Raw genomic sequence first — 55118 nt, 5'->3', positions numbered from 1 at the left:
CATTAGCGGCGCCTCTGCCGGCCTCGATATCGGCGCGACCGGTGATCTCACCAGCCTCGTTGAAATCATGCACCAGGCGGGTAGCGTCAATGTCGACGGCACGCTGTCGACCTTCGGCGATTATCTGCTGATGTCCGGCCTGCTGACCGGTTCGGGCACGATCAACACGCCTTACCTGACCAATATCATGGGCCTGATCGGCCCGGGCGATCTGGGCACCATCGGGGACATGACCCTCAATGGCAGCCTCGTACTTGCCTCGGCAAGCGGGCTGGCCATCGAGTTCGGTGATGGCATCTCCGACCGCCTGATTGTCACCGGTGCCGCATCGCTTGGCGGTACGGTTCTGCTCAGCCCGACAGCCGGCTATCTGCCGCGCTTTGGTGATGATTATACATTCCTCACCGCGGGTACGGTTGCCGGGACATTCGGCTCGGTCAATGATCTGCCAGGCGTGCTGACGCCGGTTCTCTACTACACCGCCACCACGGCGAATGTCCGGCTTGAAGCCGCAGACTTCAATTCACAGGCCACCTTCACCAACAATTTCCAGGTTGGCCTGGGCGAAGCCCTCGATGGCGGCCGTGCCGGATCCTATTCCGATTTGGCGGACATCTATGGCGCACTGGATCTGCTGGAAGGTGCCGATCTGACGGTCGCACTCGACACGCTCTCACCGTATGAAAGCGTCATGTTCGATCGCTCCGTCCGGTCGCATTCCGATGCACTCGGTCGCACCCTGCGCGAGCAGATCGGAACGCTGGCCCTGTATGGCGGTGGCGGCAATGACATCCTCGCCGACGCCAAACAGGCCAATGGCATGGCTGGCATGAGCGATCTCGGCCTGCTGGCCCGTGCGACCGTCAAGTCGAACTCTGCCGCTGGTGGTAGCGATGACAGCTCAACCCGGCGTGTGTTCGGCGCTGTCGGGATGATCGATGCAACCGCTCAGACTGTTGCGGGTAGCCCCGATAGCGTGATCGAGGGCGATTATTCGCTGGTCGGTCTCGACGTTCCGCTGTCCGACTCCATCCGCATCGGCGTCGCAGCCGGCTTTGCCAGCTCTGACAACACTGCGGGCACGGCGCTGGGTCACACCAATGTCAGCGCGGAATCGGAACAATTCACGGCCTTCGCCTCCTATTCGGGCGGCCGGATCTCGGCCAGCCTGGCGGTGAGCTTCACCGGCCATGAGAGCGATTCCATCCGCACCATCAATCTGGGCGGTTCACTGGTTCCGGCGCAGACCCGCACGACCGCCGACGAATCGTCGGTCGACGCGGCCATCCGCTACGACCTCTACTCCAGCGCTGACGGCCTGCGGGTCACACCCATGGCCAGCGTGACGACCAACAAGGTGAACTACCAGGCAACCACCAGCTACTCGGCGATTGGTAGCCTGGACATCAATGCCCGCTCCGGCAGCAATACCATTGCCCGGATCGGCTCGGCCTTCGGACTGGATCTGGGGACGAATATCTCCGCCAGCATCTATATGGGCGCTGCGGAGCAATATGGTGATGGTGCCGAGACCTATTCGGCGAACTTCCATGACGCCCGGCGGGTCGCCTTCAGCGCGCCAAGCGATGTCAACCTGAACACCAATTGGTGGGAAGTGGCGGGCAGTGTCTCGGCCGATCTGAGCTTCGGCGGCACGCTGACGGTCAGTCATGAGCGTCAGATTGATCGGGGTTTCGTGGAAAACGAAATCACCTCGCTGACCTATAGCCTGCCCTTCTAGGTCCAATCCGGACGGATGAAGTGTGAACACCCGGGCGTTGACGCGCCCGGGTGTTTTTTATTGTGCAGGCCTGCGACGGATTTGCACGGCCGGTCCGTTCATGCCCTGTCACTCGCACTGCAACGGAGTCCTGACCGGATGGTTCGCATCACAGTCCCCGCCCTCGCCGCTCTGCTTCTGCTCTCCGCCTGTGCCTCGCACGACGGGCCCTCTCCCCGGGGTCGCGACGGAATACCCGGCGGCGGTCCGGGCAGTGCGGGTGGCTTCAATATGGCGGTCGGGCTCGTCGATCAGGGCGATTATGAGCAAGCCCTGCCCATATTGCGCTGCGTCGCCGGCCAGGGAAGCGGTTTCGAGATCGCCGAATATCTCGCCGGCTATAGCGCCATCCAGCTTGCATCCGCCGAATCGACGCCGGCCATCTTGCGCGATGAGATGCGGGTTGAAGGCCTCGACCGCTTAACCCGCGCCGCGCGCGCCGGCTGGCCGGCCGCCCAGGCCGAGCTCGCCGTGCAGTTTTCCAGGATTGAGAGTGAACAGGCGCCCGAACGCGCGGCCTATTGGGCCGCCGTCTATCGGCGCAATATTCGCGACCGGACCTATGGCCTCGATCGTCTCGACAATAGCGTTGAGGCGCAAATTTCCAGCCGCATGGATGGGGCCCGGTCGGCACAGATCGAAACCGAGGCCGCGAGTTTCATTGCCGAACCACTGGCAGCGATAGCGACGACGCCGGCCTGCGCGCCCTGGCTGGGCTCGCCCCGCTCCGGCCGCCAGGGCGGCAGGGGCCGGGATGGTTCAGATCGCGGTGAACGGCCAGGCGGCGGCGGGCGCGGTGGCAGCGGCGGGCGTCCGGGCGGCTGAGGCCGTCATCTCTGTCAGCGGCTGCGGCGGGCCAGTGCTCGGGTGCGGGAATTCAGGCGGGTGCCGAACAAGGTCCGCATCACGCCCGCCACCAGTCCCGGCTTGAGGCCACGCGGTACGCGGCGTGGATTGCCCGCTTCCAGCAGCCGGGCCCGGGTTTCGGCATCGTCCAGCACGCTGGTCTTGCGGAAGACGGCGACATCCCCGGCGATCATTTCCTGCAGGGTCCAGCCCTCATCGGACATCAGCGCGTCCGCCAGGCGGGCCGCCGAACCATGTCCGGCCCCCATCAGCACCAGCACACCGCCCAGTTTCATCCGGCCGGCGATCTGACGCCAGTTCCCGGCCATCGCCGGAAAGCCGAGATCGGAGCCGATCAGGGCCGCGTCGAGCTGCGAGCGATCGTGTTCGGGCGCCTTGCCGGGCTGCTGGCTCAGGCGGTCGGTCTTGACGGAGCGGCGTTCGCAATGGGTCTGCAACTGGTCGATATCCGCCAGCGGCGCGATGACCTGGTGAAAGGCACCGCGCTGCAGGAAGACCGTCCCCAGCTCGGAGCCGCCGATCTGCAGCGTCTTGTCACCGGGCTTGATCAGCATGGCGAGATAGTCCGCAATGATGTCATCTTCGATACGGGCCCGTTTCGCAGGCATTCTGCGCGTCGTCCCGGCGGCTATCGCTGTTTGCATCATCATGGCGCGTCCCATTCGTGAACAAGGTGTTAAGCTTGGAGACGCACCTCGCAAGCGACGGGCCAAAGCGTAAACAAGGCGTTAACCTTTGCGCCACCGCATCCGGCAAATGTCGATTGCGCCCGGGGCCGTGCCGGGCTTCTCTGGGCGCATGGACACAGATGATTCCCCGCTGCCGGCCGCACCGAAACATGTCGTCGACGATCTGATCGAGGATCGCGCGCCGCGGCTGATCCACACGCCGCTCTGGCCGGTCATCAAGTGGATCGGCTATCCGCTGCTCGGCTATCGCCGCGCCGTCACCATGGTCGACGCGATCGCGCAGCGCACCGGCACGGACTGTCTGGACTGGTGTTCGGATTATCTCGACCTGGATGTCGATCTGACGGGTCTGGAGCATGTGCCGGAGACCGGCGCCTGCGTGATCGTCTCCAACCATCCCGGCGGGATCGCCGATGGCGTCGCGGTCTGGGATGCCCTGAAGGCCAAACGCCCGGACCTGCTCTTCTTCGCCAATCGCGACGCGCTCAAGGTCTGCCCCGGCCTGGAAGAACGCATCATTCCGGTGGAATGGCGCGACGAAGCGCGCTCACGCACCCAGTCGCGCGATATGCTCAAGCGTGCCATCGAGGCCTTCAAGGCCGGACAATGCATCGTCATCTTCCCCTCCGGCCGAATGTCGGAATGGAGCTGGAAGAAATGGCAATTGACCGAAAAGCCCTGGCACCCGACCGCCGTCAGCCTGGCGCGGAAATTCAAGACCCCGATCATCCCGCTCGCCGTGCGCCAGCGCATGCCCGTCCTGTATTACGCCCTCGCGCAGATCAATGAGGAGCTGAAGGACATGACCATTTTCCACGGCTTCATGGGCAAGGCCGAGGCGCGCTACAGGCTCGCCTTCGGACGCGCGATGGATATCGGCCCCGATGATGGCACCGACGCCGAAGCGACGGCGATGATGCGCGGGATTTGCGAGCGCACCGCCTGGGGCGGATAGCCCGCGGACCAGGCCGTCAGACGTGCTGGTCGATCAGGATCGGATTGCCATCGGGATCGGTGAGCATGAAATGCGCCGGCCCGGTGCCCGGCTCGATATCCTCGCCCACATCCAGCCCGGCCGCCTTCAGCCGTGCCTGCAGCGCCCGGACATCCTCGAAATCCGACAATTCCTCGCGGTGCTGGCCCCAGCCTGGATTGAAGGTCAGCATATTCTTGTCGAACATGCCCTGGAACAGGCCGATCACCTTGTCGTCCAGCCGCAAGACCACCCAGCCCTGGTCGATATTGCCGCCGGTCTCGGCAAAGCCGAGGGCTTCATAGAATGCCTTCGAGGCCCGGATATCCTTGACGGCCAGGCTGATCGAGAAAGCTCCAAGTGCCATGTTTGATCCCCTTCAACGCCCAGGCCACAGGGCTTGAGCTATCGGGCAAACCTAATCTCAGCTTTCGCGTTCGACCAGCATGCCCTTGATCTTGCCGATGGCTTCGGCCGGATTGAGGCCCTTCGGGCAGACCTGGGCGCAATTCATGATCGTGTGGCAGCGATAGAGCTTGAACGGATCATCGAGCTCGTCGAGGCGCTCGCCCTTGGCTTCATCGCGGCTGTCGGCCAGCCAGCGATAGGATTGCAGCAGCGCTGCAGGCCCGAGATATTTGTCGCCATTCCACCAATAGGACGGGCAGGCGGTCGAACATGAGGCACACATGATGCACTCATAGGCCCCGTCGAGCTCGGCACGCTCCTCGGGCGATTGTTTCCACTCTTTCTCCGGAGCCGGTGTGTCGGTCTGGAGATAGGGTTTGATCGCCGCATGCTGGGCGTAGAATTGCGTCAGGTCAGGGACCAGGTCGCGCACCACAGGCTGGTGTGGCAGGGGCGAGATCGTGATCGTGCCGTCATACTCGTCAATGCCGGAAGTACAGGCGATCGTGTTGCGCCCGCCAATATTCATCGAGCACGAGCCGCACACGCCCTCGCGGCAGGAGCGCCGGAAAGCCAGCGTCGCATCGACATTGTTCTTGATCCACAAAATGGCATCGAGAACCATCGGGCCGCAATCATCGAGATCGACCTTATAGGTGTCCCAGCTCGGCGGGTTGCCGCTTTCCGGGTCATAACGATAGACGCGGAAAGTGCGGACATTCCTGGCGCCATCCGGCTTGGGCCAGGTCTTGCCTTTGGTCGGCTGAGAGCCGCGGGGAAGTGTGAGTTCAACCATGATCGTCTTCCCTTAGTAAACCCGGGCTTTTGGCACGATGTACTCGATATCCTTCGACATCGTGTAGTCATGCACTGGCCGGTAATCGATTTTCACATCGCCCTTGTCGTCGCACCAGGCGAGGGTGTGCTTCATCCAGGTCTCGTCATTTCGATCCGGGAAGTCCTCACGCGCATGCGCGCCGCGGCTTTCCTCGCGATTGACGGCGCCATTGACGGTGACGGCGGCCTGGCAGAGCAGATTGTCGAGTTCGAGGGTTTCCATCAGATCGGTATTCCAGACCATGGAGCGATCGGAGACGCCGATATCGGCCATACCCTTATAGACTTCGCGCATCGCCTCGACGCCCTCATTGAGGACTTCGCCGGTGCGGAAGACGGCGCAGTTATTCTGCATGCCGCGCTGCATTTGCAGCCGCAGCTTGGCGGTCGGTGTGCCGCCGGACGCATGACGATATTTGTCGAGCCGGTCGAGCGAGATCTGGCCTTCTTCCGGCTTGAACTCGGGTTGGCTGGCGCCGGGCGTCACGGTCTCGCCGAGACGCAGGCCGGCCGCACGACCGAACACAACCAGATCGATCAGCGAATTGGAGCCGAGACGATTGGCGCCATGCACCGAGACGCAGGCCGCTTCGCCAACAGCCATCAGGCCGGGCACGACCGTGTCGGCATTATCGCCGACCTTGGTGAGAACCTCGCCATGATAATTGGTCGGGATGCCGCCCATATTGTAGTGGACCGTCGGCAGGACCGGGATCGGAGCCTTGGTCACATCGACGCCGGAGAAGACACGCGCGCTCTCGGAAATACCGGGCAGGCGCTCATGCAGCACGGCCGGGTCGAGGTGGTCGAGATGCAGGTGGATATGATCCTTGTTCGGGCCGACGCCACGGCCTTCGCGGATTTCCATCGTCATCGAGCGTGAGACGACGTCGCGCGAGGCGAGGTCCTTGGCCGATGGCGCATAGCGCTCCATGAAGCGCTCGCCCTCGGAATTGGTCAGATAACCGCCTTCGCCGCGCGCACCCTCGGTGATCAGGCAGCCGGCGCCGTAAATCCCGGTCGGGTGGAACTGGACGAATTCCATGTCCTGCAGCGGCAGGCCGGCGCGCAGCACCATGGCATTGCCGTCACCGGTACAGGTGTGGGCCGAAGTGGCGGAGAAATAGGCGCGGCCATAGCCACCGGTTGCCAGCACAACGGTCTGGGCGCGGAAACGATGCAGTGTGCCGTCATCCAGCTTCCAGGCGGTGATGCCGCGGCAGACGCCGTCTTCCATGATCAGATCGAGGGCGAAATACTCGATGAAGAATTCGGTCTCATGGCGCACGGACTGGCCATAGAGCGTGTGCAGGATGGCGTGACCGGTACGGTCGGCCGCGGCGCAGGTGCGCTGGACCGGGCCTTCGCCGAAATTGCGGGTCATGCCGCCAAAGGCACGCTGATAGATCTTGCCGTCCTCGGTGCGCGAGAAAGGCACGCCCCAGTGCTCGAGCTCGTAAACAGCGGCCGGTGCCTGGCGGCAAAGATACTCGATCGCGTCCTGGTCGCCGAGCCAGTCGGAACCCTTGACGGTGTCATACATATGCCAGCGCCAGTCATCCTCGCCCATATTGCCGAGCGAGGCGGAAATCCCGCCCTGGGCTGCGACCGTATGCGAGCGAGTCGGGAAAACCTTGGTGATGCAGGCGGTCTTCAGACCGGCTTGCGAGGCACCCAGGGCAGCGCGCAGACCGGAGCCGCCAGCGCCAACGACCACGACATCATAGGTGTGATCGATCCATTTGTAGTCGGCCATGAAGAACGTCCGTTACAGCGCGAGTTTGACAAGAGCGAACACCGTGACCAGCCACAGGCCCAGTGTCAGAAAGGTATTGCCGAGCAGAAGGAAGGCCTTCGTGCCCGCTTTGTGGACATAGTCCTCGATCACGACCTGCAGGCCGGAGCGCATGTGATGGAAGCCGGCGGTCAGCGTCAGCAGGGTCACGATCGCGCCCATCGGCGAGGCGAGGAAGGCGCGCGTCGCGGCCGGGTCCGGGGCACCGGACGTTGCCAGCATCCAGACGAAGACCGGAACGAGGAAGAAAAGCGCAATCGAGGTGACACGCTGGGCGATGAAATGCGCCGTGCCGTGTCCGGAGGCGCCGAGGCCGCGCACCTTGGCGGCTGGAGTTCTGTAATCCGTCATCGATCAGCTCCCGAAACCAAGCCAGAGGGCGGCAGTCGGGATAATGGCGACAAACATGATCGCCATGGAGCGGAAGTTCGACCCTTTCGGATCGAAACCCTTGCCGAAATCCCAGAACAGGTGCCGCAGGCCATTGAGCCAGTGATAGCTCACCGAATAGGTCAGCAGGATCAGGCCGAAGCGCGTGACCCAGGCCATCCAGCCCTCGAACAGGAAGGCAATCGAGCCCTCGGCGCCGAAAGCCAGCAGAACCAGCCAGACCGCAATCGCAACCGCGCCGATATAATTGCCGATACCGGTTGCCCGGTGAAGAATGGAGGACGCCATCGTCGCGTGCCAGCGCCAGACCTGGAGGTGTGGCGACATTGGCCGCGGGTCGGACCAGTCGGAAGCCATGAGGCACCCTTTCGAAAGCTGTGTCGGTATCGCCGAACGCAGAACGCGTGTCAGCCTTGAGTTTCGCAGTGCACAATAGGCCGCACAATGTCAGCGTCAACGCGATCAGGCGCAGACCGCTGACAAGTTGCAGACATTTTCACCCTGCCGCCACCGGTGACGGCCGGGTCCCGGCCGCCCGCAGGCGGCCGGATTCGCCCTATTCCATGCGCATATTCGCCGGAAGCAGGCCCTCATTCACCTGCCCGTCCTCGACATAGACCGTCCCGCCCTTCATCACGAAATCAACGTGCTGCAGCAGATTTGGATAGGTCATGAGGTCGCCATCGACGGCGATAATGTCAGCGGTCATGCCCGGTGCGATCGAACCGGTCTGATCGGCGACGCCCATGAAGACAGCCGGCCAATAGGTCGCCGAACGGATCGCATCCATCACCGGCACATCGAGCTCGCGGGTCCAGACGTCGAATTCATTCCACGTGGCCTGGCAGTGGAATTTCATCGGGATGCCGCTGTCGGTGCCAATCAGCATCACCACGCCGGCTTCACGCAATTGCTCGAACTTGCGGCGCAGGGTTGGCGCGCGCAGGGGCGTCAACTGGGTGTAGGACAGGCGCTCGGGATGCTCGATCGAGGCCGCGATGTCGGCGATCGTGTCGGGCTCAAGCCCGCGATGCCAGCAATCATTATCGAGGAATTCGGAGTTCTCGCGCGTGCGCCCGTAATTCCACAGACCTTCAATCGTCGGCGTCCAGTAGAGCGGACCGCCGGAAATGCGGCCGCGCGCGGTGCGCGCCCGCAGCGCCTCGATCACATGCGGCGGATATTCCGGCGCCGTGGTCAGGCCGGTATGCTCGAAATTATCGATACCGATTTCCAGGCCGAGCATGATTTCCTCGGGACGGTGGGAGTGACCGACGACCCGCAGGCCGCGCGCATGCGCCTCGTCAACAACCGCGCGGGCTTCGGCGGTGGTCATCTGGTCCTGATTGACCAGCTTGATGACGTCGACACCGGCATCGGCCAGCGTGCGCACATGGGCACGGGCCTCACCGACACTGCTCACGCCCCAGCGGAAGGCTTCGGTACCCGGATAGGGTTCATGCTGGATGAAAGGACCGGAGACGTAGAGATTCGGGCCCGGCAACTCGCCGGCATTGATACGGTCACGCACCGAGATGGACGGTTCGAGCGGCGCACCGAGATCGCGGACCGAGGTAACCCCGGCCAGCAGGAGCTGTACGGCGGAGGCTGGCATGATCTCGTCTTCGAGCCGGTCGAGATAGGTGCGGTCCCAGTGATCATAATCGGAATGCCCGTTGAGCATCAGGTGCGCGTGCATTTCCCACAGGCCGGGCATGACAGTCATGCCCTCGGTGGAGATCACGGCATACCCATCCGGTACGGGCGTATTGTCCTGGTTGCCGGTCGCGACGATACGATCATCTTCGACCAGGATGACGCTGTCATGGATCGGCGGGCCGCCATAACCATCGATCAGCGTACCGCCCACAAGCGCCTGACGGCCTTCCGACCACGCACCGGCGGTGACACACAGTGCCAGCGCGCCCGACAATAATCCCGTTCTGTAATTCATAACGCTCTCCCCAAAAGATTCGCCCAACAGACTAACCGCGCTGGTGAAAAAGCAAAATCGATATGGAAAAACCTGCGCAGCAGACTAGCCTGTCGCCAAAGCAGGGAGCTGATCATGACCAACCCAACACCATCCGCCGTCGTCACCGGGGCCTCCACCGGCATCGGCCATGCCTGTACGGCCGAGCTCACCGCCAGGGGCTGGCATGTCTTTGCCGGCGTGCGCAAACCGGCCGATGCCGACCGGTTGAAGGAAGAGTTCGGCGCTGCGGTGACACCGCTGATCATGGAAGTGACCGACACGGCCTCCATGCAGAGCGCCGCCGATACGGTCCGCGCCGCGCTGAACGGGGTGACGCTGAAAGGCCTGATCAATAATGCCGGGATCGCGGTCGCCGGACCGATGCTCACCGTGCCGATCGAGGAATTCGAACACCAGCTCGACGTCAATGTCACCGGCGTGGTTCGCACCACCCAGGCTTTCGGACCCTTGCTGGGCGCCGATGAGAGCCTGACCGGGGAGCCGGGCCGGATCGTGATGATGTCATCAATGGCCGGCGAGATGGGTGCCCCTTTCCTGGGCCCCTATTCGGCGTCGAAACATGCCGTGGAAGGCCTGTCCAAATCCCTGCGCCGGGAAATGATGCTGTTCGGGATCGAAGTGATCGTGCTCGGCCCCGGCGCCGTAGCGACGCCGATCTGGGCCAAGTCCGATGAGGTCGACATCTCGCCCTATGAAGGCTCGGTCTATTACAAGGCGCTGACCCGGCTGCGCAATTACATGAGCAAGAGCGGCCCGGAAGGCTTCCCGCCTTCGGTGATCGCCGACCGCGCCTTCCGCGCCCTGACCGAAAACAAGCCACGCTTTCGCTATGCCATCGTGCCCAAACGCCTGACCAACTGGTCATTGCCACGCATGCTGCCCGAGCGCATGGTCAATAATATCGTGGCCAAAGGCCTGGGCCTGACGCGACGCAAACGCTGAACCGACACCGCTTGCCGGCCATCACTGCCTGGACGAGAATACGGCAATCTGAACCGAGACGCGGCGCCCGGGCGCCTGGGGGACTGACATGAATTATCGCACGCTTTCACACGTATCCATCGCCAGCCTGATGGCGCTGAGCCTGGCCGCCTGTGGCCAGCAGGCCGAGGCGCCGTCCACATCGGCAGCGCCGGCTTCGCCGGTCAGTGACGCGGCGGCGACGCCCGAAAGCCCGGCCACGCCGGAAGCGCCGGCCGATGCAGATGCCAGCGCGGCCTTTGCCGCCCTGGTCTCTGAATTTGAAGCTTTCGAACTGGCCAATAACCCCGAAGAACGCGGCCGTCGCGGCGATCTGGAAGCCGCCGGGCAATGGGGCGATATCTCGGCGGAGACCCTGGCGGCGCGATTTGCCGCCGAAGCCGCCTTCCTCGAACGGCTCGACGCTATCGATGCCGCCACCCTGTCGCAGAGCGACCAGGTTTCCCATGCGGTGCTCGATTACATCCTGCGCTTCCGCACCGAGCTGGCGCCCTTTGGCGAGGCCCGTATCGCCTTCGATTCCGACAGCGGATTCTTCTTCTGGCCCTCCTATGCCGCCGCATCGGCGCGACCGCGCACGATTGCCGAGGGCGAGGCCTGGATCACCCGCATCAACGGAATTGCCGGTTATTTCCAGCAGAATACCGACTGGATGCGGCGCGGCCTCGAGACCGGCTTCACCCAGCCCCGCATCATCACCGAATCTGCCGCAACCCAGGTCGAGGGCCTGAGCGATGCGGCCACCCTGCGCGCGATCCTGATCGAGCCGATCGACAATCTGCCAACCGCGCTGCCGGCCGCCGAACGCGCGCGTCTCTATGATGCCGCCACCGCCGCCATCGACAACTCCGCCCAACCCGCCTTCGCGGCGCTGGCGAGCTTCCTGCGCGATGAATATCTGCCGCAAACCCGCGACAGCCTGGGTGTGTCCGAAACGCCCGAGGGCCGCGCCTATTATCAGACCCTGGTGCGCTACCACACCACGCTCGATACCTCGCCGGAAGAAGTCCACCAGCGCGGCCTCGCCGAAGTCGCCCGCATCCGCGGCGAGATGGAGACCGTGATCGCCGAGAGCGGGTTTGAAGGCAGTTTCGCCGAATTCCTCCACTTCCTGCGCACCGATCCACAATTCTATGCGACGACAGCGGAAGAACTGCTGATGCATGCGGCCTGGATCGCCAAACGCCTCGACGACCAGATGCCGGCCTATTTCGGCCACTTGCCGCGGCTCTCCTATGGCGTGCGCCCGGTTCCGGACACCATGGCGCCGAGCTATACCACCGGCCGCTACTGGCCCGGCGATATGGAGCGCGGCATTGCCGGCGGCTATATGGTCAACACCTATGATCTGACCCAGCGCCCGCTTTACACCCTGCCGGCCCTGACCGCGCACGAAGCCGTGCCGGGGCATCACCATCAGGGCTCGATCGCTGCCGAGCTGGAAGACGTCCCGGATTTCCGCCGCAACACCTATATCACCGCCTTCGGCGAGGGTTGGGGCCTGTATTCGGAGACACTGGGCCGCGATATGGGCATCTATACGACGCCTTATGAAGAGTTTGGCCGGTTGAGCTATGAGATGTGGCGCGCCTGCCGCCTCGTGGTCGATACGGGCGTGCACTATATGGGCTGGACGCGCGATCAGGCCGAGGCCTGTTTCCTCGAGAATTCAGCGCTGGCACCACACAATATCCGCACCGAAGTCCTGCGCTATATCTCCTGGCCCGGTCAGGCGCTGGCCTACAAGACGGGTGAATTACTGATGCGCGATCTGCGCGGCGAGGCGGAAGAACGCCTGGGCGAGGATTTCGACATCCGTGCCTTCCACGACGTCCTGCTCGCCGACGGCTCCATGCCGCTCTCGACGCTGGAGGCCAAGATGCGCCGCTGGATCAACGAAGAAGAAGCCGGGAATCGGAACTAGATCACCATGTTGTTCGCCCTCACAGACTTTCTCGTCGTCATCGGCTGCGGCCTCGGCATCTGGCGGCTCTGGCCGCATCGCAGCCGCGGCGATGTCCGCATGGTCCGGCTGGGCCTGGCCTTTATCGGTCTGGCTGCCCTGATCGGCGCTGCCCGCTTCGCCAGCGGCCAGATCGCTGAACTGACGCAACTGCACAGCCTGGCCAGCAGCTTCGCCGGGGCGGCCGGCATGGTGCTGATCGCTCTCGGCCTGGCCTGGAAAGCCTTCCCCATCGCCATGGCACCGGGTGTCGGTCGCTATCTGCGGGTTGGAATACCGGTATTGACCGCCGTCATGCTGGCCTGGCCGGGCAGCGATGGGGTTCTCGCCCTGATGCCCAAACTGGCTTTGCTGCTGGGACTGGCGGCGAGTGCCGCGCTTTTGGTGCATCGCCAATGGCAGGCCGGCCTGATCTGGCTGTTCGCCTGGCTCCTGCTGGGCTTCGCCTCGATCGCGATTGGCGCCAGCCGCGAGCTGACTAGCTTTGGCATCGCCAACTGGCACATTTATCACACAATCCTGGCGCTCTGGGCGGCACTCGCCGGCGAAGCCATGCGGCGGGTGATTGCCAGCCGCGCTTGACCTGAAGGCCTGGCTCCACCACTTATCCACGCTCCATGAGCGCGCACACAGACAATCCTGCCGCCTCCGGTGCCGACACGCCCTCCACGCGTGAGACGGATCCGGAAAACGGCCTTGAAATCCTGACCTTCGGCTGCCGGCTGAATGCCTGGGAGAGCGAAGTCATGCGCGCCCATGCCCGCGAGGCCGGCCTGGACAATGCTATCCTGGTCAATACCTGCGCCGTGACCTCGGAAGCCGTGCGCCAGGCGCGCCAGTCAATCCGCAAGGCCCGCCGCGCCAATCCCGATGCGAAAATCATCGTCACCGGCTGCGCCGCCCAGGTCGATCCGGCCATGTTCGCCGCCATGCCCGAAGTCGACCGCGTCGTCGGCAATGCGGAAAAACTGCGCGCCGAGACCTTCGACCCGGTCACCCTGCTGGGCGGTACCGAGAAGGTGCGCGTCAATGACATCATGAGCGTGCGCGAGACCGCCGGTCATCTGGTCGAAGGCATGGAGGGGCGGGCGCGGGCCTATGTCCAGGTCCAGAATGGCTGCGACCATCGCTGCACCTTCTGCATCATCCCCTATGGCCGCGGCAATTCTCGCTCGGTTCCAGCTGGCGAAATCGTGAACCAGATCAAGTCGCTGGTGGCGTCGGGGCATAGCGAAGTTGTGCTCACGGGCGTCGACCTGACCTCCTGGGGCGGCGATCTGCCGGGTACACCGCCTTTGGGCCGTCTGGTGCAGGCCATCATGAAACAGGTTCCCGACCTGCCGCGCCTGCGCCTCTCCTCAATCGACGCGATCGAGATCGACGAGGCCCTGTTCGAGGCCGTCACCGGCGATACCCGAATCGCGCCCTATCTGCATCTTTCCCTGCAGGCCGGCGACAATATGATCCTCAAGCGCATGAAGCGGCGCCACTCGCGCGAAGACGCCATCGCCCTGTGCAACCGGCTGAAAGCCGCGCGGCCGGAGATCGCCTTTGGCGCCGATATCATTGCCGGCTTCCCGACCGAGACCGAGGCGATGTTCGAGAACTCGCTGAAACTGGTTGATGAGTGCCAGCTCGCCTATCTGCACGTCTTCCCCTATTCGCCACGCCCGGGCACGCCGGCGGCGCGCATGCCACAGCTGGAAAAGGCTGTAATCAAGGCCCGCGCCGCGCGTCTGCGCGAGAAGGCGGACCAGGTCCTGGCTGCCCATCTCGACTCCATGATCGGCACGGTCACGGACGCCTTGATGGAGAAGCCCGGCTTTGCGCGGGCCGGTAATTTTGCCGCCATCCGCCTGCCGGAAACCGAGTTTCCGCGCGCCGGCGCACTGGTGAATATCCAGGTGACGCACCATGACGGGCGCGAGCTGCACGGGGAGCTCACAGCATGAGCGACGACAAACCAGCCGAGAAGAAACGCGGCTTCTTTTCCCGCCTTGTGTCGGGCCTGAGCAAGAGCTCATCCAAGCTCGGCGAATCCGTCACCGCCATCTTCACCAAGCGCAAACTGGACCGCGAAGCGCTGGATGAACTCGAAGATCTGCTGATCGCCTCCGATCTCGGCACCGCCGCGGCCCTGCGCGTCACCGACCGGCTGGCACGCGATCGTTTCGATAAGGAAATAACCGACGAGGAGGTTCGCGAGACCCTCGCCGAGGTGATCTGCGAAACGCTTGCCCCGCTGGAAAAACCGCTACAGCTGACCGGCACGGACGGACCGCATGTGATCCTCTTTGTCGGCGTCAATGGCTCCGGCAAGACGACAACGCTCGGCAAGATCGCCGTCAAGCTCAAGCGCGAAGGCCGCGATCCAATCCTGGTTGCCGGCGACACTTTCCGCGCTGCCGCGATCGAACAGGTCTCGGTCTGGGGCGAGCGCGCCAAATCACCGGTGATCAAGCGCGAGATCGGCGCCGATGCGGCCGGGCTGGCGTTTGACGCGCTGGAACAGGCCGAGCGCGAGGGCCGCGACACCGTGCTGATCGACACCGCTGGCCGCCTGCAGAACAAGGCCGAACTGATGGACGAGCTGCGCAAGATCGTCCGTGTCATCCGCAAGAAAAACCCGTCGGCACCGCATGAGACCGTGCTGGTACTCGACGGTACGGTCGGCTCCAATGCCGTCTCCCAGGCCCAGGCCTTTCTCGATGCGGCCCAGATCACCGGCCTGGTGATGACCAAGCTCGACGGCACCGCCAAGGGCGGCGCCCTGGTCCAGGTAGCCGAGAAATTCCAGCTGCCAATCCACTATATCGGGATTGGCGAAGGCGAGGATGATTTGCAGGCCTTTAATGCGCGCGACTTCTCGCGGGCGTTGGCTGGGCTGGAAGGCTAGGCCGTGGAGGCCAGCCTGACAGCTGGCGCCCTCGCCATGCTCGGCTCGGCCCTGGCCCATGCCGGCATGACGCTTTTGACCAAGCGCGCCAAGGACCGGCTGGTCTTCCGCGCCCTGTCGCTGGTCTTCGTCGCCGCGTTGATGCTGCCCTGGCTGGTATTTCAACCTATTCCCGGTTGGGAAGTCTGGCGTTTCCTTCTGCTGGGCGCGGCCACGATCTGGGCCTTCAACATGCTTTTGATCGCCGCCTTTGAGCGCGGCGAGATGAATCTGGTCTATCCAGTGATGCGCGGCAGTGCGCCGGCCCTGGCGACGCTCGCCGCCTATATCTTCCTTGATGAGGCGGTCTCGCTCTGGCAGCTGCTCGGTCTGGCAATTGCCTCATCAGCACTGGTCGGCTTCGCCTGGCCGGAAAAAGACGGAACGCCGAAAACCCAGATCCTGCTCTTCGCCCTCGCAGCCGCCTGCATGACCGCCTGTTACACCGTGATCGATGCCGCCGGCGTGCGCGCCTCGGGCAATGTGATGGTCTATACGGGATGGTTCTTCGTGCTCTCCGGGCTGACCATCGGCGCCACGGCGATCATCCGGCGCGGGTCGCGCTTCTGGGCGGCCGCGCGTCAGGAGACCCGGCCGGCGGCCACCTCGATGCTGTTCAATCTGACGACATACGGGCTGGCCCTCTACGCCTATTCCATCGCTCCGGTCGCCCCGATGGCAGCCCTGCGCGAGACCAGCATCGTGTTCGGCGCACTGCTGGCCGCGCTGGTCCTCAAGGAGCCTTTCGGGTTGAAGCGTATTGCGCTGGCCGTGCTATTGGTCACCGGACTCGTCGTGATGCAGACATTATGAATTTTGAGGAGAACCCCGTGAGCCAGACCGAAACCACGACCAAACAAGGCACCAGCATGCTGGTCGATTTCGGTCCCATCGGGGTCTGGATCGTCGTCTATAATCTCTCACGCATGTTTTTCGGCGACGCCGCGATCTATATCGGGACCGGCGCCTATATGATCGCCGCCGTGATCGGTCTTGGTTATGCGATCCGGGTCGAGAAACGCTTCCCGCCCATGCTGATCTTCACCACGGTGATCGTGCTGGGCATGGGCACGATCGGCATCATCCTGCAGGATCCGATTTTCCTCTATCTCAAGCCGACCATTATCAATCTCTTCTACTCCTTCCTCATCCTGGTCAGCGTCGCGCTGGGCCATAATGTCTGGAAGGTTTTCTTCGCGAGCGTCTTCAATCTGCCGGAAGAGGCCTGGACCATGCTGGCCGTGCGCTGGGCGCTCTGGTTCCAGTTTCTCGCCCTGCTCAATGAAGCCATGTGGCGGCACATCACTGATTCGGTGGTGCCGGAATCCGCACGCTGGTTTGCCGAATTCGAGATCAGCGAAGCCTTCTGGGCCAATGCCAAGCTCGGCGTGATGGTGATCAGCCTGATCTTCGCGGCGCTGCAAATGCCGCTCCTGCTCAAATATCAGCGGGCAGAGGATGATGGCGGCGGGGATGCCGGAGAAGCCGCATAAGAAATGCGACGCTCCGTGATCGGACAAACGTCATTCTTACGTTATAAATCCGAGTCAGGATGAGCCAGACGACATCCGGAGACTGCCATGCCGAGTGAAAAGCACAGCCCGAAGGTTTTCGACCTCGCGGATTCGCCGGGCCATCTCCTGCACCGGGCGCAGCAATTCGCCGCCGAGCGTTTCACCAAGGCGATGGCTGGCGCCAAGCTGACCCAGCGCCAGTTTGCCGTTCTGCACGCCACCGCCCAGAATGAGGGCCTGACCCAGACCGAGCTTGTCAAAATAACCGGAATTGACCGCTCCACCCTGGCCGAACTGGTCTCGCGCATGGCGCGCAATGGTCTGCTGGAGCGCGAAAAACTGGCCGATGATGCCCGCGCCAACGCGATCCATCTCAGCGCCTCCGGCCGCACCCTGCTTGAAGTCGCCACACTGGGCGCGATGGAGGCCGACCGCGCCATCATCTCCGCCCTGCCCAAGAACAAGCGGGCCAATTTCCTCGAAACCCTGCGCCGCATCGCCCTGACCCTGGAAAAGGGCGAAGAGGCGGTCATCAAGGCCAAGGCGAAAGACAAGGAAAAGAAGAAAAAGGCGAAAAAACGCGCCAAGGAGAAGGCCAGGCTCAAGGCCAAGAAAGCCGAGAAAAAGGCCCGCAAGCAAGCCGGCGAGGCTGCGGCGGCCTGAAACCTAGTCCCGCAACGCACCGCGCTCGAGGGCGGGATAGATCCTGTTGCGCAGGACGTGGGCGGTGAGTGGACCGGACCAGCGCGCCAGAATGCGGCCATCAATGCCAACAACCAGGGTTTCCGGCGTGCCCGCTATACCAAGCGCCTGGGCGGAGCGCCCGTCGACATCCAGCATGACGCCAACAAAAGGATCGCCCAAACTATCGAGAGACGCATTGGCGGCGGCTGCCGTATCACGAAAGGCGATGCCATAGATCGCGATCCCCTCGGCCTGCAGCGCCATCAGGACCGGGTGTTCGATCTGGCAATAGGGGCACCATGAAGCCCAGACATTGATCAGGTAAGGCCCTTCGATCTCCTCCGGGTCAAAGCTCGCCCGGCCATCCAGAACCGCCAATGTCAGCGTCGGCAGGGGCTCGGGCGCTGCGGGTCGATCCTGATACCAGCGCAGGCCCAACACCGTGCCCAGCGCGAGGATTCCCAACAGGGCGAGAAGGCGCACGGCCTGCATCATGCTTCGTCGGTCTCGAGCCGCCGCAAGCGTTCCGCCGCCGCCCGGCGCTCGGCCAGAGCTGTCACAACCAGCCCGATCAGCGCCGCCGCCGATATCCCCCAGGCCGACCAGACCCAGACGGCATAGCCGCCCATGGCGAGAAAATCGCTCATTTACGGCCCCCGCTTTCCTTCTGGCGCATCAGGGCATCGGCCCGGCGGGCGATGGCGCGCGTGCGCAGACGGTAGAAGACCAGCCAGCCGGCGAGCATGGTATAACCCAGCGCCATCAACCCCAGCGGCCAGAGCTGGCTGGAATGGATGGTCGGCCCGTCGGCGCGAAACACCGCGGCAGGTTGATGCAGGCTCGACCACCATTCGACCGAGAATTTGACGATCACCAGATTGATCACCCCGGCCATGGCCAGGATTGCGCTGGCGCGCGCCGCCTGCTGCGCATCTTCCAGCGCCGAGCGCAGCGCCATATAGCCGAGATAGACCAGAAACAGCACCAGAACCGAGGTCATGCGGGCATCCCATTCCCACCAGGTGCCCCACATCGGCTTGCCCCAGATCGACCCGGTCGCCAGCGCCAGCGCCGTAAACACGGCCCCGATCGGCGCGATCACGGCGGCGGCCGCATCGGCGATGGCATGGCGCCAGACAAAATAGACAAAGCTCGCCCCGGCCAGTGCCGCATAGAGCGCCGAGGCCATATAGGCGGCGGGCACATGCACATACATGATCCGCACGGTGTCGCCCTGCTGATAGTCCGGCGGCGAGGCGAAGAAGGACATGTAGATGCCCGCGCCGAGCAGGATCAGCGTAGCCGCGCCAAACACCGGAATGGCGATGCGGGCGAGCTGATCGAAACGTTGCGGATTGGCGAAATAGGACAGCATGGCGCTCACTTACTTTGCGGGAGGCCGGGCGGCAACTGCCGGGTGGTCGCAGGGCCTGTGCTCATCCCAACCGCCCCCGTACCGCCGCAGCTATCCCGAACGGGGCGAGCGCCACTGTGCCGAGGCTGATCGCCAGCGTCAGCAACAAATTGGCCACGGCGCGCTCATCGCCGGCAAAGGCCGAACGTCCCGCCCCGGCCGCGAAAATCAGCACTGGGACCATCATCGGCGTCGCGATCAGGGCGATCAGCAGGCCGCCGCGCTTGATGCCGGCGGCCAGCGCCCCGGCGAAACCGGCAATCAGGGCGAGGGCGGGGATGGCGGCAAGCAGGGCTGCGCCGAGCACCAGGGCTGAAATCGGCGGCAGGCCGTACATCAGCCCTCCCAGGACGCCGATCAGCGGCAAAGGCCACAGGGTCGCGCTGGCCTGGCCCATCACCTTGGCCAGGCACAAGGCGGCCAGGCTGGTCGGGGTGAGCAGATAGAGATCGAGCGTGCCGTCGGAAAAATCATCGCCGAACAGGCGTTCCGCCGATTGCAGCACAGAGAGCAGGGCGGCAAAGGCGAGAATGCCGGGACCTGCGGCCGCGAGCAGGTCGGCGGCAGGACCGATGGCCAGCGGGGCGAGGGTGATCGCGGCGAGGAAGAAGGCCGCCGGTCCGGCTGCACCGCCACCGCCGGCCCAGGCAAGACGGGCTTCGCGGGCAAAGATTGCTGTCAGGACACCCATCAGATCGCCCCCATGTCGAGGCTGCGGGCATCGGGCCAGTCGAGCGGCTGATGCGTGGCGGCGATCACCAGGCCGCCACGGGCGCGGTGGCTGGCCACCAGGGCCGCGAGACAGGCCCGGCCCTCTGCATCGAGCGGGCCGGCCGGTTCATCAAGCAGCCAGAGCGGCCGATGGGCCAGCACGATGCGCGCCAGGCCACAGCGCCTTTGCTGGCCGCGTGACAGGCGCGCCGCAGGCCGGTCAATCAAATGATCGATTTCGAGGGCGCGCAGGGCCGGCATGATCGCCGTGCGCGGCTGGCCGTAGAGATCGGCCCAGAAGCGCAGGGCGCTGCGCGGCGTCTCGCCGGGTTTGAGCCCGTCGGCATGGCCCAGCCAGGCGATGGTATCAGCGGCAGCCAGGGCGGCAGGCTCATCATTAAGGCGGATCGCGCCGGTATCCGGTTCGATGAACCCAGCCAGGGCGCGCAGCAGACTTGTCTTGCCGGTACCATTGCGGCCCGTCAGCAGCAGCGCCTCGCCCGGCCCAAGCGCAAGTCCCAGATCGCGCGCCAGCACCATATCGCCGCGCGACAAGCCCAGATCACTCACGCTCAGGCGGAGGTCGGGAAATTTCGGTGCCGGGGTAACGGTCCGGGAAAGCGAGGCCGATGTCATGGCGACATGTCGCCCAAATGCGGGCCCAAGGTCAACGGACTGCGTGCCGCATTGCAGCAAACGGGGACAAGGGGTAGAACCCCAGCAAACATGTGGTCATATCCAGCTGACCCACCCTCCCCACCGGGTGTTTGACACCCCACCGACCCTGAGGACGATCCCCAATGGCTTCTCTCGACAGTTTTTCCTGTAAACGCACCCTCAATGTGGCCGGCGACACTTACGCCTATTACGATCTCAAGGTCGCCGAGCAGAATGGTCTGGCCGGAATTTCCCGCTTGCCGGCCTCGCTCAAGGTCCTGCTGGAAAACCTGCTGCGCTTTGAAGACAACAAGACCGTCACCAAGGCTGATATCCAGGCGATGGCCGAATGGCTGACGACCCGCAAATCCACCCATGAGATTGCCTATCGTCCGGCCCGCGTCGTGATGCAGGATTTCACCGGCGTTCCCGCCGTGGTCGATCTCGCCGCGATGCGCGATGCGGCCACCAAGCTGGGCGCCGACCCGCAGCGAATCAATCCGCAGGTTCCCGTCGATCTGGTGATCGACCACTCGGTGATGGTGGATAATTTCGGCCATGCCGACAGTTTCGAGAAAAACGTCGAGCGTGAATATGAGCGCAATGGCGAACGCTATAAATTCCTCAAATGGGGCGCGTCTGCCTTCGCAAACTTCCGCGTTGTGCCGCCAGGAACGGGCATCATCCACCAGGTCAATCTGGAAAACCTGGCCCAGTGCGTCTGGACCAAGGACGAAGATGGCGAAACCATCGCCTATCCGGATACCTGCGTCGGCACGGACAGCCACACCACGATGATCAATGGCCTGGCCGTGCTCGGCTGGGGTGTTGGCGGGATTGAGGCCGAAGCTGCCATGCTCGGCCAGCCCGTCTCCATGCTGATCCCGGAAGTGATCGGTTTCGAGCTGACCGGCAAACTGCCGGAAGGCGCGACCGCGACCGATCTCGTGCTGGTGATCGTGCAAATGCTGCGCAAGCGCGGCGTGGTCGGCAAATTCGTCGAATTCTACGGCAAGGGCCTCGACCATCTCTCGCTGGAAGACGAAGCCACCATCGCCAATATGGCGCCGGAATACGGCGCGACCTGCGGCTTCTTCCCGGTCGACAAGGAAACCCTCACCTACATGACCGCCACCGGCCGTGACGACAAGCGCGTCGCCCTGGTGGAGGCCTATTCCAGGGCTCAAGGCATGTATCGCCCTGAATACGAAGCCGACCCGATCTTCACCGACACACTCCATCTCGACATGGCGACGGTTGTGCCGGCGATTTCCGGCCCGAAACGGCCTCAGGATCGCGTCATCCTCACCGAAGCCAAGCCCGCCTTCACCGAAGCGATGGGCAAGGAATTCAACAAGGCCAATGAAATGGCCAAATCCGCACCGGTCGAAGGCGCCGATTATCGTATCACCAATGGCGATGTCGTGATTGCCGCCATCACCTCGTGCACCAATACATCCAACCCGTCCGTCATGCTCGGTGCCGGCCTTTTGGCCCGTAATGCCGTCAAGCGCGGACTGACCGTGAAGCCCTGGGTCAAGACCTCACTGGCGCCCGGCTCGCAAGTCGTCACCGATTATATGCTGCGGGCCGGCCTGCAGGACGATCTCGATGCGCTCGGCTTCAACCTGGTCGGTTATGGCTGCACCACCTGTATCGGCAATTCCGGTCCGCTGCCGGGCCCGATCTCCAAGGCGATCAACGAGAATGATCTGGTGGCGACCTCGGTCCTGTCGGGCAATCGCAATTTCGAGGGCCGGATCAGCCCCGACATTCGCGCCAACTATCTCGCCTCACCGCCTCTGGTCGTCGCCTATGCGATCGCCGGCTCGATGCAGATCGACATCACCCGGGAACCACTCGGCCAGGACCAGGACGGCAATGACGTCTATCTGAAGGATATCTGGCCAAGCTCGGCGGAGATCGCCGAGACCGTGCGCACCTCGGTGACGCCGGACATGTTCGCGACGCGCTATGCCCACGTCTTCCAGGGCGACAAGGCCTGGCAGGGCATCGATGTTCCCACCGGGCTGAACTATGCCTGGGATCACACCTCGACCTATGTGCAGAACCCGCCTTATTTCGAAGGCATGACGATGGAACCGGATGCGCCGGGCGATGTCGTCAATGCACGGATCATGGGCCTGTTCGGCGATTCCATCACCACCGACCACATTTCCCCGGCCGGTTCGATCAAGGCCAATAGCCCGGCCGGTCGCTATCTGCAGGAACGCCAGGTTCCGGTGCTGGAATTCAACTCCTACGGCTCGCGCCGCGGCAATCACGAAGTGATGATGCGCGGAACCTTCGCCAATATCCGCATCAAGAACAAGATGCTGGACGGGGTCGAGGGCGGCTATACCAAGAAGGACGGCAAACAGGTCGATATCTTCGACGCCTGCATGGACTACCAGGCTGCCGGCATCCCGCTCGTCGTCTTCGGCGGCAAGGAATACGGCACCGGCTCCTCGCGTGACTGGGCTGCCAAGGGCACACGTCTGCTGGGCGTCAAGGCCGTGATCGCCGAGAGCTTCGAGCGTATTCACCGTTCCAACCTGATCGGCATGGGCGTGCTGCCACTGCAGTTCGAGGATGGAGCATCCTGGGAAGGCCTCGGCATGACCGGCGATGAGAGCGTCAACATCCTCGGTGTTGCCGAGATCGAACCGCGCGCCCTGATGACCGTGGAAATCACCTTCCCGGACGGCACGGTCAAGACCGCTTCGGTCCGCGCCCGGATCGATACCGAGAATGAGCTGGAATATTATCGCGATGGCGGCATCCTGCACTATGTGCTGCGCAATCTCGCCCGCTCATAAACCTTCATGATCAAGGCCCGCCCGCGTCACAGCCAATTGATTGGCCGATGCGGGCGGGCGTGATTATGTAGTCAGCATGCGCATCCTCGCTTCCATCCTCGCCGCCAGCCTGCTGGCCATGCCCGCATCCGGACAGGCCAGCCCTGGCGCCGCAGCGGCCGAGACCCGCCCTGTCCTGGTCGAGCTTTTCACCAGCCAGGGCTGCGGTCTGTGCCCGGAAGCCAATCGCTATCTGGGCGAACTCGACCAGCGTGACAACGTCTTCGTGCTCGCCTTCGGCGTGAGTTATTGGGACATGTATGGCTGGACCGACACCTATGCCCGCCCCGAATATGTCCAGCGCCAGCGCACCTATCTGCCGCGCCTCGGCGTCAATCGCCTCTACACCCCGCATTTCGTGGTCGATGGCGTCACCGACGCACCGGGCTGGAACCAGGACAAGGTCGCGGAAGCGGTAGAGAACCGCCTGGCGGCGATGCCCGACAGCCCCTCAATCCAGCTGGAAGACGGTCCGTTCGGTTCCTATATTGTGCGCCTCGATGGTGCGGCGCCGGAAGCCAGTCTCGATGTCTGGCTGCTCGCCTATGCGCCGGGCTGGGCCAGCCTTGAAATTGGCGCCGGCGAGAATGAGGGCGTCGAAATGCTTCACTACAATATGGTGAAAAGCCTGACCTATCTCGGCCGATGGTCGGGCGGTGAGGCGGAATATATGGGCGAGGCCTATCGCCGCCACGGCACGGTCGCGATCGTGCAGGGCGCCGATGGCGGCCCGATATATGGCTATGCGCGGGCCGAGCCGCGGCGCTGAAGCATGGCGTCAGCGCGGCGCGCGCTTGGCCAGGATGCGCTGCAATGTCCGCCGGTGCATGTTCAGGCGGCGCGCGGTTTCCGAGACATTGTGATCGCACAGTTCGAACACGCGCTGGATATGTTCCCAGCGCACGCGATCAGCCGACATCGGGTTTTCCGGTGGCTGTGGCTTGTCTTCCGGGCTGGCGAGTAGCGCCTTGATGACATCATCGGCATCGGCAGGCTTGGACAGATAATCGACGGCGCCCGCCTTCACGGCGGCAACGGCGGTCGCGATATTGCCATAGCCGGTCAGCATGACGACCCGGCAATCCGGACGAGAGGCGTGCAGCGCCTTGACGACTTCCAGCCCGTCACCATCGGTCAGGCGCAGATCCAGCACGGCAAAGGCCGGCGGGTTCTGGCGCGCGATTTCCTCGGCCTCATCGACCGTGCCCACTGCGGAAACGACAAAACCGCGACTGGTCATCGCCCGCCCGAGCCGGGTGCGGAAGGGTGCATCATCGTCCAGAATGAGCAGGGTGCGGTCTTCGGGCATGTCGTATTCAATATCGTCCACGGCTGCGTCCTCGCGATTCGGTATCTGTCTGTCTAACATTACTAACGAAGGATTGGCGGTGCCTCTACCCGGTTGCGCGGCCAGACGATGGTGACCTGGGCGCCGCCCTGGGATGAAACATTGTCGAAAGCCACCCGGCCGCCGGTTTTCTCGATCATTGTCTTGGCAATGAACACGCCCAGGCCCAGCCCGCCCTGGCCGGGCGTACCCGACCGTGTGGTGACATAGGGCTCGCCGATCTTGGACAGGATCTCGGGCTTGAAGCCGGTCCCGTCATCACAAATCGTGACGCGCAGGCTCTCGGCGTCCCAGGATCCCTCGACCGTGACACGCGTGGTCGCGAAATCGACGGCATTCTCGACAAAATTGCCGATCGCATAGAGCATTTCCGGCATGCGGCGCAGCACGGGCGCCGGTCCCATCCCGCCCGCCTCCGCAAGGCTGACATCGAGCATCGGACCCAGGCCGCGCAAAGGCGTGCTGGCCTCCTCGAGGGCGGCGAGCAGCTCGACCCGGTCATGGCGCTCATCGGTGACCGCCTGTTCCTGGCTCAAACGCTTGAGGATATCGCGGCAGCGGCGCGCCTGGGTCACCATCAGCTCGGCATCCTCGCGCAGCAGGTCATTATCATGCACCTCGCGCAGCATTTCCTTGGCGGTCAGCTGGATCGTGGCCAGCGGCGTACCGAGCTCGTGCGCTGCAGCGGCAGCCAGCGCGCCGAGGGCCGACAGGCGCTGCTCGCGGGACAGGACGCTCTGGGTTGCTGCGAGCGCGGTCGCCATGCGGCGGCCCTCCTGGCTGACGCGCCAGGAATAGACGGCGGTAAAGGCGACCGCGATAAAGATCGCACACCACAGGCCCAGCACATACATGTCGGGCAGATGGATCGCCTCGCCCGCCACCCAGGGCAGGGGCAGGCTCCACAGCCACATCACACCGGTCCCGGCCATCGCGATGAGGGCTACACCGAGCGCCCAGCGCTGGGGCAGGGCCGCAACCGCGATAGTGACGGGCGCGGCCAGCATCACGATGAAGGGGTTTTGCAGGCCGCCCGTCAGGATCAGAAGGGCGCAAAGCTGGAGCACATCATAGCTGAGCTGGGCAAAAGCCTCCCAATCCTTGGCGAATTGCTGCGGCGGCACAGACAGGGTCAGCCAGGTATTGATCCAGGCGCTGGCCATGATGACGCCGAGACAGACGCCGATCGGCAGATTGAAACCGACCACATAATGTATGAGCAGAACGGTCAGCGTCTGACCCGCCACCGCCAGCCAGCGCAGCATGACCAGCGTGCGCAGGCGCAAGCGTCCGAACACCGGTGTCAGGTGCGCGTCACTGCCATACGGGTCCCAATCGGCATCGAGCATTGGCTGGCTCCGGTCATGCAGCGAAGTCGATGGACAGGCGGATCGAGCCGTCCTAGCTTCGCATGTGCAGCAAAATACATCGAAGGCGGCATAACATGCTTTGTCTGCCTTCGGATAGTTGATGGAGCGCAAATGCAACGAGCCTGGATCTGGTTGATCATTGCCCTGCCCATGATTGTGGTGATCGGGTTCTTCACGCTGATGCTCACCGATCCGGGCCAGCGCGAGGCCCGGCGCGCGCCAACGCGCACCAGTGGCGAAGCCCTGATTGGCGGCCCCTTCACCCTGGTCGACCAGACCGGGCAGACCGTCACCGAAGCCGATTTCCGTGGCCGCGCCATGCTGATCTATTTTGGCTACACCTATTGCCCGGATGTCTGCCCCTTCTCATTGCAGATCATGGCCGCAGCCCTGGAACAGCTCGAGCCTGAAGAGCGCGCCCGCATCCAGCCAATCCTGATCACGATCGACCCGCAGCGCGATACGGTCGACCAGCTGGCCCAATACGTTGCCTCGCCGGCCTTTCCGCCCGACCTGGTCGGACTGACCGGAAGCGAAGAACAAATCGCCGATGTCGCGGGCGTCTACCGCGTCGCTTTCCGGCGCAGCGTCGGTGAAGACGGCCAGGATGATACCGGCGATGACTATCTGATGGATCACAGCTCCATCGTCTATCTGATGGATTCAGAAGGACGTTTCGTAGACGTCTTCTCCCATGGCGCCGACCCGCAATCGATGGCGGAACGGCTGCAAGAATTCCTTGAGGAAGAAGGTTCATCCTCATGAGCATTGCCGGTTTCGGTAATGCCGGTCCCAGGAGGGCTCATGCTCTATAGTGTTTACGAGTTAAACCGTTTGGCGATGACGCCATGGCGCGCCGCAGCCAATGCCACCCGCCAGATGATGCAGGCGCCCTGGAATCCGATGGGCGACACCTATGCCGGACGCACCATGGCCGCCGCCGCCGATCTGTTCGAGACCATGACGCGGCGTTATGTCAAACCGGAATGGAATCTGGAACCGGTCGAGATCGATGGCCACAAGGTTCCCGTCACCGAGACCGTCGTATGGAACCAGCCCTGGTGCAATATGCTGCACTTCGTGCGTGATCCGGACGCCCTCAAGGCGGCCGGTGTCAAGAAGGCCCAGCCCAAAGTCCTGTTCGTCGCGCCGATGTCCGGCCATTACGCCACCCTGCTGCGCGGTACCGTCGAGGCCTTCCTGCCCGACCACGAAGTCTACATCACCGACTGGAAGGATGCGCGCAGCGTCCCGGTCACCGATGGCCGTTTCGATCTTGATGATTTCACCGCCTATGTCCGCGCCATGCTGACCGAGCTGGGCTCAGACACGCATGTTGTCGCCGTCTGCCAGCCCGGCCCGCCGACCCTGGCCGCGATCGCGCTGATGGCCGAAGACAAGGATCCCGCCCGGCCCCTGACCATGACCTTCATGGGTTCGCCGATCGATACCCGCCTGTCGCCGACTGTTCCCAACAAGCTGGCCCAGGAAAAGCCCTTCAGCTGGTTCGCCGACAATCTCATCCATACGGTGACGATACCCAATGCTGGCGCCATGCGCCGCGTCTACCCCGGCTTCCTGCAGCTGGCGGGCTTCGTGAACATGAATCTCGACCGCCATGTCGACGCCCACAAGGACTATTTCGCCAATATGGTGAAAGGCGATGGGGATGAAGCCGACCGCCACCGCACCTTCTATGACGAATATCTCGCGGTTATGGATCTGAGCGAGGAATTCTACCTGCAGACGATCAGCGATGTCTTCCAGGGGCACAAGCTGGCGACCGGCACGCAGGAAGTGAAGGGCCGCCTGGTCGTTCCGTCCAGCATTACCGATATCGCCCTGCTCACCGTCGAGGGCGAGAATGACGATATTTCCGGCATCGGCCAGACCCAGGCTGCGCACACACTGTGCTCGCAATTGCCCGACAGCCTGAAAGAAGACTGGGTCCAGCCCGACGTCGGGCATTACGGCGTCTTCAATGGCCGCCGCTTCCGCGAGCAGGTCGCGCCCATGATGAAACGCTTCATGACCGAAAAAGGTGCAGCGGCCCGCAAGAACCGTTGATCACATTCCGGCAGGCGGTCTGACCGTCTGCCGGAATGATTTCCAGCACGTCCTAGCGCCCGCGCGGGGCCTCGGCGGTCACGCCCAATCCAAGCGCCTCGAAATCAACCGCCCCCGCCTCGCGCCGGGCCCGGATTTCGCCAATGGTGACGGGGGAAGGCGGCTGCATCACAATCTCCAGCGTCCCGCCCTGGGCGATGAAGGCGGAAACCGCCGTCGCCAGCTGCGTCACCAGCGTCTGTGGCATCTCCGGCGGCGCCGACATCAATCCCACCAACACCAGCACCCCGGCCTGGGACCGCATCGCCTCCGGCGTAATCCCCTGGTCCGCCGCCGCAGCAGCGAAACCGCGCTCCAGAATGGACCGGTCTTCAAGTCTCAAAGCGATCCGGTTGATCACCAGAGGATCGGCAGCCGACGACACGCCCTCGGCATCACTGGCAGATTTGCCGTCGACGGTCGCTGACGGACGTTCGGACAAGCCGCGCTGATTGGCCAGAAACTCGGGATATCCGCCAAGATCATGGGCGAAGTCCAGACGGAATCCGTCGCGCAGTGCCAGATAATTCTCGCCCGTGGTGAAGACCCGTCCGCTCTGTGGATCATAGACGGAATGGCCCTGAAGGCTCAGATCCAGGCTTTCATAGCCGAGCTGGTCAAATCTGTTGGCGAGCTGTGCCCCGGCGGGATCCTCCAGGTCGGGCATGATGCGCAGCGACCCCATACGCATCCGCGTATCCAGCACGGCATCGCGCTGATCCATGGTGATCACAATCTCATCAAGCGTCACCCGGTGACCGGGAATGGTGGCGGTGAGATTTCGGACCCGGAGCCGATCGAACAGATTGAGCTGCTCGCCCATCTCCATGGCGAAATAACTCCGAAAGAAACCCGTGTCGCCAGGGCCCGCGCTGAAGACGTCCAGCACGCTGAACTGGCTTGATATCATCAGCCCGTCCACGGACAGCTCGGCCATGTCCAGATGATTGACTCCCGCCTCGTTCTCGACCCTGGCGGTAAAGCCGAGGAGTTCGAAACGTTGCAGCGTGTTCGCGGTATAGCCAATGAAAGCGAGGCGATCGAAAGCAAATGGGGCCCCTGCATCAGAGGTCCGACCCGGTTCGGCTGCATCATCGACGGCAAGCAGGCCAAAGCGGTACAAATCCTTGTCCGCGCCGACTTCCGCGCCATGATCCCCGCGCAGGATGCGTCCAAGATTGGCCGACATTTCCGCATTGGGCGCTTCCAGCATCACCCGGCCAAGCGTGAAACCGACCGCCCCCGCGTCCAGAACCTGCTCAACCTCCTCAAGCACGAAAGCGTGCAGGAGCAGCCTGCCCTCGCTGTCGAGCCTCGGGGAATCGAGGATCATGCGGGCAGCATGCACAACGCCGGCCGGCGATTCCGCATCGCGCTCCAGGTTCACAACGACATTGGTGAAAATGTAGGTCCCGCGCCGGTAAACAGCGCGCTCGAAAGAGACAACCTCATTATCCGCCCCATCCAGCCGGATCGCGGCAAGAGCCGCATCTGCGTCAGCGCGGGCAAGCCGCGGCAAATGCTGGGCATGCACGCTGCCGATCGGGGCCAGACCACAAAGCATTGCCACGAGTGCGGCAGCCATCAAAACGCGTTTCATCCCGTCCCTCTCACTCAGGCTTGGTGTCCGTGCGCAGTCTAACAGGCTGAATGTGGCCAGTCGCGGGCAGTTTGATGAGTTTCAGGGGATGGCCGCCGGCTCAGTCGCGGCCAAGCCCGGCGAGGAAGGCCGCGATCGGATCTTCTGCGGGCACAGGTTCGGCGACGGGCTGTGCCTCGGTCAGGGGCTCGGCCACTTGCAGCGGCATGCTGGAAGGATGTGCATCGAGGCCACTGCGCGGTGCACCGCTCATGAAGGCGCTGAAGATTCGCGCTGGCGGGCCGCCGCCGGTCGCCCGGCGGGTCTGGGAGTTGTCGTCATTGCCGGTCCAGACCACCGCGACCAGATCGCCGGCATAACCGGCAAACCAGGCGTCGCGGAAATCATTGGTCGTGCCGGTCTTGCCGCCGACAATCATACCGGCCACAGCAGCCCGGCGTCCCGTCCCCGAGCGCACCACGGTCTGCAGCAAATCGCTCATCTGCCCCAATGTGCGGGCATCCATCACCACTTCGCCATCGGCCGGCCGTGCCGCGTACAGGACCTCACCATCACGCGTCTCGATCGAGGCGATGCCATAGGCCGGCGCGCGATAGCCGCCATTGGCAAAGGGTGCATAGGCCGAGGCCATTTCCAGCGGCGTCACCTCATGCACACCGAGCGCCAGCGAGCGGTCCACCCGCTGCGGACTTTCAATCCCGAACCGCGCCGCGAGCCGGGCGACATGGCCACGGCCCGTCTCTTCCGCGATCCGAACCGCGACCGAATTGGACGAGCGTGAGAAGGCCTCGCGCAGACTCATCGGGCCACGATATTCGTCATTATAGTTCTGCGGCGACCAGTCACCGAGCCGGATCTGGGCATCATCGCGGATATCGTCCGGCGTCAGGCCGGCTTCGAAGGCAGAGGCGTAGACAAAGGCCTTGAACGCCGAGCCGGGCTGGCGATGGGCCAGGACGGCGCGATTGAATTGTGAGGTGGTGTAATTGCGCCCACCGACCATCGCCCGCACCGAACCATCATGAGCCAGCGCCACAAGCGCAGCCTCGCCCGCCCCCAGCGCCAGGTCGGGGTCATCCATAATGCCGGACACGGCCAGTTCGGCGGCGCGCTGGGCATGAACATCGAGCGTGGTCCTGACGATGAGATCGCCATGATGGCTGCCGACGAGCGCGCGCGCATCCTGCGCGACCCAATCGATGAAATACTGGGCGCCCGGACTGGAGGCGCCGCGCGAAACCCGGATCGGGGTGGCCGCCGCAGCGATGCGTTCCTGTTCGGTGATCCGCCCGGTCTGGGCCATCAGGTCGAGCACCACCGTCGCCCGCGCTGCCGCGCGCTGGGCGTCATTGACGGGGCTGTAACGCGAGGGTGCCTTCAACAGGCCGGCCAGCAGGGCGGCCTCGCCAAGATTGAGCTCGCTCGCCGTCTTGCCGAAATAGCGTGTCGCCGCCGCTTCAATGCCCCAGGCACCCCCGCCGAAATAGACCCGGTTGAGATAGAGCTCGAGGATCTCATCCTTGGTGAAGCGGCTCTCGAGCCAGAAGGCGAGCATCACTTCCTGCACCTTGCGCCGCACGGTGCGTTCAGACGTCAAGAACAGGTTCTTCGCCAGCTGTTGCGTCAGGGTTGAGCCGCCCTGCACCACCCGTCCGGCGCGGATATTGGCCAGCAGGGCGCGGGCGGTACCGATCAGGTCAACGCCGAAATGGCTGTAGAAACGGCGATCCTCGACCGCCATCACCGCGTCGGTGACATAGTCGGGCAGCTCCTCGATCACCGCCAGACGGCCATGCGCCGAGCCGCGCCGGGCGATCAGCCGGCCTTCATGATCATAGAAAGCCAGGCTGGGCGCGCGCTCGACCTCGATCAGGCCGGATGTGTCTGGCAGATCGCGGGCGATGGAAACCAGCCAACCGGCCATGCCCAGGCCGATCAGGAGGAAGACGCTGACGACAAACCGCCACAGCCGCCCGCCGCCGCGCGATGGGCGACGCCTGGACGCCTTGCGCGCCGGACCCGGCCCGGGCCGGTTGGTGCGCGTCGCCTCAAGCGGAGTGGCAGGCCTGCGGGCCATGGGCTGTCCTTGCTGAATATCGAAGCCTTCATCTGCAGGAATTGGAGTTAATTCCCGATGAAGAACAGCGCTTGCAGACTTGCTACAAAAGCCTTCGCACGCCAACATGGCCACAAAGGGGATTTGTCATGTCTATCAAGCGTTCCATTGCCATTCTGGCCCTGATCCTGGGCTCGCTGAGCCTGTCCGGCTGTATCGGCCTGTATGAGGGCACCGATTCGGTTTGCCCTGGCGGCAACCCGAATGCCGATAACTGGCCCTATTGCGGACCCGCCCAGCCCGGCGGATCGCAGCCGCGCTAGGCTAGCCGGCCAGCCCAGCTGTCAGGATTGATCAGGCGCTCTCGGCACCGGGTTCCGCGTCAGCCGTGACGTCAGCCGCCGGGGCCGCCGCTGCGGTCTTGCGGGCAAAGCGGATCAGGACCGTGCCGGCAGCGTCCGGCATTTTGGTATTGTCCCCGAGCAGGGCGACACGGCCATTGGGCCGCCGGGCGAGGATAAAATCGGCCTCATCGCCTGCATCCTCCAGGCATTGCTCGAGCGAATACTCGTCGGTCAGACGTGTCGCCTTGAAGCGCCAGCCACCCCACCAGTCGCGCGCCAGCCCGTCATAGCCACGGCCACGTCGGATCAGGGTCCGGCCCCGCGCCGTATAGGCAATCGCGCGCGGGTCCTCATCGGACTTGGCTGAGTCAACCGGCTCGTCGAAACCGGAGAGCTGGAAGACATGGCTACGCCCCAGCTCCGGCGCGTATTCGATACAGACCAGGGCGTTATAGGCGTCGTTCGGTGTCACAGCGAGCAGGCTGGCAAAGCGCGAAGGCTCCAGCCGCCAGTCGGCCGTTTCCGACAGGACTTCGCCATAATAGATATCATGCCCGGCCAGCCGCGCGGCCCGCAGACGGCGCCAGCTGGTATCGGCAATGGTGACCGGCACTTCGGCTTTTTTCAGCGCATCGGCGAGGCCCAGACTCCAGGGATTGGCCCCGACGATCAGCAAGCGGTCCGGTCCGCTTTCCGACAGGCCGAGCCAGCGCGCCAGTGGTGCGACCGCGAAGCCGCAACCAAACACACTGGCAAAGACGGCAACAAAAACGAGTGGTGCGAGCACGGCCGCGTCCTCGCGCCCGCCCTGCAACAGGCTGACGGAGAGGTGACCAGCAGTGGCCGCGGCGACAACACCGCGCGGACCGATCAGACCGATAAAGCCCACCTCGGGAAGGCTCAGGCCCGACCCCAGCGTGGACAGGAAGACGGCGACCGGGCGCACGACCAGGATAATGGCCGCGACGGCGGCGAAATGCTGCCAGCCCAGTGAAGTCAGCGCGGCCGGTGTCAGGGAGGCGGCGAGAACCACGAAGACGCTGGCGACGAGGATGGAGGCGATACCTTCCTTGAAGCGGCGCATTTCCTCGATCGAGGCGAGGCGTGAATTGGCCACGACGAGACCGAAAATCGTCACTGCGACCAGTCCGGTCTCGGATGCGAGCGTGTCGGCGACAGCGTAGCAGACCAGCACGGCGGCCAGTACCAGGGGCGCCTTCATCGGCTCGGGCACCCAGCCACGCCGGAATGCGTGGGACAGGGCGATGCCGGAGGCAAAGCCGAGCACCGCGCCGATGGCGATGCCAAGCGACAGCGCCAGCGCGACCGACCCCCAGCTCAAACCCAGCTGGGACTGATGAATGACCTCGAACACGAAGACGGCGGCGAGGGCGCCAATCGGATCGTTGACGATGCCTTCCCATTTCAGCACCGAGGCAATGCGCGATGGCAATTTGGCCTGCCGCAAGAGCGGCAGCACGACTGTTGGTCCGGTGATCGTCAGCAGGGCGCCGATCATCGCCGACAAATCCCAGGCCAGACCGCCAATATAGTGGAGGGCGAGCGTCGCCAGGCCCCAGCCGAGCGGGAAGGCCAGGATCACCATCCGGCGGACGGCGGTCGATGCGTCGCGCAATTCGCGGAAATTGAGCGTTATGCCGCCTTCAAACAGGATAATCGCCACGGCCAGGGCAATCATTGGCCGCAGATAATCGCCGAAGCTTTCATCCGGTGTCAGCAGGGGATGGCCCAATGCCAGCGCGGCAATCGGGCCGAGCAATAGCCCTGCCCCCATCATCAGGACGATCGAGGGCCAGCGCAGGCGCCAGGCGAGCCATTGGGCCGCGACACCTGAACCGGTGATGATCGCGATGGTCAGGGGAAGGTCAGAAGCAGCTTCTATCATGAGGCATCTGATAACGCGTTTCGGACACGACGTCGCCTGCCAGGCGCGCTGAAACGCAGGGAGGTGAAAATGGAGAGCTTGCCCTTCGAGGCCCAGACAGCCCTGGTCTCATTTGCCGCCGCGGTCCTGATCGGCGGCCCCGTTGCACTGATCGGCGCCGGACGCGTCCTGACCATCGCCCGGCTGGCGACCCGTTTCGCGCTCAAGCGCCAGCTGACCACCATGTTCGGCCTCAGCCTGCTGGGCTATGCCGGCGCTGCCGCCGGCGGGCTGATCGGGCTTCCCGCAGCGGATCCGGCCAGCCTCCTTGCCAGCCTGTCGCACTAACGAACCGGATCGGCGGCATCCTCGGTCTCGTGCAGAAACTCGAAACCGATGGCGCGATCGCCATAATCCCCGTTTTCGTAAAGATCGGCCTGCTGCGAGAACCAGACCGTCAAATGTTCGAACAGGATACTGAACAACCGGCTCAGCTGCTCCTCGCGGACCGGGAGTTCGAGGGCGAAGGTGGTGCCATTCTCGATCTCAATCTGCATTTCCGGGCCCTTCTTGGTGCAGGTCAGCACTATGCGCAGCCAGTCGCCCGTGCGCGAAACCCGTACGGCAAGACCGAAACTGATCGGTCCGAGGGGCAGGAAACCGGTCCCCGAAACCGAAAACGCCCCGCTCTGATAAGGCTGCGGCGCCCACTCGCCCTTGGGCGGAACCAGATAGACGCAGACTGGTGCACCGCCTGAAAGATAGCGGCAGAAGCCCGATGAAACGCTTTCGGCGACATTTCTGATCTGGGCATAATTATCAAGGCTGAAGCGGCCATAGCGTTCGGCGGCATCAGCCATGGTGTCAAAGGGCTTCGGTTCGGTCATTTCGCTCTCCCGCATTCAGTCCAGGCAAGCTAGTGTGTTGCGGTGGAAAACGGGAGAGGCGAATGCGGTACTCAATCTGGGCCCTGGCGATTTCAGCCGGATTGGCGGCCTGCGCGGCGCCCGATACCCCCGGCACCCATGTCTGGCAGACGCTTTCGGGAGAACCACCCCTGGTGATCGCCCATCGCGGCGCCAATGGTGAATTGCCCGAACACACGATCGAGGCCTACACGCTGGCGATCGAACAGGGTGCCGATATTATCGAGCCCGATCTCGTCCTGACCTCGGACGGCGTGTTTGTGGTGCGCCATGACCGCTATCTCGCCGACAGTACCGATGTCGCCGACCATCCGGAATTCGCCGATCGCCGGCGCGTTGAGGGCGGGCGGGATGACTGGTGGGTGGATGATTTCACCCTCGCCGAGATCCGCACCCTGCGGGCGCGCCAGGTGCGCCCCGGCCGACCGACGGAGTTTGACGGCCTGTACCTGATCCCGACCTTCGAGGAAGTGCTCGATCTGGCCGCAGCGCACGGCGTCGCCACCGAGCCGGAGGTGAAATCACCGTCGCAATTCATCGCCGCCGGGCTCGACCCGCTGCCGGAACTGGTGCGCATTCTGCGCTTGCGCGGGCTCGACACGGCCGATGCGTCCATCGCCGTCCAGTGTTTCGAGCCCGATTTCCTGGCCCGGCTGAATGGCGAGATCGACACGCCGCTCCTGATGCTGGTCTTCCAGATGCAGGAGCTGGAGCCGGATCTTGATCCGCTCATCCCGACAGTGGCGCTGGAGGACATGATCGCCTTCGCCGATGGTGTCGGGCCGTACAAGGCTTTGCTGGTTGATGGCGAGGGCAATGATACCGGCTTCATCGCCCGCGCACACGCGCTCGGCCTGCCGGTCCATCCCTGGACATTCCGCGATGATGATCCGGTCGGTGACGGCGCCGATATCGAGACGGAGTTGCGCCGGATCTATGATCTGGGCGCTGATGCGGTGTTTACCGATTTCCCGGCGACCGCTGTGCGGGTTCGCGATGCGATGGCGACCGAATAGGCCGACAGCCGCCTCGATATCCGGAATGCAGATATGAAAATGGCGCGGGAGCCAAGCTCCCGCGCCACAGAATCTTGCGATCCTTTTTTCAGACCTTAGTCAGCGAACTGGAGGTTCACTGCCTTAGGGCCTTTGCCGCGGCGATCCGGCTCGGTGTCGAAAGCGACTTTTTGACCATCGCTGAGACCCGGCAGACCTGACGCTTGAACGGCAGAGATGTGCACGAAGACGTCATTGCCGCCTTCATCAGGAGTAATAAAACCAAAGCCTTTGCTTTGATTGAAGAATTTGACCGTACCTGTGGCCATGATGGGGAACCTTCCCTGTATGCATGCTCCGCGTCCGGGCACAATCCATATTGTACACACCAGCGTCCCGGTGTGGGTGTTACGGACGTGAAGTCGGGGAAGGCTGAAGTCGAATGGTCCGATGAACGAGGCACCGGATAGGCGATCAGTATTCCGTCCGGCCTATGTGGCCGCCCGTTAGAAGGGGTTATACGCACACGTCCACCCATAAATCAAATGAATCCGGTGTGGTCATTTCAAGGCGGCTCGTCATAATCATGTTCGCGCGGCGTCCCGCGCGGCTGGACGCTGTGGTTTCGACGCCGCAAACGGATACCCACTCCGGAGCCTGCTCATGACACGCCGCCGTTTCCTCGACCGCACCCACCGCAATCGCACCCGCCGCGATGAGGGTAGCCAGGGCTATAATCCCGCAGGCATGATCCGCCTGGCCGGCTTCGGCGCCGCGCTCGTGATCGCCGGCGGCGTCTATGTCGGCTTTGTCCGGCAGGGCGAGACGATTTATGACGGCCGCTGGGGCGTGCTGCAGCGGTTGATCACGCCACTCTTCTTCGGCGTCAATGCGCTGGAATTGCTGTCCGTAGTCATTGTCGGCTTCGTCGCCTGGCGGATCTGGCTGCGGATGCGCTAGGCGCGGCGGGCCTGAACCCTGATTGCGCCCTAGCCACAAGGCGATCCCGGGTCTATGTCCCTGAAGATCGGCATGGATCAATCTGGGCACGAAAAAGGACGACATCATGGGTGTACGGGTAGCGGTATTCGGTGCGACGGGCGCAGTCGGCAAGGAAATGCTGACCATTCTGGAAGAGCGGCTGTTTCCGGCCGACGCCATTCATGTCCTCGCCAGCCGCAAATCCATGGGCAAGGAAGTCTCCTATGGCGACCGCGTCCTGAAATGCGTCAATGTCGACACGTTTGATTTCTCGACCGTCGATCTCGTCCTGATGTCCGCCGGCGGCGACGTCTCGAAGGAATGGACACCGAAAATCACCAAGGCCGGCGCCATTGTCGTCGATAATTCCTCCGCCTGGCGGATGGACCCGGACGTGCCGCTCGTGGTGCCGGAAGTGAATCCCGAAGCGCTCGCCGGGGTCACGAAGAAGCGTATCGTCGCCAATCCGAACTGTTCGACCATCCAGCTGATGGTGGCGCTCAAGCCGCTGCATGACCGCGCCAAGATCCTGCGCGTCAATTGCGCGACCTATCAGTCGGTCTCCGGTGCCGGCCAGGCCGGAATGGACGAGTTGTGGACCCAGACCAAGGGCATTTTCGTCAATGACCATGCCGACCCGGTCGCCTTCACCAAGCAGATCGCCTTCAATGTCATCCCGCATATCGACAACTTCATGGAGGATGGTTCCACCAGGGAAGAGTGGAAAATGGTGATGGAGACCAAGAAGATCCTCGATCCCAAGATCAAACTGTTCGCGACCTGCGCCCGCGTACCGGTCTTCGTCGGCCATTCCATCGCTGCCCATATCGAGCTGGAAAACCCGCTCAGCGCCAAGGAAGCGCGCGCCCTGCTGCGCGAGAGCCCCGGCCTGATGGTGATCGACAAGCATGAGGATGGTGGCTACATGACGCCGGTCGAATCCGTCGGCGAATTCGCCACTTTCGTCAGCCGCATCCGCGAAGACCCGACGGTTGAAAACGGCCTCGCCTTGTGGATCGTCGCCGACAATCTGCGCAAGGGGGCCGCCCTCAATGCGGTGCAGATCGCCGAAGGCCTGAATAATCGCGGCCTGCTGAAGCGGGGCTAGACTCCGGCTTCTGTAAAACCACTCCCTGCCCGCCCGCGCCTGCCATGGCCTGCCGGACGGCGCAGGGCGATGGCTGCGGCGCATCTGCATAGCTGGCAACCGCATGAATCGGGTCGCCAGGGTCAGACGAACTGCCTATGTGCGTCTCTCACCCAGGCAGGAAAGCCGACCCGATGACCGAACGCCACTCCAACGAGATCCGCCGATCCCTGTTTGCCGGCCTGGCCGGCTATGTGATCTGGGGCTTCGCGCCGCTCTATTTTCAGATGGTCGATTTCGCCGGGGCGCTGGAAATCGTCGCGCACCGGGTGGTCTGGTCACTGCCGATGCTGTTCGCGGCCCTGTGGTTTGCCGGCAAATTGCGCCCGGCCTTCGCTGCGCTGAGGGACAAGCGCGTCATGCTGATCCTGCTGGCGACCTCGGCCCTGATCTCGGTCAACTGGCTGGTCTTCGTCTATGCGGTCAATAATGGCCAGGTGCTGCAGGCCTCGCTGGGCTATTACATCAATCCGCTGATGAGCGTTGCCGTGGGTGTGATCGTGCTGCGCGAACCGCTCGGCCCCTGGCGCATCACGGCCATCGTGCTGGCGACACTGGGTGTGCTCAACCAGATCATCGCGGTCGGTGAAGTCCCGTGGATCTCGCTGACCCTGGCCCTCTCATTCACCGGCTATGGATATTTGCGCAAGATCGTCACCGTGGATGGCCGGATCGGCCTGTTCTGGGAGACAGCCTTCATCACGCCCTTCGCGCTGGGCGCCCTGATCTGGATGCAAAGCCAGGGCGCCGGTCACTTCCTGCAGGGTCCGATGGAAGCCGCGCTTTTGATCCTGGCCGGACTGATCACCATCGTGCCGCTGCTGCTCTATATTATCGGCGCCCGCGGCCTGCGGCTCTCGACCATGGGCCTGCTGCAATTCACCGCGCCCAGCCTGCAATTCGCCATCGGTGTGCTGCGCGGAGAGACTTTCACCTCCGCCCACCTGCTGACCTTCGGCCTGATTTGGGCGGGGGTGGCAGCTTTCGCCTGGAGCCAGTTGCGGCGCGACCGGGCCGCTGTGGCGACAAAGGTCTGAGGCTTCGCTAGTCTGGCCCAAAATGGAGGCTTCATGAGCGATTTCCCCGCGCCGACCCGCATCAAGACCAATGGTATCGAGCTTTCCGTGCATCTGGCCGGACCGGAAGACGGCCAGCCGCTTCTGCTGCTGCATGGCTGGCCGGAACTGGCCTATTCCTGGAAAAACCAGATCCCGGCTCTGGCGGGCGCCGGTTATCGCGTGATCGCGCCGGATCTGCGCGGTTTTGGTGGCTCGGACTGCCCGGAAGGCGCGGAACACTATGATGTCGACACGCTGATGGCCGACTTCACCGGCCTGCTCGATGCGCTCGGGCATGAAACGGCGGTCTTTGTCGGCCATGACTGGGGCGGCATTCTCGTCTGGCATGCGGCGATGCTGATACCGGAGCGGGTCGCCGGCGTGATTGGGGTCAACACACCACATCTGCCGCGCGGGGCCGAAGCGCCGACGCATTATTTCCGCGAGATTAGCGGCGAGGATCACTACATCCTGCGTTTCCAGGAACCCGGTTATGCGGAAAGCCGGTTTGAGGGCCGCGAGGATGATTTCTTCGCCTTCATCTTCGGCAAGCCGCCGACGGCCGAGCAGTTCGAGGCGCTCTATCCGGAGATTACCCATATCCCGCGTCTGTTCGAGCAATTCACCGGACGCGATGAGGATCGCATTGTGGTCTCCCCAGCGGACCGCAAAGTCTATGCCGACGCCTATCGCAAGACCGGGTTCGGACCGGGGATGAATCTCTACCGCAATTTCGACGCCAACTGGCAACGCATGGGCGGGGTCGACCACCGGCTGTCCATGCCGTGCAAGCTGGTCGCGGCCGAGTGTGACTTCATGCTGCCACCCAAGCTCGCCGCCTGGATGCCGGCCCTGTGCAAGGATGTCGATATCGACATTCTCGAGTCCTGTGGTCACTGGACGATGTGGGAGCAGCCCGACATGCTCAATGCCCATCTGCTGGAATGGCTGACACGGCGCTTCCCGGCCTGATCGTGGATTGCGTTGTTCGACCAATAATTGCATAATGTGAGATAACATGGGCAAGGCGCATAGGCTGACCCGCTGCCAATCGAAGTCCCAGCCGTGCACCACTGCAGCATCATCCAGCCGAACGATCAGAATATGATCAAACACCTGATGGCGAGCGGGATCGAGGACATGATTTTCGTCCGGGTGGAAGCTGCGATCGCAAGCTTCGCCCGAACCGGCGGCCACCGAGCATCGGCGGACGGGCCGAATGGAGCCGATGCAAGCAACATGAGCTGGGCTTAGATATCCCGGGAATCAAGCGGTTCAGAAGGGGGCGTGATTGGAATACACGGTGGAAGTCCGACCTGAAAGTAGCTGCGCCATCCTGACGCTGGATGGGCCCTTCATCCTCGATAGCGTCGTGACGGCCTATTCCAGAATCGTCACACACCCCGATTGGCAATCGAATTTCGACATGATCGTAGCAATTAGTCCGCACTCGGACTTTTACGACACCGACCTCGCCAAGCTGCAATCCTTGCGGGACGTGGCGCGTACGATGAATGCGCAGCACCGCACCGGCCCCAATCTGCGCACCGCCCTCGTCTGCAGTGATGACCTCAAACGTGTGATCATCGACCTCTGGCTGGCTCTGGTCGACAATGACTGGCCGATCGAGTTTGGTGTTTTCACCTCGGTCAACGAGGCCCTGGCCTGGCTCGCCAAAACGGCCGACACGCCGGAAGCCTGAGGTGGGGCGCAGCGCCCATCGCACACGCGCCGCCGCAACGGCATTATTCACGCTCGCGCTCATCCTGATATCAACGGTATCTGGGGCCCAGGCGCAAGACGAGCCGAACATCTGGGTGACTGCCTGCGACATTTCCGATCCGCAAGCGCTGACATCCGAGCAAGCCGCCTGCGTCGCGGCACTGACCGCGTCCTTTATCGGCGAAGACCGGACATTTCTCGACCTGCCACCGGTCGAGACCCCAAACCTTGTTGGAGGCGGACACGGATGTCACGGACGCAATATCGAGCCATCCTGGCCAATAGATGAGGCTGGCAATATCATCGCCCTGAACGTCGCGCGGGCGATTGTCGAAGTGTCATATACAGCGCGCCAGGACGGGTCAGTCGCCAGGGCCGACGCGCAATTGATCGAACCGGAAGCAACCGGCTTTCCCGATGGGCCGGCATTCCTGGCCGCCGCCGTCTGGGCGGTGGAGCGATGGCGTTTGTGCGAGAACGACGAGGTCACACACGGAGTGGCCCAGTTTATTTTCCGGATGGACGAATCCGCGCCCTGATCACATGGCCACCCTCGCCTCGGGCGCAAGTGACTCGCACGGGAGCTGACGTCGGGAAGGACTCGCGAATGCCCCGCTGCAGCGCGTCCGGGAAAAAGTTGCCTTAAGCAATCAATCATTGGATGGTGGCACTCATGGCTCCGAAAACCTGTGACATTCTCGTCGACCCCGCCAAGCAGATCGCCCTGATCGACGTCTTTGGCGCCGCGACCATTCCCTGCCTCATGCAGGCGTTTGGCGAACTCGGCGATCACGCAGACTGGGACCCGGGCTTCGATATCATGATCCTGATCGGCGATGCCCCCGGTCTGGAGTCATTCACGCTGGCGACGATGGAGGAATTGCAGGCCTTCATGCGGCCCTGGAACCAGGCCAATCGTACCGGCGCACGGCCGCGCACGGCCTTCGTCTGCCCGGACGACCTCAAACGGGTTATCGCAGAGCTCTGGGCGGCCATGAATAGCCCCGATCACTGGCCGGTCGAGATTGGCGTTTTCGTGACCCGCAGGCAGGCGGCAAGCTGGCTGGCGCAAGCGCCGCTATAGACAGCCGTACAAGGCCTCGATCAGGCGCGTCGGGCGTGGATCGCCGGCGAGATGGTGCTGTTGCCGGTTCATGACATAGGCGGCGCTCATCCCGCGTACCGGGTCAGCCATGGCGCAGGATCCGCCCCAGCCGGAATGGCCGATCGAGGCCGGTTCCGGACCATAGAATGGGGTATGGGTGTTGCGCATCACGCCAGCCCCCCAGGACAGGTCGAAGGGCAAAACCTTGTCCGGCCCGCAGACTCGCTCGCGCACCAGCGCCTCCAGCGTCTCGCCGGAAATGAAGCGCTTGTTCTCCAGCTTGCCGCCATCGGCATAGACACTCATCAAGCGCACCAAGGCGCGCGCATTGGCATGCGCATTGGCGGCGGGGAATTCATGCATGCGCCATTCCGATGCGCCGCGGCGGCCCGGGGAGGACCAGGGCTTGAGAAAAGCCAGTTCGCGCGCCGGCGTGACCACGCCCAGGTCGGGCAATTGCCGCGGCATGGCGTGTTCGGCGACGCGGCCATGTTCGCTTTCCGGCAGGCCGATATGGAAATCAATCCCGCCCGGCCCGCAAATATCCTCGCGCAGGATGGCGCCAATCGAGCGCCCGTCAGTGCGCCGCGCCAGGGCGTCGACGATGAAGCCAAAGGTGACCGGATGATAGCCCGAGCCGGTGCCGATTTCCCACAGCGGGGTCTGGCGGGCGAGCTTGGTCTCGATCAGCTTGGCATTGAACCAGTCCGCCGCATCCATTTCTTCCGACAGGCCCGACAGGCCCGCCTGGTGTGACAGCGCCTGGGCAACAGTGATGGAAGATTTTCCACTGGCAGCGAATTCCGGCCAGAAATCAGCGACCGGCGCGTCGTAATCAAGCAGGCCGCGATCGACCAGGCGCGCAATCACCAGCGCGGCGACGGCCTTGCCGGTTGAATAGACCGGCACCAGCGTATCGGCCTGCCAGGCGCGGGTTTTCTTGCGATCGGCCCAGCCGGCATGGATATCGACCACCAGCTCACCGCCGAGGCGCACCGCAAAACCGGCGCCCAGCTCATCCTGGTCGGCCCAATTGGCCAGAAAAGCTTCGGCGACCGGTTCGAAACCGGGGGCGATATGGCCCGTTATCTCTGGAAATGTGTCGGTCATGATGGCTTTCGGGCTAACGTGTTCCGGGTCTGGCAGGCAAGCGGCCTGCCCCTATATGGGCTGCGCCTGGAAGGTGATCAGCGGTTTTTGCAACACACTCGCCGCCGCCACCACCGGCATTTCCGGGCTATTCCACTGATTGGCCCGCATCACCACGCTGACCGTGGCGGCGGTCGCGAATTCCAGGGCTTCGCGGGCACTGGCCCCGCGCAGCATGGACGTCGCAAAGGCGGCGGTCAGCAGATCGCCCGTGCCTTTCGGGGCGTCCGGGCTGCGATCATGGGTCACGATCCAGGCCTCACGGGAATCGACATACATAACGCCGATCTGGCCATGCCGGGGCAGGGAGGACACCAGGACCGGCCGCTCCAGCGCGCGCGCCGCCCGCACCATGGAGGCCAGGTCGGTCAGGCTGCGTCCCGTCAGATAGCCCAGTTCAAACAGATTGGGCGTGACCAGATCGGCGCGGCTGACCAGCTGGTCCCGGATCGCGGCGGCGACGGACGGATCGACATACAGCCCGCCGGGGGCGTCACCGAGGACCGGATCGACCACGACCGACACATGATCGGCGAAGGCGCGGGCACCGTCATGCTGGCGCCCGGCGCGCCGCACGCGGTCAATCGTGTCAGCAGCGATGGACACCTGGCCGGCATCGCCGAAATAGCCTGTCAGCACGATATCAGTGAGCGAGAACATGCCCTGTTCGCCAATGGCATCGATCATCGAGCTGAAGGCTTCAGCTTCGGTCTTGCCGCCGCCGGGCGGGCCCCAGCCGGGATGACGGCCATAATTCACGGTCGGCACCAGCATGGTGTCGATCCCGAACAGGTTGAACACCGCCCGGGACATGCTGCCACCCACCATGGAGGCGGCAACATGGCTGGAAAGAAGGAGGGCCATCGGCATGGCTCCATGCTATATCCCTTTCCCAGACATTCGAAAGTCCGAGATGAAGCGCCTGATCCGATCCGCCCTGTTTGTTCCCGCCAATAATGCGCGCGCAATCGAAAAGGCGGCGCATCTGGGCGCCGATATGCTGGTCCTCGATCTGGAGGATGCCGTCGGCCCTGACGACAAGGACGCAGCCCGCGAGATCATCGCCGGGACGCTCTCACTCTGGCAATCGTCCGGGTCGCTGCGCGCCGTGCGGGTCAATGGCGCCGACACCGCCTGGGGCGCGGCCGACCTGCGTGCGGCCAGCCAGGCCGAAGCGGTCATCCTGCCCAAGGTCGAACAGGTCGGTGATCTGCATGCGGCGCGCTCGACACTCAACGCCTATGGTTCGTCCGTGCCGCTCTGGGCGATGATCGAGACACCGCGCGGTGTGCTCCAGTCCGCCGCCATTGCCGGCGCAACCGGTACCGGACTTGGCGGGCTGATGGCCGGCGTCAACGATTTGGCGCTGGCGCTGCGCTGTGCGTCCGACCAGGACCGAATGGCGCTGCTGCCGCACCTGGCCCAAATCCTGTGCGCCGCCCGCGCCAATGGCCTGTACGCGCTGGACGGCGTCTACAACCAGTTCCGCGATCATGAGGGTTTCCGGCGCGAAGCCCGTCAAGGCCGCGCGCTTGGCTTTGACGGCAAGACACTGATCCACCCCGACCAGGTCGAGCCCACCCATGACTGCTTTCAGCCCGACCCGGCCGAGCTTGAACGGGCGGCCCGGATTGTCGCGGCCTTCACCGACCCGGCCAATGCCGGCAAGGGCGTGATCAATCTCGATGGCGATATGGTCGAACGCCTGCATCTCGATGCGGCGCGCGCCCTGCTCTCGGCGGGCAGCGGCAACGACCCTTGAGATTATAGCAAACGCAACCAATTGCAGGTTTGGACTTTTACAAATGAGGCCGGAACGGCTTTCATTGGCGGAACTGAGGAAATTCATATGACCGATTCGACGACCATCTGGCACAATCCGCGGTGCTCCAAATCCCGCCAGACACTGGCACTGCTTGAAGCCCGCGGCGGCACACTGACCATCCGTAATTACATGGAAGACAAGCCAAGCGTGGCAGAGCTGAAGGAGGTGATGAAAATGCTCGGCTTCACCTCGGCCCATGAATGGCTGCGCAAGAATGAGCCCGACTATCGCGATCTCAGCCTCAAGGCGAGTGAGGACGAAGCCGCTATCATCAAGGCGATGTCGACCCACCCCAAACTGATCGAGCGCCCGGTCGTGATCCACGGCAAGCGCGCGATGATCGGTCGTCCGCCGGAACAGGTTCTCGAACTCTTCTAGGCATTAACGCGGCGCCGAAGCGCCACAGACCGGTCCGGCGCCGCGTTAACGCTATAATTTATGCATTGCCTGAGCGGGCAAGGCTGACCAGTACACGCTCTCCACCAGTCCAATGGGTCCGGAGAGATCATGCGTATTGCCGTCGTCGATGATGACCCGATTGAACTCATGCTGTTGCGTGAGCTATCGACCAGCTTCGACGACACGCTCCAGTTCGAGGGCCATACCACGGTACGCGATTTCATCGAATCGAGCCCTCAACAATATGATCTGGTGTTTCTCGACCGTCGGATCCCGCCCCATGACGAGTATCGCGAAACCCTGCCCATGCTCGCCTCGGCGGGATATGAGGGGCGTGTGGTGCTGATGACGGCGCACGATTCCGGCATCAAGAAGGGCGATTATCGTTTCGAGCTCGTCGGCCCGGTCAACAAGCTCGATCTGCTTCAACCCACCACTTTGCAGGCGATCATCCACAACGCCTGAAGCTGACCGCGCGCCTATTGCGGCGGCGTCAACAGTCCCTGAATCACCTCGCCCAGCTGGCGCGCTTCCTCGGCCCGGGCCGAGCCGCGGCGCCAGGCAATGCCGATCTCGCGTCCCACCACGGGCGGATCGAAGGGCCGCACCGTCAGATCCAGCCGATCCACCAGACCCGCCGCAACGGCCATGCGCGGCAATAACGTGGCGCCAAGCCCGGCTTTAACCATCTGCACCAGCGTGTGCAGGCTGGTGGCGGCGAAGTCAGAGCGCACCATGCCGGCCGAGCAGGCCGCCAGCGCATGATCGCGCAGGCAATGCCCGTCCTCGAGCAGGAGCAGGGGTTCGCCGGCCAGGTCAGAGGATTTCAGGCTCGGTTTTTGCGCCAGAGGATGCGCGGGCTCACAGCAGAACAGGAATTCATCGGCCCCGAGCACATGGGTCTCGATCATCGGCGCCTCGAAGGGTAGCGCCACCAGCGCCGCATCGAGCCGGCGCTCGAGCAGGGCATCGTAAAGGCGCTGGGTCAGATCTTCACGCAGATAGAGTTTGAGCTTGGGAAATTGCTCCCGCACCGTTGGCAGGACGCGGGGCAGGAGGAAGGGGGCGATGGTCGGGATGACGCCAAGCCTGAGCGGCCCGCACAGGGGCTCGCCCGCGGCCTGGGCCGCAATCACCAGATCCTCGGCCTCGGTCATCACCCGGCGCGCCCGTGTCAGAGCCGCCTCGCCGGCCGGTGTCAGTGTGGCGCCGCGCGCGCCGCGTTCCACCAGCACCACCCCCAGAATCGCCTCGAGCTCCTTGATCGCCGCGCTCAGCGTCGGCTGGGTGACGAACACCGCGTCGGCAGCACGTGAAAAACTGCCGTGCTCGGCGAGGGCCAGCAGGAATTGAAGTTGGCGCAAGGTGGGAAGCTGGGACATGTATTGAAATTACCTATGGATCAGCAAGAGATAATCCATTGGGCTTATGTCTGCGTCAAGGGCATTAGGACCGGGCTATCTGACGCCGGCGCTTATGACCGGCGGAAACAATTGGAGATTTACATGTTGGGCATTGGCGAAAAACTTCCGGATTTCGAAATCACTGGCGTGAAGCCCGGTTTCAACGCGCATGAAGAAAACGGCGAGTCGGCCTTTGAGAGCATCACCCAGGAGAGCTTTGCCGGTAAGTGGAAAGTGATCTTCTTCTACCCCAAGGATTTCACCTTCGTCTGCCCGACCGAAATCGTCGCCTTTGCCAAACTCAATGGCGATTTCGAAGATCGCGACGCCGTGCTGATGGGCGGTTCCTCCGACAATGAATTCTGCAAGCTGGCCTGGCGCCGCGAGCATCCTGATCTCGACAAGCTGCCGATGTGGCAGTTTGCCGACACGACCGGGTCCCTGATCGATTCGCTCGGCATCCGCTCGGACGCCGGTGTCGCCTATCGCGCCACCTTTGTGGTCGATCCGGACAATGTCATCCAGCACGTCTATGTCACCAATCTCAATGTTGGCCGCAATCCGGAAGACACGCTGCGTGTTCTCGACGCGTTGCAGACCGACGAGCTTTGCCCGTGCAACCGTCCCGTCGGCGGCGACACGCTTTAATCTGACACTCAGGCAGCGCCTCTTCCCCCCGGAGCGCCGCCTGTGAAACCCCGGTCTCGTCACACCGAGCGGCGAGACCGGGGTTTTTTCAGACCCCGTCTTTGCAATTAAGACTTATTCGCTTTGGAGATCATGATGAGCCTCGAAGACCTCAAGAACGCCTTGCCCGATTACGCCAAGGATCTGAAACTCAACCTCTCCTCACTCGCCCGCGAAACCGATCTCGACGATCAGAAGAAGTGGGGCAGCTTCCTCGCGACGGCCTATGCCGTCGGTGAGCCGACCGTCCTGCGCGCGATCCGCGCCGAGGTCGAAGGCAAGATGGACCCGGACGCAGCCAATGCCGCCAAGGCGGCCGCTGCGATCATGGGGATGAATAATGTGTATTACCGCTTCATCCACCTGTCCAAGAACAAGGAATACGGCACCTTGCCCGCGCGCCTGCGGATGAACCTGCTGGCCAATCCGGGCGTCGACAAGGCCGATTTCGAACTGTGGTCGCTGGCCGTCTCCGCCGTGAATGGTTGCGGTCTGTGCATCGACAGCCATGAGGCGGAACTGCGCAAGCACGGTCTGACGAGTGTGCAGATCCAGGCGGCCGTCCGCATTGCTGCTGTGGTTAATGCTGTGGCCCAGGTTTTGGCTGCGGAAAGTGCCGTTTAGGCATTTTTAACACCTTCGCCACAATTCGATATACTGTAGAAAACTCACGAAAACCCCCGGCAGCAGTACGCTTTTTGTGAGTTTTCCACAGGCCTTGCAATTCCCTATAAGCTCCGTATAATGAGCTTATGTCCATGATTGATCATACCCTCGACCACCTGCCCAAACGTACCAATCCGGAAAGCCATGCGCTCCGGGGGGGCCGGACGTGGTTTTCCAATCGGACGATTTCGCGTGCGCGGCATTTCGCTGACCTGTCCTGGACCTGCCTTTGCGTCCCGCTGGCTGTCTCCGTGGCACTGGTGGCAAGCGGGCAAGTCCTGCTGAGCGGCGACCTCGCTGCACTGGCCAATCTGCTGGGCGGTATCGGGCTGATCTATTCGGCCCACCGTATCCTGTCGAAACTGACACTCGGCTTCGAGCGCAACTGATCGGCCGCTGAGCGCGCCCGCCAGCGTGCCGCGCATCCCGGCTCCAGCCGCCCCGTCTACCTCAGACAATTGACCGATCCGTCACAGACACTAGTGTGCGATCAAGGAAAGTCCGGCGACGTCTGCTGACGCGCCACGGGGAGGGTATTTCATGGGCTGGTGGTTCGGGATCAAACTCTGGCAGCGTGTTCTGCTTGCTCTGTTCGCGGGCGTCGCCTTCGGACTGGCGGCGTCGCAACTCATGGGGCAGGAATCCGCCACCCAGTGGATCTCCACCTGGGTTCACCCGGTCGGCACCGCCTTCATCCGGTTGATCCAGATGCTGATCGTCCCGCTCATCTTCACCACGCTGGTCTCCGGTGTGATTGCGATGGGCAAGCCATCCAAGCTCGGCACGCTCGGGCTGAAAACGATCGGCCTCTATCTCGTCACCACCCTGTTCGCCAATATTATCGGCCTGACGTTCGGCACAATCTTCCAGCCCGGCCGCGGTGCCAATCTCGGCGATGTCGTCCCCGTACCAGTCTCGACCGATGCGCCATCCATCATCGACCGCTTGCTGGAGATCATCCCGACCAACCCGATCGCGGCGCTCGCGGACGGTAATGTCCTGGCGATCATCTTCTTCTCCATCTTCGTCGGTGTCGCCATTCTGGCGACCGGAAAATCGGGCAAGCCGGTGGGCGACCTGTTTAATTCCGCTGCCGAGGTCGTGCTGAAAATCACTCATTACGTAATGGAAGTGGCGCCCTATGGTGTTTTCGCCCTGGTCTCCTACACCGCTGCCAGCCAGGGACTGGAATCACTGCAGTCCGTTCTGATCCTGATTATCGCCGTCTATCTCGGCCTGATCACCCATGCGCTGATCACCTATGGCATCCTGATCCGGGTGGTGCTCAATCTGCCGCTGGCCCGCTTCTTCCGCGGCCTGACCGATCCGATTGCCGTCGCGTTTTCGACCGCTTCGTCCTCGGCAACACTGCCGGTCACGATCGCTGCGGCAGAAGACAATCTGGGGATCAAAAAATCGGTCGCCGGTTCGGTGCTGCCGCTCGGCGCCACCATCAATATGGACGGCACCGCGCTCTATCTCGGTATTCTGGCGCTCTTCACCGCCCAGGCCTTCGGTTATGATCTGACCTTCATGAATTACGTCATGATCGCGGTCACCGCGGCCGTCGTCTCGATCGGGGCGGCCGGCATTCCCTCGGCCTCGCTCTTCCTGCTGGCCATCGTGCTGCAGACCTTCGACGTCTCGCCCGAACATATTGCCATCATTGTCGGCTTCATCCTGCCGGTCGACCGGATCATGGACATGGCCCGCACGGCGGTGAACGTCACCGGCGATGCCGCCGTCGCCACGGCTGTCGCCAAATGGGAAGGTGAACTCGACGAGGACGTCTTCCGCGCCCCTGCCAAGGTCTGATCCACCCAAGGAACCCGCGATGATTGCCCGCTACCGCCTTGTCGAAATCGTCATCGCCGTCAGCGTCGTCATCATCTCGGTCGCCTCGCTTTTCGTGGCCGTCTATCAGAGCCGGGTCATGGATCAGACTCTGGCGGCCAGCGTCATGCCGATCATGGACTATACGACCGGCAATTTCTCCGCCGTGCACCAGGACAACCGGATAGAACTGGACGTGCGCAATAACGGGCTCGGACCCGCCCAGGTGCACTATCTGGCAATGTCCTACCAGGGCGAGCCGGTCATCGCACCTGACCGCTTTATCGCACAATGCTGCGCCCCCGAAGGCCTGACCCCGGACGAGCGCGAGCTCCATATCCGTGACCTGTTCCGGACCGGCCGTCTCAATCTGCTCACGGATGTGGTTGGCGGCCGCGTCTTCGCGCCGCAGCAGCGCGTGGTATTTGCGACCATGACCCAGCCGGAGGACCCGGAGAGCCTTGCGGTCTGGGAGGCATTCAATCGTGCACGCCACGGTCTGGAACTGGAAATCTGCTATTGCTCGGTGCTCGAGGATTGCTGGACTGCCCGCTTCCCGCAGCAGCACCGTGCTCCCGTTGACCAATGCGAGCCGCGTCATGGCGGCATCTAGCGCGCAACACGAACGGCCAGAAAAATCGACCTTCCGGTGATCCGCCCTGAAACCGGCAGCGTATCCCTTCTGCGTCCCAAGGCAGGAGAAGTCGTTTGCCCTCAATCTCGCGCCTGCTCCTGCTTGTCCCAACGCTGGTTCTGACCGCCCTGATCATCTGGGCGGTCAGGGCTGGGGATTTCGGTGCCGCCGGCGCCTGGTTGACCGGCCAGCCCTGGGGCGTCGTCACACTCACCGACCTCTATTTCGGCTTTGTCCTGAGCGCGCTGGTGATCGGCGCGACAGAACGGCGCTGGCTGCCGGCCCTGTTCTGGATCCTGCCGGTTTTCGTGCTCGGCAATGTCTGGACCGGCCTGTGGTTTGTCTGGCGCTGGCCGGAATTGCTCAGAAGGCTGCGCCCGGCCCCTGCCGATGCGACCGGGCAGGCCCGCTCGGGCTGACCCGCCCGGAACCGGCAGGCGTCCAGCGTGTCCAGGATCACGCCCCGATCGGGCCAATCGCCCTATGAAGTCGCCCGCGAGCGCGTCAATAAATGTGGCGAAAGGTCCAATTTGAACCTTTTTGGGGACAAAGTTTCAGCCAATTTGGGGCCATTATCATTCATTAACGGACTCAGGTTCGAATTCGATCAGCCGATATGTCGTGGGGACCGGTATGAGCAGGACAGCAAAACACAACGGATCATTGATCAAATCGGCCATGCTGTGGCTGACCGTCGGCGTGATGCTGGCCTCTGTTTATGGCGCCGTTCTCGCTGCCGCACCCGACCCGCGCGCCCGTAACCTGTTCGCGGATACGCCGCCGGCTCCGATGATCACCGCGAGCAATGAGTTTGTCGGCGAGAATGCCGACCGCTAGGAGGGCATGGCCCGCCTTTCCCCTCACGCAGCTTGACTCTGCGCCCGCCCGCGCGTAAATGCCGCCACTTATCACGCAAGCCTTACCGCTTGTCTTACCTGCACATCCGCCCCGGTTAACCGGGATCCGGGGGAGGCAGGCGAGATCCCCGCCCGGCGAAGTTTTCGCTCAGCGGGGTCGCGATGCTTTGCGCTTGTGGCGCGGAAATGTTGGAAACAGGCAGGATCCCGAACGCATGTTCGATACACTGACAGACAGGCTTGGCGGTATATTCGACACACTCACCGGGCGCGGCGCGCTGTCGGAGAAGGATGTCGATGCGGCCCTGCGCGAAATTCGCGTCGCCCTGCTGGAAGCCGATGTCGCCCTGCCGGTCGTTAAATCCGTCACCAAACAGATCCGCGAACGCGCCATTGGCGAGGATGTCATCCGCGCCGTCGCGCCGGGTCAGCAAGTCGTCAAGATCGTCCATGACGCCCTGGTCGACCTGCTTGGCGGTGATGGCGCCCCGGAAGGCCTCTATCTCGAGGGTGAGCCGCCGATCGCCATTCTGATGGCCGGTCTTCAGGGCTCGGGTAAAACCACGACGGCAGCCAAGCTCGCCAAGCGCATCACAGAACAGCACAAGAAGAAGGTCCTGCTCGCCTCGCTCGATACGCGTCGTCCCGCCGCGATGGAGCAATTGCAGCAGCTCGCGATCCAGATCGACGTCGCCTTCCTGCCGATCGTGCCGGGCCAGAAAGCCGTCGACATCGCCAAGCGCGCCATGAGCGCCGGCCGTCTTCAGGGCTTCGACGTCGTCATTCTCGACACCGCCGGCCGCACCTCGATCGATGAGGAGATGATGGGTGAGGCGAAAGCCATTGCCGATATCGCCCATCCGCACGAAACCCTGCTGGTCGCCGATGCGCTGACCGGCCAGGATGCCGTCAATACGGCCGCGAAATTCCATGAACGCCTGCCCCTGACGGGTCTGGTGCTGACCCGCATGGACGGTGATGGCCGCGGCGGCGCAGCGCTGTCGATGCGCCATGTCACCGGCCTGCCGATCAAATTCCTCGGCGTGTCCGAAAAGCCCGACGGTCTCGACGCCTTCGATGCCCGCCGCGTCGCCGGCCGCATTCTGGGCCGCGGCGACATCGTCTCGCTGGTCGAAAAGGCCAGCCAGGATATCGACCAGGCGCAAGCCGAACGCATGGCCAGGAAGATGGCCAAGGGCAAGTTCGACCTCGACGATCTGCGCGAACAATTCAGCCAGCTCAAGAAAATGGGCGGGCTCGGCTCGATCATGGGCATGCTGCCGGGCATGAACAAGGCGGCCAAGGCCCAGGCCGCGGCCTCGGGCATGGATGACAAGATGCTGACCCGTCAGGAAGCCATCATCCTGTCGATGACCAAGGCCGAGCGCGCCAAGCCTGAAATTCTGAAAGCCAGCCGCAAGAAACGCATCGCGGCGGGTTCCGGTGTCGATGTCGCCGACGTCAACAAGCTGATCAAGATGCACCGGCAAATGGCCGACATGATGAAAAAGGCCTCCAAGGGTGGCCGCGGCGGCCTGGCCGGCATGATGGGCGGTATGGGCGGCGGCATGCCCAAGGGCATGGGCGGCCCGATGGGCGGCCAGCAACCCTCGCTCGGCCAGATCCCGAAGGATTTTCCCGGCCTTGGATCGCCCAAACCCGCTTCGCCGTCCGGCCTGCCCGGCCTGGGCGGCACCCCGCTCGGACCCGATGGCCTGCCAATCGGCTTGCCGAAGAAATAGCCCCAAGTTTTTCACCAGACATGAACCCGAAGGACCAATGTAATGTCTCTTAAAATCCGACTGACCCGTGGTGGCACCAAGAAGCGCCCTTATTACCGTATCGTCGTTGCCGACGCCCGCGCCCCGCGCGATGGCCGTTTCATCGAACGGATCGGCTCCTACAACCCGATGCTGCCGAAAGACGCCCAGCGCGTCGTGCTCGATCTGGAAAAGGCCAAGGCCTGGATCGCCAAGGGCGCACAGCCAACCGATCGCGTTGGCCGTTTCATCCATGACGCTGATGCCAGCGCCTGGGCCTGGAAAGCCGGTTCCAACCTGAAAAAGGGTGAGCCAGGCCAGAAAGCCAAGGAACTCGCGACCGAAAAGGCCGAGAAGGAAGAAGCCCGCAAGACCGCGATCGCTGAAGCCAAGGCTGCCTCCAAGGCCGCCAAGGAAGCACCGGTTGAAGAAGCACCAGCTGAAGAAGCACCGGCTGCCGAAGCTGAAGCGCCTGCCGCTGAAGCTGCTGCCGAAGAAAAATCCGAATAGGCCTTTTGCCCGTTCGCATTGCAGACCGTCCTTCGCCTCCCCGCCCGGCCTCGTGCCGGGCGGGGCTTGGCGTGGCGGCTTGAAAGACCAGAATCATGACCGCAAAACCCGCCGCCGATCTCGTCTTTGTCGCAGCCATCGCGGCGGCGCACGGCGTTCGCGGCGAGTGCAAGGTCAAGAGTTTTACCGGCGATCCGGAAGCGGCCTTCAGCTATGGCCCCTTCCTCGACGCGGCCGGCAAGGAAATCCTGCGCGCCAAACGCTGGCGCCCGGTCAAGGATGGCTGGGTCGTTGCCTTCGAGCAGGAATTGAGCCGCGAAGACGCAGCGGCGCTGCGCGGCACCCAGCTCTTCGTCCCGCGCTCGGCCCTGCCCGAGCTAGCCGAGGAAGAATACTACCATTCCGACCTGATCGGCCTGGCTGTCCAGGGCCTCGATGGCGCAGCCATGGGCAAGCTCAAGGCCGTGCATGATTTCGGTTCCGGCGATCTGCTGGAAATCACCGGCACGCCCGGCCGCACCGGCGACTGGTATCTCCCCTTCACCCTGGCCTACGTGCCCCATATCTCGCTGAAGGACCGGCAGGTCACCATCGATCCGCCGGAAGATGTGGGTTCAAAAGCCGAGGAAGAGGGCGGCGAGGCCTGAGGCCTGCCGGGGAGGCCGCCCGGGAACGGAAGCGCGAGGCCCTCACCATCTCCGTCGCCTTCGGCGACACCTCTTCCATCAAGGAAGAGGAGGGCGTTGCGCAGGGGCTGGCAGGTGGACCTGATTTGCGTGCGTCTATTGATTCACCTCCCAACCAGATCGGGCACCCTCCTCTTCCTTGATGGAAGAGGTGGCCGCGAAGCGGCCGGAGATGGTGATGATGACGGGCGCGACAGGTGCCGGTATGGCGACCTATCCCCGCCCTCGCCAATTATCCCACGTCATCCCGACGAAAGTCAGGACCTCGACGTGACAAGCGCGGAGCCCGGTCTATCGAGGTCCTGACTGGAGTTCACCCCCGCGCAGGCGGGGGGCGGGATGACGATAAATCGTCAAACTTATCCCCGCCCCCTCAACCTGCGCGCATAATCCGCCCGTTCCGGTCGCACGGGAGGCACGAGCTCAGTCATTCGCGGCGGTCGGGAGCGTGCAGCCTGTCCGGGCAGAGGGGTGACATCCCGAGCGTTGGCAGGGCGTCCATTAAGGTCTGACGGCACTAAACGACCGACCTGAGTACCTTTCTGGATTGGAAACGGCGGTGGAGACGCCACGGGAAAACTGCACGTGCGGGACGTCTCGAATGTCACGCTACT

Annotated in this window: 61 protein-coding genes (1 of these 61 running past the window's edge); 39 read left to right on the top strand and 22 right to left on the bottom strand. The window is 63.3% G+C overall.

The annotated features are described in order from the left end of the window. Both BLT42_RS00295 and BLT42_RS00290 read left to right on the top strand, forming a co-directional pair. Positions 1–1741, top strand: partial view of an autotransporter domain-containing protein gene (locus tag BLT42_RS00295; protein WP_091765013.1) — the 3' portion only. The gene continues 1628 nt to the left of window position 1, outside the view; only the last 1741 of its 3369 coding nucleotides appear in the window; its start codon lies beyond the left edge, outside the window; its stop codon occupies positions 1739–1741. A 138-nt stretch (positions 1742–1879) separates the two neighbouring features. Then, positions 1880–2605, top strand: coding sequence for a hypothetical protein (locus BLT42_RS00290; RefSeq protein WP_143023979.1), 726 nt, complete (start codon positions 1880–1882; stop codon positions 2603–2605). 14 nt (positions 2606–2619) lie between these two features. On the opposite strand, the gene BLT42_RS00285 is transcribed toward BLT42_RS00290, so the two are convergent. Further along, positions 2620–3255, bottom strand: coding sequence for a hypothetical protein (locus BLT42_RS00285; RefSeq protein WP_091765007.1), 636 nt, complete (start codon positions 3253–3255; stop codon positions 2620–2622). Positions 3256–3445: 190 nt separating this feature from the next. Here BLT42_RS00285 and BLT42_RS00280 point away from each other — a divergent pair, with 190 nt between their 5' ends. Beyond that, positions 3446–4291: a 1-acyl-sn-glycerol-3-phosphate acyltransferase gene (locus tag BLT42_RS00280; RefSeq protein ID WP_091765822.1), complete on the top strand. Its 846-nt coding sequence runs from the start codon at positions 3446–3448 to the stop codon at positions 4289–4291. Positions 4292–4307: 16 nt separating this feature from the next. On the opposite strand, the gene BLT42_RS00275 is transcribed toward BLT42_RS00280, so the two are convergent. From BLT42_RS00275 to BLT42_RS00250, 6 genes are all read right to left on the bottom strand, one after another. Next, positions 4308–4676, bottom strand: coding sequence for a VOC family protein (locus BLT42_RS00275; RefSeq protein ID WP_091765003.1), 369 nt, complete (start codon positions 4674–4676; stop codon positions 4308–4310). Positions 4677–4733: 57 nt separating this feature from the next. Then, the gene (locus BLT42_RS00270; protein WP_091765000.1) at positions 4734–5513 is read right to left on the bottom strand and encodes a succinate dehydrogenase iron-sulfur subunit; all 780 of its coding nucleotides are present in this window, start codon (positions 5511–5513) and stop codon (positions 4734–4736) included. Between the two features lie 12 nt (positions 5514–5525). After that, positions 5526–7310 (bottom strand): succinate dehydrogenase flavoprotein subunit, encoded by a 1785-nt coding sequence (gene sdhA / locus BLT42_RS00265; RefSeq protein ID WP_091764998.1) that lies wholly within the window; start codon positions 7308–7310, stop codon positions 5526–5528. Between the two features lie 12 nt (positions 7311–7322). Next, on the bottom strand, positions 7323–7700 hold the full coding sequence (gene sdhD / locus BLT42_RS00260; RefSeq protein ID WP_091764996.1) for a succinate dehydrogenase, hydrophobic membrane anchor protein: 378 nt from the start codon (positions 7698–7700) through the stop codon (positions 7323–7325). A gap of 3 nt (positions 7701–7703) precedes the next feature. After that, a complete protein-coding gene (sdhC, locus tag BLT42_RS00255) occupies positions 7704–8096 on the bottom strand; it encodes a succinate dehydrogenase, cytochrome b556 subunit (RefSeq protein ID WP_091764995.1) in 393 nt (130 codons plus the stop codon). Between the two features lie 199 nt (positions 8097–8295). Beyond that, positions 8296–9693, bottom strand: a complete 1398-nt coding sequence (locus BLT42_RS00250) for an amidohydrolase family protein (protein ID WP_091764993.1) — start codon at positions 9691–9693, stop codon at positions 8296–8298. Positions 9694–9807: 114 nt separating this feature from the next. On the opposite strand from BLT42_RS00250, the gene BLT42_RS00245 reads away from it, so the two are divergent. The 8 genes from BLT42_RS00245 to BLT42_RS00210 all read left to right on the top strand — a co-directional run bounded on the left by BLT42_RS00245 (position 9808) and on the right by BLT42_RS00210 (position 17791). Continuing rightward, positions 9808–10677 carry an SDR family NAD(P)-dependent oxidoreductase gene (locus tag BLT42_RS00245; RefSeq protein WP_091764992.1) on the top strand — a complete coding sequence of 290 codons (870 nt, stop codon included), beginning with the start codon at positions 9808–9810 and terminating at the stop codon, positions 10675–10677. A gap of 88 nt (positions 10678–10765) precedes the next feature. Then, positions 10766–12640, top strand: coding sequence for a DUF885 domain-containing protein (locus BLT42_RS00240; RefSeq protein WP_233342225.1), 1875 nt, complete (start codon positions 10766–10768; stop codon positions 12638–12640). A gap of 6 nt (positions 12641–12646) precedes the next feature. Next, positions 12647–13261 carry a hypothetical protein gene (locus BLT42_RS00235; RefSeq protein ID WP_091764989.1) on the top strand — a complete coding sequence of 205 codons (615 nt, stop codon included), beginning with the start codon at positions 12647–12649 and terminating at the stop codon, positions 13259–13261. 35 nt (positions 13262–13296) lie between these two features. Next, positions 13297–14631: a tRNA (N(6)-L-threonylcarbamoyladenosine(37)-C(2))-methylthiotransferase MtaB gene (mtaB, locus tag BLT42_RS00230; protein WP_091764987.1), complete on the top strand. Its 1335-nt coding sequence runs from the start codon at positions 13297–13299 to the stop codon at positions 14629–14631. Continuing rightward, positions 14628–15575: a signal recognition particle-docking protein FtsY gene (ftsY, locus tag BLT42_RS00225; RefSeq protein ID WP_091764986.1), complete on the top strand. Its 948-nt coding sequence runs from the start codon at positions 14628–14630 to the stop codon at positions 15573–15575. Before mtaB ends, ftsY begins: the two co-directional genes overlap by 4 nt. Before the next feature lie 3 nt (positions 15576–15578). Beyond that, the gene (locus BLT42_RS00220) at positions 15579–16427 is read left to right on the top strand and encodes a DMT family transporter (RefSeq protein ID WP_233342224.1); all 849 of its coding nucleotides are present in this window, start codon (positions 15579–15581) and stop codon (positions 16425–16427) included. 17 nt (positions 16428–16444) lie between these two features. Further along, on the top strand, positions 16445–17107 hold the full coding sequence (locus BLT42_RS00215; protein WP_091765816.1) for an inner membrane-spanning protein YciB: 663 nt from the start codon (positions 16445–16447) through the stop codon (positions 17105–17107). Positions 17108–17194: 87 nt separating this feature from the next. Continuing rightward, complete coding sequence (locus tag BLT42_RS00210) at positions 17195–17791, top strand: MarR family winged helix-turn-helix transcriptional regulator (RefSeq protein ID WP_091764984.1); 597 nt, start codon at positions 17195–17197, stop codon at positions 17789–17791. A gap of 3 nt (positions 17792–17794) precedes the next feature. Here the strand turns inward: BLT42_RS00210 and BLT42_RS00205 are convergent, their stop codons facing one another. From BLT42_RS00205 to ccmA, 5 genes are all read right to left on the bottom strand, one after another. Next, positions 17795–18307, bottom strand: a complete 513-nt coding sequence (locus BLT42_RS00205; protein ID WP_091764983.1) for a redoxin family protein — start codon at positions 18305–18307, stop codon at positions 17795–17797. Then, positions 18304–18459 (bottom strand): heme exporter protein CcmD, encoded by a 156-nt coding sequence (gene ccmD, locus BLT42_RS00200; RefSeq protein WP_091764982.1) that lies wholly within the window; start codon positions 18457–18459, stop codon positions 18304–18306. The genes BLT42_RS00205 and ccmD overlap by 4 nt, the downstream gene beginning before the upstream one ends. Continuing rightward, positions 18456–19187, bottom strand: coding sequence for a heme ABC transporter permease CcmC (ccmC, locus tag BLT42_RS00195; RefSeq protein WP_091764980.1), 732 nt, complete (start codon positions 19185–19187; stop codon positions 18456–18458). Before ccmC ends, ccmD begins: the two co-directional genes overlap by 4 nt. A gap of 61 nt (positions 19188–19248) precedes the next feature. Continuing rightward, on the bottom strand, positions 19249–19917 hold the full coding sequence (locus tag BLT42_RS00190) for a heme exporter protein CcmB (RefSeq protein ID WP_091764979.1): 669 nt from the start codon (positions 19915–19917) through the stop codon (positions 19249–19251). Further along, positions 19917–20507, bottom strand: coding sequence for a heme ABC exporter ATP-binding protein CcmA (ccmA, locus tag BLT42_RS00185; RefSeq protein ID WP_233342223.1), 591 nt, complete (start codon positions 20505–20507; stop codon positions 19917–19919). Before ccmA ends, BLT42_RS00190 begins: the two co-directional genes overlap by 1 nt. 230 nt (positions 20508–20737) lie before the next feature. Here ccmA and acnA point away from each other — a divergent pair, with 230 nt between their 5' ends. Then, on the top strand, positions 20738–23413 hold the full coding sequence (acnA, locus tag BLT42_RS00180; protein ID WP_091764976.1) for an aconitate hydratase AcnA: 2676 nt from the start codon (positions 20738–20740) through the stop codon (positions 23411–23413). 76 nt (positions 23414–23489) lie between these two features. Then, entirely contained in the window at positions 23490–24221 is a 732-nt protein-coding gene (locus tag BLT42_RS00175; RefSeq protein ID WP_143023977.1) for a DUF1223 domain-containing protein, read from the top strand. Positions 24222–24230: 9 nt separating this feature from the next. Here BLT42_RS00175 and BLT42_RS00170 read toward each other — a convergent pair whose 3' ends face one another. Next, positions 24231–24761 (bottom strand): ActR/PrrA/RegA family redox response regulator transcription factor, encoded by a 531-nt coding sequence (locus BLT42_RS00170; RefSeq protein WP_091765813.1) that lies wholly within the window; start codon positions 24759–24761, stop codon positions 24231–24233. Between the two features lie 62 nt (positions 24762–24823). Next, entirely contained in the window at positions 24824–26149 is a 1326-nt protein-coding gene (locus BLT42_RS00165) for an ActS/PrrB/RegB family redox-sensitive histidine kinase (RefSeq protein ID WP_091764973.1), read from the bottom strand. Positions 26150–26281: 132 nt separating this feature from the next. On the opposite strand from BLT42_RS00165, the gene BLT42_RS00160 reads away from it, so the two are divergent. Together BLT42_RS00160 and BLT42_RS00155 are read left to right on the top strand one after the other, a co-directional pair. Further along, on the top strand, positions 26282–26935 hold the full coding sequence (locus tag BLT42_RS00160) for an SCO family protein (RefSeq protein WP_091764972.1): 654 nt from the start codon (positions 26282–26284) through the stop codon (positions 26933–26935). A 39-nt stretch (positions 26936–26974) separates the two neighbouring features. Beyond that, entirely contained in the window at positions 26975–28237 is a 1263-nt protein-coding gene (locus BLT42_RS00155) for a polyhydroxyalkanoate depolymerase (RefSeq protein ID WP_091764970.1), read from the top strand. 52 nt (positions 28238–28289) lie between these two features. On the opposite strand, the gene BLT42_RS00150 is transcribed toward BLT42_RS00155, so the two are convergent. Beyond that, positions 28290–29861: a hypothetical protein gene (locus BLT42_RS00150; RefSeq protein ID WP_091764968.1), complete on the bottom strand. Its 1572-nt coding sequence runs from the start codon at positions 29859–29861 to the stop codon at positions 28290–28292. A gap of 115 nt (positions 29862–29976) precedes the next feature. Then, positions 29977–31953 carry a transglycosylase domain-containing protein gene (locus BLT42_RS00145; RefSeq protein ID WP_091764966.1) on the bottom strand — a complete coding sequence of 659 codons (1977 nt, stop codon included), beginning with the start codon at positions 31951–31953 and terminating at the stop codon, positions 29977–29979. A gap of 128 nt (positions 31954–32081) precedes the next feature. Between BLT42_RS00145 and BLT42_RS15050 the strand changes: the two genes are divergently transcribed. Beyond that, the gene (locus BLT42_RS15050; protein ID WP_176780174.1) at positions 32082–32255 is read left to right on the top strand and encodes a hypothetical protein; all 174 of its coding nucleotides are present in this window, start codon (positions 32082–32084) and stop codon (positions 32253–32255) included. 31 nt (positions 32256–32286) lie between these two features. Here BLT42_RS15050 and BLT42_RS00140 read toward each other — a convergent pair whose 3' ends face one another. Further along, complete coding sequence (locus BLT42_RS00140) at positions 32287–34182, bottom strand: cation:proton antiporter (protein WP_091764965.1); 1896 nt, start codon at positions 34180–34182, stop codon at positions 32287–32289. A gap of 69 nt (positions 34183–34251) precedes the next feature. On the opposite strand from BLT42_RS00140, the gene BLT42_RS00135 reads away from it, so the two are divergent. Continuing rightward, the gene (locus BLT42_RS00135) at positions 34252–34509 is read left to right on the top strand and encodes a hypothetical protein (RefSeq protein WP_143023975.1); all 258 of its coding nucleotides are present in this window, start codon (positions 34252–34254) and stop codon (positions 34507–34509) included. Here the strand turns inward: BLT42_RS00135 and BLT42_RS00130 are convergent. After that, a complete protein-coding gene (locus BLT42_RS00130) occupies positions 34506–35048 on the bottom strand; it encodes a hypothetical protein (protein ID WP_233342222.1) in 543 nt (180 codons plus the stop codon). The two genes, BLT42_RS00135 and BLT42_RS00130, sit on opposite strands and share 4 nt — an antisense overlap. 62 nt (positions 35049–35110) lie before the next feature. Here BLT42_RS00130 and BLT42_RS00125 point away from each other — a divergent pair, with 62 nt between their 5' ends. After that, complete coding sequence (locus BLT42_RS00125; protein ID WP_091764961.1) at positions 35111–36103, top strand: glycerophosphodiester phosphodiesterase family protein; 993 nt, start codon at positions 35111–35113, stop codon at positions 36101–36103. Positions 36104–36198: 95 nt separating this feature from the next. On the opposite strand, the gene BLT42_RS00120 is transcribed toward BLT42_RS00125, so the two are convergent. Further along, the gene (locus BLT42_RS00120; protein WP_091765808.1) at positions 36199–36414 is read right to left on the bottom strand and encodes a cold-shock protein; all 216 of its coding nucleotides are present in this window, start codon (positions 36412–36414) and stop codon (positions 36199–36201) included. 331 nt (positions 36415–36745) lie between these two features. Here BLT42_RS00120 and BLT42_RS00115 point away from each other — a divergent pair, with 331 nt between their 5' ends. The 8 genes from BLT42_RS00115 (at position 36746) to BLT42_RS00080 (ending at position 42074) form a co-directional block, all read left to right on the top strand. Further along, positions 36746–37042, top strand: coding sequence for a hypothetical protein (locus BLT42_RS00115; RefSeq protein ID WP_091764959.1), 297 nt, complete (start codon positions 36746–36748; stop codon positions 37040–37042). Between the two features lie 106 nt (positions 37043–37148). Beyond that, on the top strand, positions 37149–38171 hold the full coding sequence (locus BLT42_RS00110) for an aspartate-semialdehyde dehydrogenase (protein WP_091764957.1): 1023 nt from the start codon (positions 37149–37151) through the stop codon (positions 38169–38171). A 173-nt stretch (positions 38172–38344) separates the two neighbouring features. Further along, entirely contained in the window at positions 38345–39247 is a 903-nt protein-coding gene (gene rarD / locus BLT42_RS00105; protein ID WP_091764956.1) for an EamA family transporter RarD, read from the top strand. A gap of 33 nt (positions 39248–39280) precedes the next feature. Next, entirely contained in the window at positions 39281–40240 is a 960-nt protein-coding gene (locus tag BLT42_RS00100; RefSeq protein WP_091764954.1) for an alpha/beta fold hydrolase, read from the top strand. A gap of 132 nt (positions 40241–40372) precedes the next feature. Beyond that, the gene (locus BLT42_RS15045; RefSeq protein ID WP_176780172.1) at positions 40373–40522 is read left to right on the top strand and encodes a hypothetical protein; all 150 of its coding nucleotides are present in this window, start codon (positions 40373–40375) and stop codon (positions 40520–40522) included. Between the two features lie 37 nt (positions 40523–40559). Continuing rightward, a complete protein-coding gene (locus BLT42_RS00090; RefSeq protein WP_091764951.1) occupies positions 40560–40970 on the top strand; it encodes a hypothetical protein in 411 nt (136 codons plus the stop codon). Between the two features lie 115 nt (positions 40971–41085). Then, complete coding sequence (locus BLT42_RS00085; protein ID WP_143023973.1) at positions 41086–41529, top strand: hypothetical protein; 444 nt, start codon at positions 41086–41088, stop codon at positions 41527–41529. Between the two features lie 134 nt (positions 41530–41663). Continuing rightward, the gene (locus BLT42_RS00080) at positions 41664–42074 is read left to right on the top strand and encodes a hypothetical protein (protein ID WP_143023972.1); all 411 of its coding nucleotides are present in this window, start codon (positions 41664–41666) and stop codon (positions 42072–42074) included. On the opposite strand, the gene BLT42_RS00075 is transcribed toward BLT42_RS00080, so the two are convergent. Next, complete coding sequence (locus BLT42_RS00075) at positions 42069–43205, bottom strand: serine hydrolase domain-containing protein (RefSeq protein ID WP_176780171.1); 1137 nt, start codon at positions 43203–43205, stop codon at positions 42069–42071. The genes BLT42_RS00080 and BLT42_RS00075 overlap by 6 nt on opposite strands. A gap of 51 nt (positions 43206–43256) precedes the next feature. Continuing rightward, positions 43257–44108 (bottom strand): PfkB family carbohydrate kinase, encoded by an 852-nt coding sequence (locus BLT42_RS00070; protein ID WP_176780170.1) that lies wholly within the window; start codon positions 44106–44108, stop codon positions 43257–43259. A 49-nt stretch (positions 44109–44157) separates the two neighbouring features. Here BLT42_RS00070 and BLT42_RS00065 point away from each other — a divergent pair, with 49 nt between their 5' ends. The 3 genes from BLT42_RS00065 to BLT42_RS00055 all read left to right on the top strand — a co-directional run bounded on the left by BLT42_RS00065 (position 44158) and on the right by BLT42_RS00055 (position 45933). Further along, on the top strand, positions 44158–45006 hold the full coding sequence (locus BLT42_RS00065) for an HpcH/HpaI aldolase/citrate lyase family protein (protein WP_091764944.1): 849 nt from the start codon (positions 44158–44160) through the stop codon (positions 45004–45006). Positions 45007–45093: 87 nt separating this feature from the next. Then, positions 45094–45447 (top strand): arsenate reductase (glutaredoxin), encoded by a 354-nt coding sequence (gene arsC / locus BLT42_RS00060; protein WP_091764943.1) that lies wholly within the window; start codon positions 45094–45096, stop codon positions 45445–45447. 129 nt (positions 45448–45576) lie between these two features. After that, positions 45577–45933, top strand: coding sequence for a DNA-binding transcriptional response regulator (locus BLT42_RS00055; protein WP_091764941.1), 357 nt, complete (start codon positions 45577–45579; stop codon positions 45931–45933). A 14-nt stretch (positions 45934–45947) separates the two neighbouring features. Here BLT42_RS00055 and BLT42_RS00050 read toward each other — a convergent pair whose 3' ends face one another. Next, the gene (locus BLT42_RS00050; RefSeq protein ID WP_091764939.1) at positions 45948–46850 is read right to left on the bottom strand and encodes a hydrogen peroxide-inducible genes activator; all 903 of its coding nucleotides are present in this window, start codon (positions 46848–46850) and stop codon (positions 45948–45950) included. 123 nt (positions 46851–46973) lie between these two features. On the opposite strand from BLT42_RS00050, the gene BLT42_RS00045 reads away from it, so the two are divergent. From BLT42_RS00045 to rimM, 10 genes are all read left to right on the top strand, one after another. After that, positions 46974–47519, top strand: a complete 546-nt coding sequence (locus BLT42_RS00045; RefSeq protein ID WP_091764937.1) for a peroxiredoxin — start codon at positions 46974–46976, stop codon at positions 47517–47519. A gap of 135 nt (positions 47520–47654) precedes the next feature. Then, positions 47655–48182, top strand: a complete 528-nt coding sequence (locus tag BLT42_RS00040) for a carboxymuconolactone decarboxylase family protein (RefSeq protein ID WP_091765805.1) — start codon at positions 47655–47657, stop codon at positions 48180–48182. A gap of 134 nt (positions 48183–48316) precedes the next feature. Then, positions 48317–48613: a hypothetical protein gene (locus BLT42_RS00035; protein WP_143023971.1), complete on the top strand. Its 297-nt coding sequence runs from the start codon at positions 48317–48319 to the stop codon at positions 48611–48613. 151 nt (positions 48614–48764) lie between these two features. Beyond that, positions 48765–50039 (top strand): dicarboxylate/amino acid:cation symporter, encoded by a 1275-nt coding sequence (locus tag BLT42_RS00030; protein ID WP_091764934.1) that lies wholly within the window; start codon positions 48765–48767, stop codon positions 50037–50039. A 19-nt stretch (positions 50040–50058) separates the two neighbouring features. After that, positions 50059–50670, top strand: a complete 612-nt coding sequence (locus BLT42_RS00025; protein WP_091764933.1) for a hypothetical protein — start codon at positions 50059–50061, stop codon at positions 50668–50670. A 95-nt stretch (positions 50671–50765) separates the two neighbouring features. Beyond that, positions 50766–51110 carry a hypothetical protein gene (locus tag BLT42_RS00020; protein ID WP_233342221.1) on the top strand — a complete coding sequence of 115 codons (345 nt, stop codon included), beginning with the start codon at positions 50766–50768 and terminating at the stop codon, positions 51108–51110. A gap of 259 nt (positions 51111–51369) precedes the next feature. Beyond that, positions 51370–51528 (top strand): hypothetical protein, encoded by a 159-nt coding sequence (locus BLT42_RS14905; protein WP_233342220.1) that lies wholly within the window; start codon positions 51370–51372, stop codon positions 51526–51528. A 235-nt stretch (positions 51529–51763) separates the two neighbouring features. After that, complete coding sequence (gene ffh / locus BLT42_RS00015; protein ID WP_091764932.1) at positions 51764–53290, top strand: signal recognition particle protein; 1527 nt, start codon at positions 51764–51766, stop codon at positions 53288–53290. Positions 53291–53332: 42 nt separating this feature from the next. Continuing rightward, positions 53333–53818 (top strand): 30S ribosomal protein S16, encoded by a 486-nt coding sequence (gene rpsP, locus BLT42_RS15310; protein ID WP_091764930.1) that lies wholly within the window; start codon positions 53333–53335, stop codon positions 53816–53818. Between the two features lie 95 nt (positions 53819–53913). Next, a complete protein-coding gene (gene rimM, locus BLT42_RS00005; protein ID WP_091764929.1) occupies positions 53914–54465 on the top strand; it encodes a ribosome maturation factor RimM in 552 nt (183 codons plus the stop codon). The last annotated feature ends 653 nt before the right edge of the window (positions 54466–55118 follow it).

Origin of the sequence: Maricaulis salignorans (genome assembly GCF_900103475.1) — a bacterium.
Classification (GTDB): Bacteria; Pseudomonadota; Alphaproteobacteria; order Caulobacterales; family Maricaulaceae; genus Maricaulis; species Maricaulis salignorans.
This window is presented reverse-complemented; position numbering and strand designations above follow the sequence as displayed.

What these genes read in the sequence shown, in the direction of transcription:
- BLT42_RS00290 (WP_143023979.1), top strand. Translation starts at nt 1,880, where the DNA reads ATGGTTCGCATCACAGTCCCCGCCCTCGCCGCTCTGCTTCTGCTCTCC.
- BLT42_RS00285 (WP_091765007.1), bottom strand. Translation starts at nt 3,255, where the DNA reads ATGCCTGCGAAACGGGCCCGTATCGAAGATGACATCATTGCGGACTAT.
- BLT42_RS00280 (WP_091765822.1), top strand. Translation starts at nt 3,446, where the DNA reads ATGGACACAGATGATTCCCCGCTGCCGGCCGCACCGAAACATGTCGTC.
- BLT42_RS00275 (WP_091765003.1), bottom strand. Translation starts at nt 4,676, where the DNA reads ATGGCACTTGGAGCTTTCTCGATCAGCCTGGCCGTCAAGGATATCCGG.
- BLT42_RS00270 (WP_091765000.1), bottom strand. Translation starts at nt 5,513, where the DNA reads ATGGTTGAACTCACACTTCCCCGCGGCTCTCAGCCGACCAAAGGCAAG.
- sdhA (WP_091764998.1), bottom strand. Translation starts at nt 7,310, where the DNA reads ATGGCCGACTACAAATGGATCGATCACACCTATGATGTCGTGGTCGTT.
- sdhD (WP_091764996.1), bottom strand. Translation starts at nt 7,700, where the DNA reads ATGACGGATTACAGAACTCCAGCCGCCAAGGTGCGCGGCCTCGGCGCC.
- sdhC (WP_091764995.1), bottom strand. Translation starts at nt 8,096, where the DNA reads ATGGCTTCCGACTGGTCCGACCCGCGGCCAATGTCGCCACACCTCCAG.
- BLT42_RS00250 (WP_091764993.1), bottom strand. Translation starts at nt 9,693, where the DNA reads ATGAATTACAGAACGGGATTATTGTCGGGCGCGCTGGCACTGTGTGTC.
- BLT42_RS00245 (WP_091764992.1), top strand. Translation starts at nt 9,808, where the DNA reads ATGACCAACCCAACACCATCCGCCGTCGTCACCGGGGCCTCCACCGGC.
- BLT42_RS00240 (WP_233342225.1), top strand. Translation starts at nt 10,766, where the DNA reads ATGAATTATCGCACGCTTTCACACGTATCCATCGCCAGCCTGATGGCG.
- BLT42_RS00235 (WP_091764989.1), top strand. Translation starts at nt 12,647, where the DNA reads ATGTTGTTCGCCCTCACAGACTTTCTCGTCGTCATCGGCTGCGGCCTC.
- mtaB (WP_091764987.1), top strand. Translation starts at nt 13,297, where the DNA reads ATGAGCGCGCACACAGACAATCCTGCCGCCTCCGGTGCCGACACGCCC.
- ftsY (WP_091764986.1), top strand. Translation starts at nt 14,628, where the DNA reads ATGAGCGACGACAAACCAGCCGAGAAGAAACGCGGCTTCTTTTCCCGC.
- BLT42_RS00210 (WP_091764984.1), top strand. Translation starts at nt 17,195, where the DNA reads ATGCCGAGTGAAAAGCACAGCCCGAAGGTTTTCGACCTCGCGGATTCG.
- BLT42_RS00205 (WP_091764983.1), bottom strand. Translation starts at nt 18,307, where the DNA reads ATGATGCAGGCCGTGCGCCTTCTCGCCCTGTTGGGAATCCTCGCGCTG.
- ccmD (WP_091764982.1), bottom strand. Translation starts at nt 18,459, where the DNA reads ATGAGCGATTTTCTCGCCATGGGCGGCTATGCCGTCTGGGTCTGGTCG.
- ccmC (WP_091764980.1), bottom strand. Translation starts at nt 19,187, where the DNA reads ATGCTGTCCTATTTCGCCAATCCGCAACGTTTCGATCAGCTCGCCCGC.
- BLT42_RS00190 (WP_091764979.1), bottom strand. Translation starts at nt 19,917, where the DNA reads ATGGGTGTCCTGACAGCAATCTTTGCCCGCGAAGCCCGTCTTGCCTGG.
- acnA (WP_091764976.1), top strand. Translation starts at nt 20,738, where the DNA reads ATGGCTTCTCTCGACAGTTTTTCCTGTAAACGCACCCTCAATGTGGCC.
- BLT42_RS00175 (WP_143023977.1), top strand. Translation starts at nt 23,490, where the DNA reads ATGCGCATCCTCGCTTCCATCCTCGCCGCCAGCCTGCTGGCCATGCCC.
- BLT42_RS00170 (WP_091765813.1), bottom strand. Translation starts at nt 24,761, where the DNA reads ATGCCCGAAGACCGCACCCTGCTCATTCTGGACGATGATGCACCCTTC.
- BLT42_RS00165 (WP_091764973.1), bottom strand. Translation starts at nt 26,149, where the DNA reads ATGCTCGATGCCGATTGGGACCCGTATGGCAGTGACGCGCACCTGACA.
- BLT42_RS00160 (WP_091764972.1), top strand. Translation starts at nt 26,282, where the DNA reads ATGCAACGAGCCTGGATCTGGTTGATCATTGCCCTGCCCATGATTGTG.
- BLT42_RS00155 (WP_091764970.1), top strand. Translation starts at nt 26,975, where the DNA reads ATGCTCTATAGTGTTTACGAGTTAAACCGTTTGGCGATGACGCCATGG.
- BLT42_RS00150 (WP_091764968.1), bottom strand. Translation starts at nt 29,861, where the DNA reads ATGGCTGCCGCACTCGTGGCAATGCTTTGTGGTCTGGCCCCGATCGGC.
- BLT42_RS00145 (WP_091764966.1), bottom strand. Translation starts at nt 31,953, where the DNA reads ATGGCCCGCAGGCCTGCCACTCCGCTTGAGGCGACGCGCACCAACCGG.
- BLT42_RS15050 (WP_176780174.1), top strand. Translation starts at nt 32,082, where the DNA reads ATGTCTATCAAGCGTTCCATTGCCATTCTGGCCCTGATCCTGGGCTCG.
- BLT42_RS00140 (WP_091764965.1), bottom strand. Translation starts at nt 34,182, where the DNA reads ATGATAGAAGCTGCTTCTGACCTTCCCCTGACCATCGCGATCATCACC.
- BLT42_RS00135 (WP_143023975.1), top strand. Translation starts at nt 34,252, where the DNA reads ATGGAGAGCTTGCCCTTCGAGGCCCAGACAGCCCTGGTCTCATTTGCC.
- BLT42_RS00130 (WP_233342222.1), bottom strand. Translation starts at nt 35,048, where the DNA reads ATGACCGAACCGAAGCCCTTTGACACCATGGCTGATGCCGCCGAACGC.
- BLT42_RS00125 (WP_091764961.1), top strand. Translation starts at nt 35,111, where the DNA reads ATGCGGTACTCAATCTGGGCCCTGGCGATTTCAGCCGGATTGGCGGCC.
- BLT42_RS00115 (WP_091764959.1), top strand. Translation starts at nt 36,746, where the DNA reads ATGACACGCCGCCGTTTCCTCGACCGCACCCACCGCAATCGCACCCGC.
- BLT42_RS00110 (WP_091764957.1), top strand. Translation starts at nt 37,149, where the DNA reads ATGGGTGTACGGGTAGCGGTATTCGGTGCGACGGGCGCAGTCGGCAAG.
- rarD (WP_091764956.1), top strand. Translation starts at nt 38,345, where the DNA reads ATGACCGAACGCCACTCCAACGAGATCCGCCGATCCCTGTTTGCCGGC.
- BLT42_RS00100 (WP_091764954.1), top strand. Translation starts at nt 39,281, where the DNA reads ATGAGCGATTTCCCCGCGCCGACCCGCATCAAGACCAATGGTATCGAG.
- BLT42_RS15045 (WP_176780172.1), top strand. Translation starts at nt 40,373, where the DNA reads ATGATCAAACACCTGATGGCGAGCGGGATCGAGGACATGATTTTCGTC.
- BLT42_RS00080 (WP_143023972.1), top strand. Translation starts at nt 41,664, where the DNA reads ATGGCTCCGAAAACCTGTGACATTCTCGTCGACCCCGCCAAGCAGATC.
- BLT42_RS00075 (WP_176780171.1), bottom strand. Translation starts at nt 43,205, where the DNA reads ATGACCGACACATTTCCAGAGATAACGGGCCATATCGCCCCCGGTTTC.
- BLT42_RS00070 (WP_176780170.1), bottom strand. Translation starts at nt 44,108, where the DNA reads ATGGCCCTCCTTCTTTCCAGCCATGTTGCCGCCTCCATGGTGGGTGGC.
- BLT42_RS00065 (WP_091764944.1), top strand. Translation starts at nt 44,158, where the DNA reads ATGAAGCGCCTGATCCGATCCGCCCTGTTTGTTCCCGCCAATAATGCG.
- arsC (WP_091764943.1), top strand. Translation starts at nt 45,094, where the DNA reads ATGACCGATTCGACGACCATCTGGCACAATCCGCGGTGCTCCAAATCC.
- BLT42_RS00055 (WP_091764941.1), top strand. Translation starts at nt 45,577, where the DNA reads ATGCGTATTGCCGTCGTCGATGATGACCCGATTGAACTCATGCTGTTG.
- BLT42_RS00050 (WP_091764939.1), bottom strand. Translation starts at nt 46,850, where the DNA reads ATGTCCCAGCTTCCCACCTTGCGCCAACTTCAATTCCTGCTGGCCCTC.
- BLT42_RS00045 (WP_091764937.1), top strand. Translation starts at nt 46,974, where the DNA reads ATGTTGGGCATTGGCGAAAAACTTCCGGATTTCGAAATCACTGGCGTG.
- BLT42_RS00040 (WP_091765805.1), top strand. Translation starts at nt 47,655, where the DNA reads ATGAGCCTCGAAGACCTCAAGAACGCCTTGCCCGATTACGCCAAGGAT.
- BLT42_RS00035 (WP_143023971.1), top strand. Translation starts at nt 48,317, where the DNA reads ATGATTGATCATACCCTCGACCACCTGCCCAAACGTACCAATCCGGAA.
- BLT42_RS00030 (WP_091764934.1), top strand. Translation starts at nt 48,765, where the DNA reads ATGGGCTGGTGGTTCGGGATCAAACTCTGGCAGCGTGTTCTGCTTGCT.
- BLT42_RS00025 (WP_091764933.1), top strand. Translation starts at nt 50,059, where the DNA reads ATGATTGCCCGCTACCGCCTTGTCGAAATCGTCATCGCCGTCAGCGTC.
- BLT42_RS14905 (WP_233342220.1), top strand. Translation starts at nt 51,370, where the DNA reads ATGCTGTGGCTGACCGTCGGCGTGATGCTGGCCTCTGTTTATGGCGCC.
- ffh (WP_091764932.1), top strand. Translation starts at nt 51,764, where the DNA reads ATGTTCGATACACTGACAGACAGGCTTGGCGGTATATTCGACACACTC.
- rpsP (WP_091764930.1), top strand. Translation starts at nt 53,333, where the DNA reads ATGTCTCTTAAAATCCGACTGACCCGTGGTGGCACCAAGAAGCGCCCT.
- rimM (WP_091764929.1), top strand. Translation starts at nt 53,914, where the DNA reads ATGACCGCAAAACCCGCCGCCGATCTCGTCTTTGTCGCAGCCATCGCG.